Below are 48,849 nucleotides of genomic sequence, written 5' to 3' on the forward strand. Positions count from 1 at the left end.
GGCTTCGCGGGAGGCGGCGTACGGGGTGGTCGCGCGGGTGCTGCCGGGGGTGGACCTGGCCGGGCTGGAGTTCTCGCCCGCGCCGCGGGCGGGGGCGCGGTGGGCCGTGCCGGTGTGGTGGAAGGGGTTCGGGCTCGCGGTGACGCCGGAGGTTTTCGTGGCGCGGTACGGGCGGGTGTGCCGGCGGACGGAGATCGTGCCGCACGCGAAGGTGCAGAGCGTGCGGGTGACGCAGGGGCCGTGGGGGCGGGTGTGGGGGGTGGCGAACGTGCACGTGGACACGGGGGCGAACGGGACGGTGACCGCCTGGCTCCGGGGCGAGGCGGAGGCCGCCGATGTGCTGGCCGCCCAAGCGGTGCGGTCCCGGACCTCCCGGGCCGCGTCCCGCCCGGACCGCTGGATGACGTGACCCCGGGCGGGGTGCGTGGCCCTGGTGCGGGCCGCGACTGCTCGACCCCGGCCCGGGTACGACTGCTCGGCCCCGCCCTCGGGGCCCTGCCTCCGGCGGCGCCTCAAACGCCGGCGAGGCTGGATTTGGCTGGCGTAGTCGGTACCGGAGGGGCTGGATTTGGTTGGCGTGGTCGGTACCGGCGGGGCTGGATTTGGTTGGCGTAGTCGGTAACGGCGGGGCCGGGCGCACATGGTGCCGGGCAGGGAAAAAATCAGCCTCGCCGGCGTTTGAGGCGCCCCCGGAGGGCACGGTGCGCCGCAGGTGTCACAGGGGCGGGGCGGGTGGCCACCGGGCCCGGGCACCCGCCCCCTCGGACCGCTACGTGGCCGGGCCGCTGCCCGCTCGGACCAGGCCCGTTTCGTAGGCCAGGACGACGACCTGGACGCGGTCGCGGAGGTTCAGCTTCGTCAGGATGCGGCCCACGTGGGTCTTGACCGTGGCCTCCGACAGGACGAGGCGGGCCGCGATCTCACCGTTCGACAGGCCCTGCGCCACCAGCAGCATGACCTCCCGCTCCCGCTCCGTCAGCCGCTCGACCTCCTTGTTCTGCGGCTCGGCCGAAGCCGACGGCAGCATCGGGGCGAACCGGTCCAGCAGCCGGCGCGTCGTCGACGGGGCCACCACCGCGTCCCCGGAGTGCACCGAGCGGATCGCCGCCAGCAGCTCCCCGGGCGGCACGTCCTTCAGCATGAAGCCGCTCGCCCCCGCCTTGAGCCCCGAGAAGGCGTACTCGTCGAGGTCGAAGGTGGTCAGGATGATCACCTTGGGGTGCTCGTCCGGCGCGCAGATCCGACGCGTCGCCTCGACCCCGTCGAGCTTCGGCATGCGGACGTCCATCAGCACCACGTCGACCTTCGTCGCCCGCAGCACCTCCAGCGCCTCCAGCCCGTTCCCCGCCTCGGCCACCACTTCCATGTCCGGCTGGGCGGCGAGCACCATCCGGAAACCGGTGCGCAGCAGCACCTGGTCGTCGACGAGCATCACTCGGATGGACATTCGTTACCTCGTCCTCATCGTTGTCCGCGGCTTCACTTCTTCAGCGGGAGCAGCGCGCTGATCCGGAAGCCCCCGCCCGGGCGCGGCCCCGCGTCCAGGGTTCCGCCGACCATACCGACCCGCTCCCGCATGCCGATCAGGCCGTGTCCGGCGCCGTCCGCGCCGCCGTCCTCGTACAGCTCGTGGGCGGCGCCCCGGCCGGTGTCCTCGACGAGCAGGCCGAGCCCGTCGTCGAAGTAGACCAGCCGGACGCTGGCGCTGGCGTCGGGTCCGCCGTGCTTGCGGGTGTTGGTGAGGGCTTCCTGGACGATCCGGTACGCGGTCAGCTCGACGCCGGTCGGCAGCGGCCGGGGGGCTCCCTCGACCTCGAAGTCGACGCTGAGTCCGGCCGTACGGACCTGCTCGACCAGCACCTCGATCTGCTCGACGTCGGGCTGCGGCACGTAGTCCTCGGACTCCTGCGGTTCGCCGGTGCGCAGGACGCCGAGCAGCCGGCGCATCTCGGCGAGGGCCTGGCGGCCGGTGCCGGAGATCGTCTGGAGGGCTTCCTTGGCCTGCTCGGGGGCGGCGTCCATGACGTAGGCGGCGCCGTCGGCCTGGACGACCATGACCGAGACGTTGTGCGCGACGACGTCGTGCAGCTCGCGGGCGATCCGGGCGCGTTCGGCGGCGACCGCGATCTTGGCCTGGGCGGCGCGTTCGCCCTCCAGGCGCTGGTTGCGCTCGATCAGCTGGGCGTAGTACGCCCGCCGGGTGCGCAGGGAGTCGCCGAGCACCCAGGCCAGGGCGAAGGGCACGATCAGCATGAGGACGAAGAAGATGTCGGCGTAGACGTCATTCTTGTCGACGCCCCAGCGCAGCGCCGTGACGGGGGCGGCGAGCAGGCCGAGGCCGAGCGCGGTCCGCGAGGTCCACCGGGGCACTTCGGCGGCCGCGACGGTGTACACGATGACCAGCATGGCCAGGTTCGCCAGGTTGGGCCGGGAGCCGGTGGCCAGCTGGTAGGCGCCCGCGCCGACCGTCAGCCACAGCATGGGCACGGTCCACTTGCGGCGCAGGGACACGGCCGCGGAGAGCGCGAAGACGGTCGGTACGGCGAGCACCCGCGCGCGGGTCGAGTGGTAACTCCCGGATACCTGCAGCATGGCCATCCCGAACAGGAGGACAGCCCAGAAGCCGTCGACGCCCGTCGGGTGTCTGCGGAGGAAATCGTAGAGGCGCTGCACGTAACCCAGAGTAGGGACAGGAGATAGGTGCTGGAGTCAACCACAGGGGCGATCCGTCCTCGGGAGGTGTACTCCCGAAGGTGGAGGCGACCTTAGCCTTTCCGTCGTGAGCACTCAGGGTGAAGGCACGGGGGACGGCGCGGGACCGGTGCGCTGGCGGGTGGCGATGGAGGCCGCGCTGTACGGGCCGGGCGGGTTCTACGTGCGCCCCGGCGGCCCGGGTCCCGCCGGGCACTTCCGCACGTCGGTGCACGCCTCGCCGCTGTTCGCGGGGGCGGTGGCCCGGCTGCTGCTGCGGGTGGACGCGGAACTGGGGCGTCCGGCGGAGCTGGACCTGGTGGACGTGGGAGCCGGGCGCGGCGAACTGCTGACGGGCGTGCTGGGGGCGCTGGCGCCGGAGGTGGCGGCGCGGGTCCGGGCGTACGCGGTGGAACGGGCCCCCGCGCCGGCGGGTCTCGACCCGCGGATCCGGTGGGTGGCCGAGCCGCCCGCCGGGACGCGGGGGCTCCTGTTCGCCAACGAGTGGCTCGACAACGTGCCGCTGGACGTCGCCGAGGACGGCCGGTACGTGCTGGTCGACCGCGAGGGCACGGAGTCCCGCGGCGGCCCCCTGGAGGCGGCCGACCGGGAGTGGCTGGAGCGGTGGTGGCCGGGGGAGCGGGGCCGGGCGGAGATCGGGCGGCCCCGGGACGAGGCGTGGGCGGCGGCCGTGGCGAGCGTGGAGCGGGGGCTGGCGGTGGCGGTGGACTACGCCCACACGCGGGAGGCGCGGCCGCCGTACGGCACGCTGACCGGGTTCCGGGAGGGGCGGGAGGTGCCGCCGGTGCCGGACGGCGGGGCCGACGTCACCGCGCACGTCGCGCTGGACGCGTGTGCGGGGGCGGGGGCGGTGCTGCTGAGCCAGCGGGAGGCGCTGGGGGTGCTCGGGGTGTCGGGCGGGCGGCCGCCGCTGGGCCTCGCCTCGGTGGATCCGGTGGCCTACGTGCGGGGGCTGGCGGCGGCGGGGGAGGCGGCCGAGCTGACCGCGCGCGGGGGGCTGGGGGACTTCGGGTGGCTCGTCCAGCCGGTGGGCCTGGCGGCCTGGCCGGGGTAGCACCGGGCTCCGCCCGGACCCGGTCCTCAAACGCCGGACGGGCTAAAAAGTGCCCGCGCCGGCGTTCGAGGACCCGGGGTGGGTTACTCGGTCACGCCGTCGTGGCCCGCGTGGAGGCCGCCTCCGCTGCCCTGGCCGTTGGTCGGGTGGGAGGTGACCGGCTGGGTCAGGGGCGCCAGGTCGTACGCGTAGTGGCCGACCGCGTTCGCGATGACGTCGACGTTGATGTCGAGCGCCTTCTGGTCGATGTTGGTGATGTCGTCGCCCTTGGCGTGGTAGTTCACGTCGTAGGCGACTCCGGCCGTGCCGCCGAACTTCGCGGCCTGCTCTGCCGTCTTGATGCCCTCGGCGCCGGTGAACGTACCGCCCGAGGGGATGCCGACCGCGATGAAGGGGCCGTAGTCCGAGCGCCCGGAGAAGTCCGTGCCCTCGTGCGGGACCTTCTTGGCGTCGAGGAAGTCGGTGATGCCCTTCTCCAGCTGCGCCGAGCCCGCGGGGCCGGGGCCCGCGCCGGTGGCGTCCGAGTCGTCGCCGTCGTAGACGAAGTACGCGGAGTTCGGCGAGGCGATCATGTCGAAGTTCAGGTAGAGCTTGATCTGCTTCTGCTGCTCGGGGGTCAGCGAGGCGACGTACGCCTCGGAGCCGAGGAGGCCGTACTCCTCCGCCGACCACCAGGCGAACTTCACCTTGTTCTTGACCTTCGACTGGCTGCTCGCGAGCCGCTGCGCGACCTGGAGGATGCCGGCCGAGCCGGAGCCGTTGTCGTTGATGCCGGGGCCCGCCGCGACCGAGTCGAGGTGCGCGCCGAGGAAGACGGTGTTGTCCGCGTCTCCGCCCCTGGTCTCCGCGATTACGTTGTACGTCTTGCGGTTCTCGCGCAGTTCCCGCAGGTCGAGGGTGACCTCGACCGGGGCGGCCGCCAGGTCGGCGAGGAGCTTCTCGCCGTCCGCCTGGGAGATGCCGCCGGTGGGGACCTTGCCCACGGCCGGGTCGCCCAGGGTGCCGTTCAGGCCGCCGTCGGTGTTGTTGAAGATGATCGCGCCGATCGCCCCGGCCGCGGCCGCGTTGGTCTGCTTGACGGCGAAGGTGCAGCCGCCGCGCTTGACCAGCGCGATCTTGCCGGTGAAGGCGCCCGCGGCGAAGTCGCCCGGCTCACAGCCGTTGCTGCCGTCCGCGTCGACGGGCGCGGCGGCCAGCTGGGCGCTCACGCCGTCCGCGGGACCGCTGGCGGTGTAGGTCATGAGGTGGATCGGGACGTCGCGGGGCGCCGCACCGTTCACCTTCAGGGTCTGGGCGATGGCCTCGACGTACACGAAGTCGAACTCGTTCTTCGTGACGGTGTATCCGGCCGCCTTCAGGACCTGGCTGATGTAGGTCGCCGACTGCTCGTGGCCCTTCGAACCGGCCACCCGGGTGCCGTTGTTGTAGTCCGCGATGGACTGCAGGACCTTGAGGTGGCTGTAGGCGCCCTTCCCCGTCGCGTCGGCGACCAGCTTCTTGGCCAGCGCGTCACCGCGCGCGGCGTCGCTGACGGGCGTGGAGGCACTGGCTCCGGCCGGTCCCACGAGCAGCAGGGGCGAGACGAGCGCTGCGGCCGCCAGGGCGGCGGTGGCGGCGGCTATACGGCGTGAGGGCATGCAGAAGTCCTTTCACGACAAGCGGGCGGAGCGGGCGGACTGACCGTCGGACGTCGGCAGTTGGAAGCTCGGCTGAAACTGTGAAGGAGCTGTGTGGCCGATGTGACGCACGTTAGGCAGCAACGACCCGCTATGGCCAGAGTTTTCGCCGATTCCGGTTTATGAATTCCGTATATCGGTACGTCGATACGGGCCCGGCCGACGGATTTCGGCCAGTGCCGGACACCGCCTCCGACCAGCGGTCACCGCAGCAGCGCCTCGATGAAGTCCGCGCCGATGCGGGCCACCGTGGCCAGATCCAACTCATGCTGTACGTAGCGCCCTTGGCGCCGCGTCCGCAGCAGTCCGGCCTTCTTCAGCACGGACAGGTGGCGCGACACCTCGGGCGCGGATATCCCGTACACGGTGGCCAATTCGCTCGTGGTGTACGTCGCCCGCGCCAGACTCCGGCACAGCCGCATCCGCATCGGATGGGCCAGTGCCTCCATGCGCCGCTGGAGCAGTTCCACCGAGCCGGGAGACCCCGGGGACGCCGGGGAGGCGGCGATGTCCGGGGAGGCGATCGGGTAGTGCACCACCGGGAGCCAGCCCGGCGCGTGCACCACCAGCAGGTGCGGCCAGCCGAAGTTCGTCGGGATGAAGACCAGCCCCGTCCCGGCCCGCGGATCGGTCGCGCTCGCCGTGCCGTGGACCATCTTGTCCACCGTGATCACGGTGGCGGCCGGGTCCACGCTCAGCGCCCCCGACACCTCCCTGAGCGCGGCGGGCAGGCCCTTGCGGCGCAGCACCTCCGCCTTGTGCCGGGCGTCCGCGCTCTGCCGCGGCTCGATCCGCCGCCAGGTGTCCGCGAAGAAGGCCTCGTCGCAGTCCTCCAGCAGCCGCCGCAGCCACACCCGGACCCCCGCCGGGTCGTCCAGCAGCCGCACCGAGAAGTCCAGCTGGCGCGGACCGCGCGCCGCGGCCGTTTCCAGGGCCTTCGCCCGGGCCGCGGGGTCGGTCAGCGGGGAGGCGGCGGTGCCGTCGTCGTACAGCTTCAGCCAGCAGTGCTCCAGGGCGGCGAGCACGAAGCGCTCGTCGTCCATCCGGTCGAGCACGTCCAGTTCCTCGGCGAGCGTCCCGGCGGGCCGCCCGGTCCCGCCGGGCACCCCGGCGAACGCCATGAAGATGTCGGAGAAGGAACTGCGCCACATGAAGTCGCACTCCAGCAGCCGGTCGGCCAGGCACGGGTCCAGCGCGGCGGAGGTGGCCGTGACCCAGGAGTGCAGCCCGGGGTGGTGGGCGGGCTGCGAGAGCGCGTGCAGCGCCATGCACAGCTCGGCGAGCGGCGAGGGCGCGAAGGTGATGCGCCCGGTGGGCAGGCCGGCGATGTCGATGGTGACGCTCATGGGCCCATTCTGGCCGGTCAGCGGCCGGACCCGGCGCATCGCGCGCCCCGGCGATGGGCCGATTGACGGCACCCGTCAATCGACGGGCGGGATGCGGCCGACGGAGTGAGAGTGGGGGCATGACCGCCATCGAGCAGTACCTCGTCGACACCTACCGCGCCGCCCAGCAGGGCGCCCCGATGCCGCCCGAGCCCGGCCGCCACGACCTCGCGGAGCTGCGGGCCGCCCGGACCTACGAGCGCTTCCAGGCCGTACTCGACGGCAGGGCGGCGCGCCACCCGTGGCGGGCCGCCCTGCACCGGATGCTGGACCGGATGCGGAGCCGGATGCGGGACCGCCTGCCGCCGCACCACCGCCCGCACCGCACGCCGTCCTGCTGACGGGCCCGGTCGCGGCCGGGGCGCTCCCTGGCGCCGCCCTGCCCCGCGGCGCCGCCCTACCGTGCGCCGCCCTCCTTCGTGCCGAGCCCCTCCACCCGCTCCACGAAGCCGCGCACCGCGTCCCGCACGTCCTGCTCCGTCCACGACAGGGCCTCGCCGGCCACCGTCAGCTCCGCCAGCGCCAGCCCCGGCGGCCCCTCGGCCCGCCAGCGGCCGAACAGCTGGGTTCCGGTCTCCTCCGCCTGCCGCACCGCCGCCTCCGTCAGCGCGTCCGCGTCGTACGCCGCCCACACGTGGAACTGGTGGGTCACCGGCACCTCCGGCACGATCCGCAGCCACGGCAGCCCCGCGTCCTCGAAGCCCTCCCGCAGCGCCCGCGCGACCACCTTCGCGTGGTCCACGTACGACGCCAGCCGCGGCAGCTCCTGCTCCAGCCCGGCCAGCGCGCTCAGCACCTGCGGGTACTGGCGGAACACCTGACCGCCGTACCGGTGGCGCCAGACCCGCGCCTCCTCGATCAGGGAGCGCGGCCCGGCCAGCGCCGCCCCGCTCAGCCCGCCCAGCGACTTGTAGAAGGAGACGTACACGGTGTCGGCGAGGGCCGCGATCTCCGGCAGCGTCCGGCCGAAGTGGACGGTGGTCTCCCACAGCCGTGCCCCGTCGAAGTGGATGACCGCGTCCCGCTCCCGGCCCGCCGCCACCAGCTCCTCCAGCTCCTCCCACGTGGGCAGCAAGAAGCCCGGATCGCGCAGCGGCAGCTCCACCATCAGCGTGCCGAAGGGCTCCGGGTGCTCCCGCACCTCCTGGGCCGTCGGCTGGCGCGCCTCCCGCGTCGGGTACACCGTCCGCAGCCCCGACACGACGCCCAGCGCGCCGTCCTCGTGCCGTTCGGGGTGGCTGCCCGGGTGCAGCGCCACCACCGGATTGCCCGTGCGGGCCGCCCAGCAGCGCAGCGCGATCTGCTGGGCCATCGTCCCGGAGGGGAAGTACGCCGCGTCCTCGGTGCCCAGCAGCTCCGCGACCCGCCCCTCCAGCTCCGCGACCACCCCGTCGCCGTAGACGTCGGGATCCTCCCCGGGGTCGCGGCCCAGCAGCGCCGGCAGCGCCGCCAGACCGGCCAGCTGCTCCGCGAGGGTCTCGGAGCCTGCGCGCGAGAGCCTGCGCTCCGCGCCCCGCCAGGCGTCCCGCCGCCGCTTCGCCCGCGCCGCTTCGTCGTCCGTGTCGTATGCCATGGCCCGATCCTGCCCGACGGCCCACCGGGGCGGACGGGCCGGACGGCCTGCGGCGGCAGGGCCTACGATGGCGGCGTATCGTCCGGTACCCCCCGCGGACTGGAACGGAAGAAGGCTCGCCCCGCGTGAACACACCCCATCAGACGGAGTTCCGGGATCCGTCCGCCCGCCCGGCCCGGCTCACCGTCGGCGTCGTCGGCGCCGGCCGGGTCGGCCCGGCCCTCGCCCGCGCGCTCCAGCAGGCCGGCCACCGGCCCGTGGCGGTCTCCGGCGTCTCCGACGCCTCCCGGCGGCGCGCGGCGGAGCTCCTGCCCGACGTGCCGCTCGTCCCGCCCGCCGAGGTGTTCGCCCGGGCGGAACTGGTCCTGCTGACGGTCCCCGACGACACGCTGCCCGCGCTCGTCGAAGGCCTCGCCGAGACCGGCGCGATCCGCCCCGGGCAGCTGCTCGTGCACACCTCCGGGCGCTACGGGACGGCCGTACTGGACCCCGCGCGGCGCGCCGGGGCCCTGCCGCTGGCCCTGCACCCCGCCATGACCTTCACCGGAACCATGGTCGACGTCCACCGGCTCGCGGGCTGCTCCTTCGGGGTGACCGCGCCCGACGAGCTGCGCCTGGCCGCCGAGGCCCTGGTCATCGAGATGGGCGGCGAACCCGAGTGGATCGCGGAGGAGTCCCGTCCGCTCTACCACGCGGCCCTGGCCCTCGGCGCGAACCACCTGGTCACCCTGGTGGCCCAGGCCATGGAACTGCTGCGCACCGCCGGGGTGGAGCACCCCGACCGGATGCTCGGCCCGCTGCTCGGCGCGGCCCTCGACAACGCCCTGCGCTCCGGCGACGCGGCGCTGACCGGCCCGGTCGCCCGCGGCGACGCCGGTACGGTCGCCGCCCACGTCGCCGAGCTGCGCAAGCACGCCCCCGGCACCGTCGCGGGCTACCTCGCGATGGCCCGCACCACCGCCGACCGGGCCCTGGCCCACGGCCTGCTCAAGCCGGAACTCGCCGAGGACCTGCTCGGCGTGCTCGGCCAGGACGCCGGGCAGCCGCCCGGCCCGCTCGGCCCGGACGACCTGGGAGGGGACCCCCGATGACGGACCTGCTGGCCACCGCCCGAGAACTGCGCGAACTGCCCCGCGCCGGGGACGCCCCGCGCGTCGTGGTCATGACCATGGGGGCCCTGCACGAGGGCCACGCCACCTTGATCCGCACCGCCCGCGAGCGCGCCGGAACGGCCGGGCAGGTCGTCGTCACCGTCTTCGTCAACCCGCTCCAGTTCGGAGCGAACGAGGACCTCGACCGCTACCCCCGCACCCTGGACGCCGACCTGGAGATCGCCCGCGCGGCGGGCGCCGACGTGGTCTTCGCCCCGTCCGCCGACGAGGTCTACCCCGGCGGCGAACCGCAGGTACGGATCAGCGCGGGTCCCATGGGCACCCGGCTGGAGGGCGCCACCCGCCCCGGCCACTTCGACGGCATGCTGACCGTCGTCGCCAAACTGCTCCACCTCACCGGCCCCGACGTCGCGCTCTTCGGGCAGAAGGACGCGCAGCAACTGGCGCTGATCCGGCGCATGGTGACCGACCTGAACTTCCCCGTCGAGGTCGTCGGCGTCCCCACCGTCCGCGAGGACGACGGACTCGCCCTCTCCAGCCGCAACCGCTACCTCGACGGGCCCGGGCGCCGCACCGCCCTCGCCCTCTCCCGCGCCCTGACCGCGGGCCGCGACCGGCTCGCCGCCCAGGCCGCGCTGCGCGAGCGCGCCGAGGCCGGGGCCCCGGCCGGCGACGGCCGGGCCGGAGCGCTGGCCCTGCTCGGCGAGGTCCGCGCCTCGGCCGACGCTCACGCGGTGGCCGCCGCGCGCGGCGGGCTGCCCGACGCCGTACGGGCCGCCGCCCGCCAAGTCCTGGAGGAGGCGGGACGTGACACACCACCCCTGCGCCTGGACTACCTGGCCCTGGTGGACCCCGCAGACTTCACCGAGGTCGGCCCCGGTCACACCGGGCCGGCCGTACTGGCCGTCGCCGCGAACGTCGGCACGACCAGGCTGATCGACAACCTTCCATTGGAGTTCGGAGCACACTCGTGAGCACAGGCAGTGGTGGCGCAGGTACCCCGGCGGGCGGTACCGGCATACGGCTGCACGCCCCCGCCCCCGGCTGGTCCGTCGAGGCGGACGTCGTGGTCGTCGGCTCCGGCGTCGCGGGCCTGACGGCCGCGCTGCGCTGCGCCGCTGCGGGCCGCCGCACCGTCGTCGTCACCAAGGCGCGCCTGGACGACGGGTCCACGCGCTGGGCCCAGGGCGGCATCGCCGCCGCCCTCGGCGACGGCGACACCCCCGAACAGCACCTGGACGACACCCTCGTGGCGGGCGCCGGCCTCTGCGACGAGGGCGCCGTGCGGCTGCTGGTCACCGACGGGCCCGGCGCGGTCCGCCGGCTCATCGACGCGGGCGCCGTCTTCGACACCTCCGCCGAGACGGGCGAGATCGAGCTGACCCGCGAGGGCGGCCACCACCGTCGCCGGATCGCGCACGCGGGCGGCGACGCCACCGGCGCCGAGATCTCCCGGGCCCTCGTGGAGGCCGTCCACGCCGCGGGCATCGAGACCGTGGAGAACGCGCTCGTACTGGACCTGCTGACCGACGCCGAAGGCCGCACGGCCGGGGTCACCCTGCACGTCATGGGCGAGGGCCAGCACGACGGCGTCGGCGCCGTCCACGCGCCCGCCGTGATCCTGGCGACCGGCGGCATGGGCCAGGTCTTCTCCGCGACCACCAACCCGTCCGTGTCCACGGGCGACGGCGTGGCCCTGGCGCTGCGCGCCGGAGCCGAGGTCTCCGACCTCGAATTCGTGCAGTTCCACCCGACGGTGCTCTTCCTCGGCGCCGGCTCCGAGGGCCAGCAGCCGCTGGTCTCCGAGGCCGTGCGCGGCGAGGGCGCCCACCTCGTCGACGCGGACGGCGTCCGCTTCATGGTCGGCCAGCACGAGCTGGCGGAACTCGCCCCGCGCGACATCGTCGCCAAGGGCATCACGCGCCGCATGCAGGAGCAGGGCGTCGACCACATGTACCTGGACGGCCGGCACTTCGGCGCGGAGATGTGGGAACACCGCTTCCCCACCATCCTGGCCGCCTGCCGCGCCCACGGCATCGACCCGGTGACCGAGCCGGTCCCGGTCGCGCCCGCCGCGCACTACGCGAGCGGCGGGGTGCGCACGGACCTGGACGGGCGGACCACCGTCCCCGGTCTCTACGCCTGCGGCGAGGTCGCCTGCACCGGCGTGCACGGGGCGAACCGGCTCGCCTCCAACTCCCTGCTGGAGGGCCTGGTCTTCGCGGAGCGGATCGCCGCGGACATCGTGTCCCGGCCGCCCGCCTCCCACGGGCCGGGCGTCCCCGTGCCCTCCACCGGGCCCCTGCTGCCAGGCGGAGCCCGTACGGAGATCCAGCGGATCATGACCGCGGGCGCGGGCGTGCTGCGCTCCGCCGACTCCCTGCGCGGGGCGGCCACCGCCCTGGAGGACCTGTACGCCGCCGCGCTGCACGACCTCGACGTGCACGGCAAGACGGCCGAGCCCGGCACCGACACCTGGGAGGCGACCAACCTCCTGTGCGTGGCCCGGGTCCTGGTCGCCGCCGCCCTGCGCCGCGAGGAGACCCGCGGCTGCCACTGGCGCGAGGACCACCCCGACCGCGACGACGCGGCCTGGCGCCACCACCTCGTGGTCCGGCTGTCCCGCGCACGCACGCGCGCCCTGGTCGTGACCGCCACCGACTCCGCGGACTTCCCGTCCGTACGCCACCTTCCGGGCACCGACACGATGGAGCAGCAACCGTGAGCACCCCCCAGCACCACGACCACGCCGGGCACGACCACGCCGGGCCCGAGCACGCCGGACTCCCGCTGATCGACGCGGAGGCCGACGGCGCGGGCGGCTGCGGCGACGACTGCGGCTGCGGCGGCGGCGAGGAGTCGGGCCTGGACCCGGCGCTCGCCCAGCTGCTCGCCGACGCCGGCCTGGACCCCATCGAGGTCGAGGACATCGCCCACATGGCGCTCTCCGAGGACCTCGACGGCGGGGTCGACGTCACCAGCGTCGCCACCGTCCCCGAGGACGCCGTCGCCACCGCCGACTTCACGGCGCGCGAGGCGGGCGTCGTGGCGGGCCTGCGGATCGCCGAAGCCGTCCTGTCGGTCGTCTGCACCGAGTCCTTCGAGGTCGAGCGGCACGCCGAGGACGGCGACCGGGTCGAAGCGGGCCAGGTGCTGCTCTCCGTCCGCGCCCACACCCGCGACCTGCTGACCGGTGAGCGCAGCGCGCTGAACCTGCTGTGCCGCCTCTCGGGCATCGCGACGGCCACCCGCCGCTGGGCGGACGTCCTGGAGGGCACCGGCGCCAAGGTCCGCGACACCCGCAAGACCACCCCGGGCCTGCGCGCGCTGGAGAAGTACGCGGTCCGCTGCGGCGGCGGCGTCAACCACCGCATGTCCCTGTGGGACGCGGCCCTGGTCAAGGACAACCACGTGGTCGCCGCGGGCGGCGTCGCCCAGGCCTTCAAGGCCGTGCGCGAAGCCTTCCCCGAGGTGCCGATCGAGGTCGAGGTCGACACCGCGGCGCAGGTCACCGAGGCGCTGGAGGCGGGCGCCGACCTGATCCTGCTGGACAACTTCACGCCGCAGGAGACCGCCGCGGCCGTCGCCGCCGTCGCGGGCCGCGCGGTCCTGGAGTCCTCGGGCCGCCTCACCCTGGAGACGGCCCGCGCGTACGCGGAGACCGGCGTCGACTACCTGGCCGTCGGCGGCCTCACCCACTCCTCGCCGATCCTGGACATCGGCCTGGACCTGCGCGAGGAGCGGTAGATGCTCCTCACCATCGACGTCGGCAACTCCCAGACGGTCCTGGGCCTGTTCGACGGGGAGGAGATCGTCGAGCACTGGCGCGTCTCCACCGACCCGCGCCGCACCGCCGACGAGCTGGCCGTCCTGATGCAGGGCCTGATGGGCATGCACCCGATGCTCGGCAACGAGCTGGGCGACGGCATCCACGGCATCGCGATCTGCTCCACGGTCCCCTCCGTGCTGCACGAGCTGCGCGAGGTCACCCGGCGCTACTACGGGGACGTCCCGGCGGTCCTGGTGGAGCCCGGCATCAAGACGGGCGTGCCGATCCTGACGGACAACCCGAAGGAGGTCGGCGCGGACCGCATCATCAACGCGTGCGCCGCCGTCGAGCTGTACGGGGGCCCGGCCATCGTGGTCGACTTCGGCACCGCGACCACCTTCGACGCGGTGTCCGTCAAGGGCGAGTACGTGGGCGGGGTGATCGCCCCGGGCATCGAGATCTCGATGGACGCGCTCGGCGTGCGCGGCGCGATGCTGCGCAAGATCGAGCTGGCCCGCCCGCGCAACGTCATCGGCAAGTCCACGGTCGAGGCCATGCAGTCGGGCGTGGTCTACGGCTTCGCGGGCCAGGTCGACGGCGTGGTCACCCGCATGGCGAAGGAGCTGGTGGGCCCGAACGGCGACCCGGACGACGTCCGCGTCATCGCCACGGGCGGCCTGGCCCCGATGGTCCTCGGCGACGCCTCGGTGATCGACGAGCACGAGCCCTGGCTGACCCTGATCGGCCTGCGCCTGGTCTACGAGCGCAACGCGCCCAACTTCGAGTAGCCGCCGCTCCCGCGCCGTCCCGCCGCGCCGCCCCCTCGCGCGGGGGCGGCGCGGCCGTTTCCGGCCGGGCAGCGCCGCGCCGGAAACGGGAATTTCGGGGAGTTTTGTCCGATTAGCGCGTATCTTCGGGCCATGCCCACGCCCTACGGATCCCGCGGCGGCATGGCGTTCAGTGCCGCCGAGCTGCACCTGCTCCGGCGCTCGCTCGCCCACGCCCTCCACCCCTCCCCGGCCCCCCTCCCGCTCGGCGAGGTCCAGGACTGCCTGCGCCTGGCGCGGTCGATGGACGAGGCGGTCGCGGAGGCGGGCAGACTCGCAGACTTCCTCGTCGCGGACCTCGCCCGCTACCGGCAGGCCCTGCCGGGCTCCCTGCCCGGCTACCTGGAACTGCTCCGGGACGCCCTGGGCGCCGGGTACGAGCCCGTCCCCGACGACCTCGCCGCGCTGCGCGCGCTGCGCGGCAACCCGGGCGCCGCCGCGCTCCTGGACCGCGCCTGCGGCGTCGCCGAACGCTCCGTACGCCGTCGCCTGACCGCCCCGCGGACCCGGCTGCGCGCCTTGGCCGGGGGCAGGGGGGACGAACCGCCGGCCCGCCCCGCCCCGCCGGAGCGGCCGGGCGAGCAGGACGGCGCCGACGGCCCGGAGCGTCCGGTGCCCAAGCCCAGCGAGGTCTTCCCGCCCCGCCGGAGCCCCGCCCCGCCCCCGGCGTCCCGCCGCGCGGTCGGCTAGCTAGGCTGGGGCCATGGACTACGTCTCCGCGCTCGTGCCCCCCTTCGTGATGGCCGTGCTGTTCATCCTGCTCGTCCGGACGATCGTCAAGAGCCAGGGCGGCGCCAACAAGGCCAAGGAGGACGCCGCGGTCGACGCGGCGCTCGCCCGCGCCGACGCCGCGCCCCGGCAGAACTGACGCCCACCGCGACCCGGGCGTACGGCGCGCGTGCCGTACGCCCGATTTCGTCGCGCGCCCCCGCCGGTTCACCAGGCAATTGCGGACATCCCGCACTATCGTGCTGATGTGCCTCGCCCCCTGGGAGACCTCGAAGACGCCGTCATGACGCGGGTGTGGCAGTGGAACCGCCCGGTCACGGTCCGGGAAGTGCTGGAGGACCTCCAGCGGGAACGGTCCATCGCTTACACGACGGTCATGACCGTCATGGACAACCTCCACCAGAAGGGCTGGGTCCGGCGCGAAGCCGAAGGCCGGGCCTACCGCTACACGGCGGTCTCCACGCGCGCCGCCTACTCGGCCGCGCTGATGAACGAGGCCTGGTCCACCAGTGACAACCCCGCCGCCGCCCTGGTCGCCTTCTTCGGCATGATGTCGCCCGAACAGCGCGAGGCCCTGCGGGCCGCCGTACAGATCGTGCAGGGCGACGCCCCTCCCGCCGCTCCTTCCGAAGCCCCGCCGGCCGCGGAAAGCGACGCCGCCGATACCGATGAGCGGCCGGCCGGCCCGGGGCGATAGCGTCCGGGCATGGAAGGCATGGAAGACGATTCGCGTCGGGACCCGGTCCTGGACGCTGCGAATGCAAAAGCGGTGACGATCCGCCGCGCCCGCACCGGCGACGTTCCGGCACTGCGCCGCCTGCTGGACCAGTACGTACAGCAGCGGATCCTGCTCGACAAAGCGCCCGTGACCCTTTACGAGGACATCCAGGAGTTCTGGGTCGCGGAACGCGAAGCCGACGGGCTGGTCGTGGGATGCGGCGCTCTTCACGTCATCTGGGAAGACCTGGCGGAAGTCCGCACTCTCGCCGTGGACCGGGATCTCCTGGGCGGCGGCGTCGGCCACCGGGTGCTCGACAAGTTGTTGCACACGGCGCGCGCACTCGGTGTCCGCCGGGTTTTCTGCCTGACCTTCGAAGTGGACTTCTTCGCGAAGCACGGCTTCGTCGAGATCGGCGAGACGCCGGTGGACACGGATGTCTACACCGAGCTGCTGCGTTCCTATGACGAGGGCGTCGCCGAGTTCCTGGGTCTCGAACGAGTGAAGCCGAACACCTTGGGCAACAGCCGGATGCTTCTGCACCTCTGATCGGATCCGATCCGCGAACCGATCCGAACCGATCGATCGGAGCGGCTTTTACGGTCCTCCGTCCCCCTGTGGCCTATGTCCGAATCGCGCACGTTTCCCGTCGTGTTGAGTCCCTGAACCTCGACCCGGGGGTTTGTGTTTTTCCGGGAAAAGCGGTTTCCTTTCCGCGTACTGCATTTTCGATGAAAGGAAATCCCGGTGGCACAGAAGGTTCAGGTCCTTCTTGTCGACGACCTCGACGGCGGCGAGGCGGACGAGACCGTGACGTTCGCTCTGGACGGCAAGACCTTTGAGATCGACCTCACCACCGCCAACGCTGAAAAGCTCCGCGGTCTGCTCGAGCCCTACGTCAAGGGCGGCCGCCGCACCGGTGGCCGCGCGGCCACCGCGGGGCGCGCCAAGGGCCGTACGGCGGCCACCTCGGGCAACCCCGACACCGCCGAGATCCGCGCCTGGGCCAAGGCCAAGGGCCTCAGCGTGAACGACCGCGGGCGGGTCCCCTCCGAGATCCGCGAGGCCTACGAGAACAGGGGCTGATCCGGCGCGCCCCGCAGGGGCGCACCGGAGCCGTGGGACCGCCTCAGGCGCGCCCGGTGGCACGCCGTCGCCGCCGCGCCGACCAGGCGGGCGAGATCGGGCCTCGCGCCCTGCCCCGCGATGGGCAGGGCCGGAAGCAGTACGTCACACCCCTGCTCGGGGGGCCGCAGCCACACGGCGGCCCCCCGAGGACTTTCCCCGGCGGCGCCGGGGGGAGCAGGAGCCGTCATCCGGCCGCCCGCACCCAGGGCGGTCAGATCCAGGGCCACACCGCCCCACTCCAGCCAGTCGAGCAGTCCGTCCAGCTCGTCCGCGCTGCCCGCGGCCACCAGGAACCGCATCCTGCGCCCCGTGAGTGCCACCGGACCCGTGGCCAGGGGCCCGTGCAACAGCTCCGTCCCGGCGTCCGCCGGCATGTCCAGCACGTCGAACCGCGTCCCGGTGACCAACTGCGGGGGCGGCCCGCCCGTGACCGTCCAGCCGAGCACGCGCTCGTACCAGAGGGCGTGCGCCGCCTCGGGCGCGACGCGGGGCAGCGGAACGGTGAGGGTCATGCCCGGAGCAACTCCGTGCGCGCCGAGGGGTTACGGCCGCCGGTCACGCAACGCATGCGTGTCGACGCGGAACGTAAACGCCGACCGGGGTGACTTCCCGAATTCGTGCGGGAAGTGTGTTCGCCCTTAGCGGAGGGGCCGGGGGAACCCCGCATGGAGTGTCCGGCCTTGGGGGTAGGAACATCCCTAGTGGAACGGGGCGGGATAGGGGTGGCACCCTGGGAAGACCGGTCCCCGTTCGCCATCGGCGTACACCTGTGACGGGTATCTGCCTGGCCTGCGGGAACATCGTCTCGCACCATCGGGTTGGAGCAGTTGTCGGCTGTGCAAGGCGGAGATTCCCCAGCGAGTGGGGTGAGCCGCGGACGGATGTCGGCAGTTGGAATGAGCTGTCCCGCCCCGCGGGACTAGCATGCGGAAGGACAGGGCGGGGACCGACCCCGAACTGCCCGACCGCTCTGAGGAGCGATAAACGATGTTCGAGAGGTTCACCGACCGCGCGCGGCGGGTTGTCGTCCTGGCTCAGGAAGAAGCCCGGATGCTCAACCACAACTACATCGGCACCGAGCACATCCTCCTGGGCTTGATCCACGAGGGTGAGGGTGTCGCCGCTAAGGCCCTGGAGAGCCTCGGGATTTCGCTCGAGGCTGTTCGTCAGCAGGTCGAGGAGATCATCGGGCAGGGCCAGCAGGCCCCGTCCGGCCACATCCCCTTCACCCCGCGGGCGAAGAAGGTCCTGGAGCTTTCGCTCCGCGAGGCCCTCCAGCTCGGCCACAACTACATCGGCACCGAGCACATCCTGCTCGGCCTGATCCGCGAGGGCGAGGGCGTCGCCGCCCAGGTCCTGGTGAAGCTGGGCGCCGATCTCAACAGGGTCCGGCAGCAGGTCATCCAGCTGCTCTCCGGTTACTCCGGGGGCGGCAAGGAAGCGGCCACGGCCGGCGGACCGGCCGAGGGCAGCCCCTCGACCTCCCTGGTCCTCGACCAGTTCGGCCGCAATCTCACCCAGGCGGCCCGCGAATCCAAGCTCGACCCGGTCATCGGGCGCGAGAAGGAGATCGAGCGGGTCATGCAGGTGCTGTCCCGCCGGACCAAGAACAACCCGGTCCTCATCGGCGAGCCCGGCGTCGGCAAGACCGCCGTCGTCGAGGGCCTGGCCCAGGCGATCGTCAAGGGCGAGGTGCCCGAGACCCTCAAGGACAAGCACCTCTACACCCTCGACCTCGGTGCGCTCGTCGCCGGTTCCCGCTACCGCGGTGACTTCGAGGAGCGCCTGAAGAAGGTCCTCAAGGAGATCCGCACCCGCGGCGACATCATCCTGTTCATCGACGAGCTGCACACGCTCGTCGGTGCGGGTGCCGCCGAGGGCGCCATCGACGCCGCTTCGATCCTGAAGCCCATGCTGGCCCGTGGTGAGCTGCAGACCATCGGTGCCACCACGCTGGACGAGTACCGCAAGCACCTTGAGAAGGACGCGGCGCTGGAGCGCCGTTTCCAGCCGATCCAGGTGGCGGAGCCTTCCCTCCCCCACACGATCGAGATCCTCAAGGGCCTGCGCGACCGCTACGAGGCCCACCACCGCGTCTCCATCACGGACGAGGCCCTCGTGCAGGCGGCCACCCTGGCCGACCGGTACATCTCGGACCGCTTCCTCCCGGACAAGGCGATCGACCTGATCGACGAGGCCGGCTCCCGGATGCGCATCCGCCGGATGACCGCGCCGCCGGACCTCCGCGAATTCGACGAGAAGATCGCGAACGTCCGCCGCGACAAGGAGTCGGCCATCGACTCCCAGGACTTCGAGAAGGCGGCTTCCCTCCGTGATTCGGAGAAGCAGCTGCTGGCGGCGAAGGCCAAGCGCGAGAAGGAGTGGAAGGCCGGCGACATGGACGTCGTCGCCGAGGTCGACGGCGAGCTGATCGCCGAAGTCCTCGCGACCGCGACCGGCATTCCGGTGTTCAAGCTGACCGAGGAGGAGTCCTCGCGGCTCCTGCGCATGGAGGACGAGCTCCACCGCCGCGTCATCGGCCAGAAGGACGCCATCAAGGCCCTTTCGCAGGCGATCCGACGGACCCGTGCGGGTCTGAAGGACCCGAAGCGTCCCGGTGGCTCGTTCATCTTCGCCGGTCCGTCCGGTGTCGGTAAGACCGAGCTGTCCAAGACGCTCGCCGAATTCCTCTTCGGCGACGAGGACGCGCTGATCTCCCTCGACATGTCGGAGTTCAGCGAGAAGCACACGGTTTCCCGTCTCTTCGGTTCGCCCCCCGGCTACGTGGGCTACGAAGAGGGCGGCCAGCTGACCGAGAAGGTCCGCCGGAAGCCGTTCTCCGTCGTCCTCTTCGACGAGGTCGAGAAGGCGCACCCGGATATCTTCAATTCCCTTCTCCAGATCCTGGAGGACGGTCGTCTGACCGACTCCCAGGGCCGGGTCGTGGACTTCAAGAACACGGTCATCATCATGACGACCAACCTGGGTACGCGGGACATCTCCAAGGGCTTCAACCTGGGCTTCGCGGCCCAGGGCGACACCAAGACGGGTTACGACCGGATGAAGGCGAAGGTCAACGAAGAGCTCAAGCAGCACTTCCGGCCCGAGTTCCTCAACCGCGTCGACGACACGGTCGTCTTCCACCAGCTCACGCAGGAAGACATCATCCAGATCGTCGACCTGATGATCGCCAAGGTGGACGAGCGCCTCAAGGACCGCGACATGGGCATCGAGCTCAGCGGTGACGCGAAGCAGCTCCTCGCCAAGCGCGGTTACGACCCGATCATGGGTGCGCGTCCGCTGCGCCGCACGATCCAGCGCGAGATCGAGGACATCCTCTCCGAGAAGATCCTCTTCGGTGAGCTGCGCCCCGGTCACATCGTGGTCGTCGGCGTGGAGGGTGAGGGCGAGACCGCCAAGTTCACCTTCCGCGGCGAGGAGAAGTCCGCACTGCCGGACGTCCCCCCGATCGAGGCCACGGGCTCCGGCCCGGACCTGAGCAAGGGCGCGTAGCGCTCCCGCTCGAGCGGCGGTACGAAGGGGCGGGCCCGGAACCGACAGGTTCCGGGCCCGCCCCTTTGCCGTGCCCCCGCGCTCAGGGCGCCCCCTCGGGCCCGGGGAGGGCCCGGGGGCGCAGCGCATCGGCGAAGGCCCGCGGGCCGGGACGGGCCGCCTCCAGGGCCGTCAGGGCCGCTTGGCCGCGCGTGTCGGGCCGGCCGGCCTGCGTGGCGGCCCACCCCGGTCTCCGCCGCCGCGCGCGAGCCCGGCTCCGCCGACCGGTCTTCGGTCCCGGAACGGGCGGGCCGGAGGTCCTGGGCCGGTGACAAGCCGCACAGGGCAAATCGGACGTACTACGCGCAGTCGTAGACCTCGGGGGCCCTCCGGGGGCGGCTCCGGCCCAGTAAGGACGCGGTCAACAGGCCCGGAGGCCCTCTTCACCGCTACGAGGCGCGGTAGTAATCGGGGGGTTTGGGAAGTTCGCGCGGCTCGGGTTACCAAGGATCCGCAGCCCGGCACACCGCTCAGCGTGCCGGGTCGCCCTGTGCCCCGTGAGCCCGTGATCCATCGACGTGCTCCGCCCCCGTGCTCCATCCCCCGGAGGTTCCGCCATGTCGAAGAGCGCCCGTACCCACCGCATCCGTACCGCCGTCCTCGCCGCAGGGCTCGGGGCGGCCGTGACGTTCGGCGCCGGTACCGCGTTCGCCGACGAGGCGCCGGCCGCGCTGACCGGGACGGCCGGCCTGATCGAGGCCCAGGCCACCGCGCAGGCCGCGGCCGGCAAGGCCGCCGCGGGCAAGGCCGCCGCCTGGAAGGCGCCCGTGGCGTCCTACACGCTGTCCGCGACCTTCGGCAAGGGCGGCAACCTCTGGTCGCACAAGCACTCCGGCCAGGACTTCGCGGTGCCGGTCGGCACCAAGGTGCACGCCGTCCACGCGGGCGTCGTCGTCAAGGCGGGCCCGAACGGCGCCGGTGACGGTCCGGCCTACGGCAACGCGATCGTGATCAAGCACGCGACCGGTACCTACTCGCAGTACGCCCACCTGTCGAGGGTCCAGGTGAAGGTCGGCCAGAAGGTCTCCGCGGACCAGCTGATCGCCCTGTCCGGCAACACCGGCAACTCGACGGGCCCCCACCTGCACTTCGAGATCCGCACCACCCCGAACTACGGCTCGGCCGTGAACCCGGTCGCCTTCCTGCGCCAGGCGGGCGTCCGCCTCTGACGACGGTCCGCCGTCAGCTGATCAGCCACGAGTGGGTCGGCTTGACCTCGCTCTTGCCGCCCTTGACGTTCGCCACCTGCGCGGGCGTCAAGGCGCTGTCCCAGGTGCGGACGTTGTCGATCGCCCCGGCCCACGGGCCGGCCCAGATGTCGTGGTGGCGGGCCCGGCCCAGCTGGATGGGGCCCGGAGCGGCCCAGATCCCGGCCGCCACGGGCACCTCGCCCGCCTGCTTCCCGTCGACGTACAGCTTGATGGTCTTCGTCGTGGCGTCGTAGGTGCCGGTGATCATCGCCCAGGCGCTCGCGGTCTTCAGCCCGTCGGAGGCGACCTGCGCGGTGGTGGCCTCGGCGCCGTCCGTGCCGCTCTGGACGCGGAAGATCCACGCGTTCTTGCCGTTCACCGCCTCGTGGCCCAGCTCGAAGGAGTAGGACACCCCGTCGCCCTGGCTCACCGCGATGTGGCTGCCGCTCTTCGCCGAGGTGTAGACGCGCGCCGAGACGCTGAAGCTCTTGGTGGTGTCCACGGCCTGGCCCGCGCCCTGGGCGTAGGAATTCGCGTTGTCCTTGAACCGGACCTCACCGCGCTTGGTGCCCGTACCCTGCTCGGCCTGCGGGCCCAGCGCGATGTTCGTCGAGCCGGTCCGGTCGCGCAGCAGGTTCGCCTGGCCCGGCACCGTGTGCGGGTCGTCCCAGGCGGGCTCGCTCGGGGAGGCGGAGGGGCTCTGCGAGCCCTCGGCCACCGGCCCGGGCTTCGGGTCGTCGCCGCCGGAGTCGTTCATGAACCACAGGGTCCCCGCGGCGGCCACGGCGCAGACGGCGACGGCGGCGCCGATGATCATCAGGCGGCGCCGGGTGCGGCGGCTCGTGTCCGAGCGCTCCGCCATGGCCTGCCAGTCCGGCTGCGGCGCCGGGGTGAAGGCGGGACCGGGCAGCGGCTCGGGCCGCGGCTCCTGCGGGTAGGGGTCCTGCTGGTACGGGTTCGGCTGCCCGGGCTGCGGAAAGCCGTACCCGCCCGGTACGCCCGCCACGCCCGGTACACCCGGTGCGCCGCCCGGTACGGGCGCCTGCGGATAGCCGTAGCCGCCCGCGGCGCCCGGTCCGCCCGCGCCGGGAGCGGACGGATATCCGTAGCCGCCGCTCCCGCTGCCGCCGCCGCTCGCGTGCGCGGGACCGGGCTGGGGGCTGTTCGGGCGATCCGTACCGTCAGTCATGGCACGGATGTTAAAACATTGCCGCCGCCGCCAGACAGGCCGGAGGCCCATGAAGACGGCGGGACGGCGGCGCGCGTTCCCCTCAGCCCGGCAGCCGGATGATCGGGAAGCTGCCCGTCGCCGTCGGCGCGTGCTCCGGCAGCCACAGCACCGCCACCGCGCCCGCCGCCGCGCCCTCGCGGTCAAGTCCGCCCGGAGCGGCGACGTTTCGGAACGTGAGCCGGGCGCCCAGCACCCGCGCCTGGCCCGCCGCGATGGTCAGGCCCAGCCCGTGGCCCACGCCCGCGCGGTCCGTCGAGCCGGTCCGGAACCGGCTCGGCCCCTCGCGCAGCAGCGCCTCGGGAAATCCGGGCCCGTGGTCCCGGACGCGCACGACCCGGCCCTCGACGTCCACCTGGACCGGGGGGCGCCCGTACCGCGCCGCGTTGGCGAGCAGGTTGCCCAGGATCCGCTCCAGGCGCCGCGGGTCGGTGTTCACGATCTCGTCCGCCACGATCCGTACGGTCGCCTCCGGCATCAGCGAGGCCACCCGCCGCCCCACGAACTCGCCCAGGGCCACGTCCTGGAGCTCGGCCCGCTCGGACGCGCTGTCCAGCCGGGCCACCTCCAGCACGTCCTCGACCAGCACCCGCATGGCCTGCGCCCGGTCCCGCACCAGCTCGGTCGGCCGCCCCGGGGGCAGCAGTTCCGCCGCCGTGAGCAGGCCCGTCACCGGCGTGCGCAGCTCGTGCGCGATGTCGGCGGTCACCCGGCGCTCGGCCTCCAGCCGCTGCTGGAGCGTGTCGGCCATGGCGTCGACGGCGCGCGCGAGGTCGTCGGTCTCGTCCCGGACCACTCCGCCGACCGCGTCGCGCACCCGGACCTGGGGGTCGCCGAGCGCGACCCGGCCGGCGGCCGCGGCCGCCTTGCGCAGCCGCCGCGAGATCTGGCCGCCGATGAGGACGCCGAGGGCCGAGCTGCCGATGACGACGGCGAGCGATCCGACGACCAGGGCCCGGTCCAGGTCGCGCACCATGTTGGCGCTCTGCTGGAAGCCCGAGTGCATCGACAGCACCTGCCCGTTGCCGAGCGGTACGGCGGCCCACACCTCCGGGGCGCCCCTCGGCTTCTCCTGGATGTAGGTGCCGCGCCGCCCCGAGCGCGCCTTCTCCCGCAGGTCGGCGGGCAGGTCGGGGTCGTTGAGCTTGGCGCCCATGAAGGGCTTGCGGCCGGACTCGGCGTTGCGCGAGACGTACTGGACGCGTTCCAGCTGCGCCTCGCGGGCGCTCTCCAGCATCGACACCCGGGCGGCGCTGTGCACCACCAGGCTCAGCGCGAGCGCCGTCAGCGCACCCACGGCCGCGATGGCGAGGGTGATCTTCCAGCGGATGCCGGTGCGGAAGGTGAAGCTCCTCATGCCTTCAGCTTGTATCCGAAGCCACGGACCGTCTCGATCCGGTCCTGTCCGATCTTGGTCCGCAGCCGCTGGACATGGACGTCGACGACCCGCGTGTCACCGCCCCAGTCGTAGTCCCAGACGCGCTCCAGCAGCCGGTCCCGGGACAGGACGGTGCCGGGCGCGGAGGAGAACTCCAGCAGCAGCCGCATCTCGGTCGGCGTCAGCGCCACCGGGGCTCCGGCCTTGAGCACCTCCATGCCCTCGGTGTCGACCTCCAGGTCGCCGAAGGAGAGCACCCCGCGCTCCCCGGCCGGGTCGCCGTCGGAGCCGGGGCCGCCGCCGTTCGGGCCGCCCGCGTGACCGAAGCGGCGCAGGACGGCGCGGATCCGGGCCACCAGGACGGAGCCGTCGAAGGGCTTGGTGACGTAGTCGTCGGCGCCGGCCTCCAGGCCGAGCACCACGTCGATCGAGTCGGCGCGCGCGGAGAGCATGATCACGGGGACGGTGGACTCGTCACGGATCCGCCGGCACAGGCTGACCCCGTCCATGCCGGGCACCATCACGTCGAGCAGGGCGATGTCGGGCCGGTCCGCGCGGAAGGACTCCAGGCCGGAGAGGCCGTCGGGCATGGCGGTGACCACGAACCCGTCGCGCTCCAGCGCCAGGGTCGTGGCCTCCCGGATGACGTCGTCGTCCTCCACAAACAGCACATGGGTCTCGGCCATGCCCAGTCGCCTCAGTTCTTCTGCGGTTCAGTTCTTCTGGGGTTCAGTTCTTCTGCGGTGTCACGGCCGGGGCGGGCTGGCTCCCACCACCGCCCACGTTGCTGTACTCCGAGTGCACGCGGTCGTGCTCGGTGAACTTCTCCCCGTTCCAGCGGAAGGTGATCACGTCCTCGCCGGTGGCGTAGGCCTCGCTCTTGACGTAGACCGGCTTGCTCACCACCAGGTCGCCCCGGTCGATCTCCGCGTAGACGGGGGGCGCCTCGTCCGAGAACACATTCTCGTACGCCGCGCCCTCCTGCTTGTACACGTACGTGCCCACGCCGATCGCGTCCGCGCAGGACAGGACGTTGACGACCAGGTCGGGCGCGGTGCTCCCGGTGACCTTGCCGTAGCTGACGTCGACCGGGTACTCCTTGCCCGAGCAGGGCTTCAGGTCCTTCTTGACCGCGTCGCTGACCTTGGGATCGGCCTTCACCAGGGCGACCACGTCCTGGACCTTCTTGAAGGACGACGCGGACGGCTGGCCGGCCGCGGTGGGCGGCGCCGTCTTCGACACGGACTCGGTGCGCGCCGGGCCGCCGTCCCGCAGCCCGGTACCGCCGGTGGAGCAGCCGACCGCGAACAGCACAGTGCCGACGAGGATGACCATCCCCGTCGACATCAGTACCAGCGGGCTCCTGCCCCGTAGGCCTGTCAGGCCGCGCACCGCTCCCGCCCCTCGTACCGCACGGTGTGGTCACCGCGCTCCAGCGCCCGCATGTCCAGGTCCCGGCTCTCCAGCTCCTGGCGCAGGCGGGCCAGCGCACGGTGCAGCGTGCTCTTCACGGTACCGGCCGACATGCCGAGCGCCGCGGCCGTCTCCTCGGTGCTCATCTGCTCCCAGTGTCGCAGCACGACCACGCTGCGCTGCTTGGGCGCGAGCACCTTGAGGATGTCCATCAGCAGCGCGCGGTCGGCGCGCTGCTCGGCGCCGTCCTCGACGCGGGCGTCCGGCAGCTGCTCGGTGGGGACCTCTTCGAGCTTGCGGGCGCGCCACCACTCGGTCCGCGTGTTGATCATGACCCGGCGCAGGTAGGCATCGGCGAGCGACTTGTCGGCGATGCCGTCCCAGCGGCCGTAGGTGCGCACGAGGGCGGTCTGGAGGAGGTCCTGCGCGTCGGTGGGGTCCGGGACCAGGCGACGGGCACTGCGCAGCAGCGCGTCCTGCCGAGTGCGTACGTACTCTTCGAATTCGAGTACCTCGCCGTGCGCCATCTCAGACCGCCTCCGCCCGTTTACCGCTCTTCGTCCCGTGCTTGCGGAACCGAAGGTACGGAGCGGTTGTCACGGCACTGTGCGGGTCAGCCTTCGGTGGGAACACGGCTGTCCATAGGTTGTGTAACAGCGCCCGTGAGCTGGGGTTTAGCGGGCTCAAGCGGAATGAGGGAGTCAGCCGAGCGGGAGCCGGTAGGCGGTCGCGAGCGACCCGTCACCGCCGTCGTCCCCGTCGCCGATCGGCTCCACCAGCCCGTCGGCCACCAGCCCGTCCAGCGCCCGGGCCCGCTGCACCGGCTCGTCCCACACGGTGTCCAGCACGGCCCGCGGAACGGGCCCCACCGCCTCGCGCAGCACCGCCAGCAGCCTGCCGCGCACCTGCCGGTCCGTACCGGCGTACGTCTGCCCGCGCCGCGGCGGACCCTCGTGCGCCGGCTTGCCCGCCAGCCGCCAGGCACACAGCCCGGCCACCGGGCAGCGCCCGCAGTCCGGGTTCTTCGCGGTGCACACCAGCGCGCCCAGCTCCATCGACGCCGCGGCCCACCCCGCGGCCGTCTCCTCGTCGTCGGGCAGCAGCGCGCGGGCCAGGCGCCGCTCGGCGGCGGTGGTGGCGTTCGGCGGGTACTCCACACCGGTCGCGGTCCGCGCGAAGACCCGGCGCACGTTCGTGTCCAGCACCGGGTGGCGCTGCCCGTAGGCGAAGGACGCCACGGCCGCGGCCGTGTACTCGCCGATGCCCGGCAGCGACAGCAGCCGGTCGTGGTCCCGCGGTACGTCGCCCCCGTGCCGTTCCGTTATGGCGACGGCCGCGCCGTGCAGCCGCAGCGCGCGGCGCGGATAACCGAGGCGGCCCCAGGCCCGTACGGCCTCCCCGGGCGCCTCGGCGGCCAGATCGGCCGGCCGGGGCCAGCGGGCCAGCCACTGCTCGTACACCGGCAGCACGCGGGCGACCGGGGTCTGCTGGAGCATGAACTCGCTGACCATGACGCCCCAGGGACCTGCCTCGGGACGGCGCCAGGGCAGGTCACGGGCGTTCTCGCGGAACCAGGCGATGACGGGGGCGTGCAGCGCGCGGGCGGATGCGGCGCCGGGCACGGCCGACGCCTCGGACAGGGCGGGGGATTCGGGGGATGCAGTCATGGCAGGGGCAATCCTGGCACGGTTCGCCCCCGCGGCGCGGGCCCCGGACCGGTGAACAGGACGGCGGCGCGGCCCCCGCCCGTACGCGCCGAGCGGATGATCCTACGGACCGGGCCGGTCAGTGCGAGGACCACCAGGGCGCCCACCGAGGCACCCAGCAGCAGGCCCATCGCCACGTCGTGCGGATAGTGCACCCCGACGAAGACCCGGGAGAAGGCCATCAGCAGCGCCAGCGGCACGGTGAGCAGCGCGAGCCGCGGCACCGCCAGGGCCAGCGCGACGGCCGCGGCGCCCGCGATCACGGAGTGGTTGCTCGGGAACGACCAGTCGCCGGACGCCGGGCACGGCACCAGCGGGGCGAGCGCGCCGGAGACGGCCCGGCAGGGCCGCTCCTCGTGCACGCCGCTCTTCGCGACCTCGGAGGCGACGTACGCGACGGCGGTGGCCAGCGGGGCGAGGACGGCCAGGGCCATCGCCCCGTCCCCGCGGGTGCGGGCGCGCCACCAGACGAGGAGGAAGAGCGCGCCGAACACCAGCAGCCCGCTCGTGGTCCACGCCTCGGCGAGGGACCGCACCCAGCCGGGGGTGGTGTGCGCGAAGTCGGTGACGTCTCGGTAGAGGTCGGAACTGTCCATCCCGCCGACCTTACGCAAACGGCCGCCCGGCGCCGCCATCCGGACGGCCTGGATGGCCCGGACGGCCGTACCGGGGGGAGCAGCGGGATGATCATCGCCAAAACACGCCGGACGTGCGGCATGTGGGGCACGGATCGCGCCCCCGACTCTCGTAAAGTTCCCTCCGTGGGATCTCTGCGCAATCCGGTCGGGCCGCTCCCCTCTTCCATCTACTGGCGACGGAGGGCCGTTCTGGCGTCCGTCGCCGCACTGCTGGCGCTCCTCGCCGTATGGACCGTCAGTTCCGGTGGGGGCAAGACCACTCAGAACGGCAAGGGCGGCGGCGGCCCGCACCCGGCGGTCTCCATCACGCCCGGCGCGCCCGGATCCGGGCCGGCGATCAGTCAGGCCCCGGGCGGCCGCGACGAGTCGGGCGCGGGCGGTGCCACCGGGGGCGACCACGGGGGCGCGGCGGCGGGTACCGGTGCGGGCGGCGCGGGAGGCTCGGCCACCGGCAAGAACGGCGAACCGGGCGGCGGCGGTGGCGAGGACGGCACGTCCTCCTCCGGGCCGGGCCGGATCCCGGCGGACTCCCCGCTCCCCACCTGTGCGCCCGGTGCGCTCCAGTGGGAGGTCAAGAGCACCAAGAACGAGTACGAGCCGAACGAACGCCCCCGCCTCGACCTCATCGCCCGCAACACCTCGGGCACCACCTGCAAGGTCGACCTCGGCCCGAAGCAGGCGATCCTGAGCATCACCCAGGCGACCACGGGCAAGACGGTCTGGTCCTCGGCGGACTGCCCGGCGGGAGCGGGCAACGTCTTCCACCGGCTGCCGGCGAACGGCGAGACGACGCAGTCGCTGGAATGGGACCGGAAGCCGAGTGTGGCGGCCCAGTGCCAGACGCCTCCGGCGGGGGGTGCGGTGGCCGACACGTACGTGGTCGAGGTCAAGTCCCCCGGCATGCCGGTGGCCCGCACCTCGTTCGTCCTGAAACAGGACTGACCCCGGCCCGGGCCCGCCCCCACCCCAACCGCCGCCCTCAATCGCCGGGCGGGCTGGTACTGCCTCCGGCGGGCCCTCAAGCGCCGGGCGGCTGGGGGTGGGTTGGGGAGCTGCCTTCACCCTGGCCCGCCCGGGTGGGCTGGTGCCGCCTCCGGCGGGCCCTCAAGCGCCGGGCGGCTGGGTGGGTGCGCTCGGGCCGGGCTCGGCGGGCCATCCCAGCCTCGCCGGCGTTTGAGGCGCCCCCGGAGGGCATGCGCGGGGACGGGCGGGGTCGGGCCGCGCCGTGTGACTTCAGCGCCGCCGGCGGGCCATCCCAGCCTCGCCGGCGTTTGAGGCGCCCCCGGAGGGGTGCAGGTGGGGCCACTGCCAGAGGGCGGGGGCACCGGCCCGCAGCCCACGCTCGCGCCGCAGGCTAGACGTAGCGCTCCAGGATCGAAGACTCCGCCAAGCGCGACAGCCCCTCCCGCACCGACCGAGCCCGCGCCTCGCCGACGCCGTCGACGGTCTGCAGGTCGTCCACGCTGGCGGCGAGCAGCTTCTGCAGCCCCCCGAAGTGCTCCACCAGACGCTCGATGATCGCCCCCGGCAGCCTCGGCACCTTCGCCAGCAGCCGGTAACCGCGCGGCGAGACGGCCGAGTCGAGGGTCTCGGGCGAGCCCGTGTAACCCAGCCCCCGCGCCACCGTCGCCAGCTCCAGCAGCTCCGCGTGCGAGAGGGAGTCCAGCTCGGCCAGTGCCTCGTCCACCGTGCGGGACCGCTTCGCCGTCGGCTCCGGCACGTAGTCCCGGATGACCAGTTCCCGCTCCTGCTCGATCCCGACCGTCAGCTCGTCCAGCTGGAGGGACAGCAGCCGCCCGTCGGTGCCCAGCTCCACCACGTACTCGGCGATCTCGGTCGCGATCCGCCGCACCATCTCCAGCCGCTGCGCGACCGCCGTCACGTCCCGGACCGTCACCAGGTCCTCGATCTCCAGCGCCGACAGCGTGCCCGCGACCTCGTCGAGCCGCAGCTTGTACCGCTCCAGCGTGGCCAGCGCCTGGTTGGCCCGGGACAGGATCGCCCCGGACTCCTCCAGCACGCGCCGCTCGCCGTCGACGTACAGCGCGATCAGCCGCATCGACTGCGACACCGAGACGACGGGGAAGTTGCACTGCTTGGAGACGCGGTCGGCCGTGCGGTGCCGGGTGCCCGTCTCCTCCGTGGGGATCGAGGCGTCCGGCACCAGCTGGACGCCCGCCCGCAGGATCTTGGTGATGTCCTTGTCCACGATGAGCGCCCCGTCGAGCTTGCACAGCTCGCGCAGCCGGGTCGCGGTGAACTCCACGTCCAGCACGAAACCGCCGGTGCACATCGCCTCGACGCTCTTGTCCATGCCGAGGACGATCAGACCGCCCGTGTTGCCGCGCAGGATCCGCTCCAGGCCGTCGCGCAGCTGCTGACCAGGTGCGACCGCGCTCAGCGAGGCCCGCATGAGGGCCTCCTGCTTGCTGCCTGCGCCGGACTTCCCGGATGCTGCTGCCCCGTCCTTGGCTGCCACTGCACTCCTCCGGTCGCGGGTTCCGCCGCCCCGCACCACGGGCACAGGGGAGTGCGTACGGCCGGGCGGACCAGCACAAAGTCTACCGGCGCGCGCCACACCCCCGCCGTGGCTTGGCCACTACGGTCCTCAGCGGGCCCCGGACGGGCCCCCTGACCAGCGCCTTACGCCCCCGTCAGGCCTCGCTCTTGGCGGGCGTCCGGCTCCGGCCGCGCGGCAGCACCCGCAGCGCGTCCCCCATGTCGGCCACCTCGATGACCTTCATCCCCGCGGGCACCCGGCCCGGATCGGAGGGGACCAGGGCGTGGGTGAAGCCGAGCCGGTGCGCCTCGGCGAGCCTGCGCTGTACGCCCGTCACCCGCCGCACCTCACCGGCCAGCCCGACCTCCCCGATCGCGACCAGGTTCTTCGGCAGCGGTACGTCGCTGGCGGCCGAGGCGAGGGCCAGCGCCACGGCCAGGTCGGCGGCCGGCTCGGTCAGCTTCACCCCGCCGACGGTCGCGGTGTAGATGTCCCGCTTGCCGAGCGCGGTGATCCGGCCGCGCTGCTCCAGTACGGCCAGCATCATCGAGACCCGGGAGGTCTCCAGCCCGGAGGTGGTCCGCCGGGGCGAGGGGATCTGCGAGTCGACGGTCAGCGCCTGCACCTCGGCGACCAGCGGCCGCTTGCCCTCCAGCGTCACCGTCAGGCAGGTGCCCGGCACCGCCTCCGCGCGCCGGGTCAGGAACAGGCCGCTCGGGTCGGCGAGCCCGGTGATCCCCTCGTCGTGCAGTTCGAAGCAGCCGACCTCGTCGGTGGTGCCGTACCGGTTCTTGATGCCGCGGACGAGGCGCAGCCGCGCGTGCCGGTCACCCTCGAAGCTGAGCACCACGTCGACGAGGTGCTCCAGCAGCCGCGGTCCGGCGATCGCGCCGTCCTTGGTGACGTGCCCGACGAGCAGCGTGGACATCCCGCGCTCCTTGGACGCGCGGATCAGCGCCCCCGCGACCTCGCGGACCTGGGCCATGCCACCGGGCGCGCCGTCGATCTCGGGGGAGGCGATCGTCTGTACGGAGTCGAGGATCAGCAGCGACGGCTTGACCGCGTCCAGGTGTCCGAGCACCGCCGACAGGTCGGTCTCGGCCGCGAGGTAGAGGTGGTCGTCGATCGCGCCGATCCGGTCGGCGCGCAGCCGCACCTGGCTGGCCGATTCCTCGCCCGTCACGTAGAGGGTGCGGTGTTCGTCGCTCGCGGCCTTCGCGGCGACGTCCAGGAGGAGCGTGGACTTGCCGACGCCGGGCTCCCCGGCGAGCAGCACCACGGCGCCGGGGACGAGACCGCCGCCGAGCACCCGGTCCAGTTCGTCGACGCCGGTGGAGCGGGCCGTCGCCTGGCGGCCGTCGACCTGACCGATGGGGACGGCGGCGGTGGACACGCGGCCGGCCGCGGTGGTCCGTACGGCGGGCGCGCCCGTCTCCTCGACCGTCCCCCAGGCCTGGCACTCGGGGCACCGGCCGAGCCACTTCGCGGTGGTCCAGCCGCATTCGGTACAGCGGTAGGACGGCCGGTCCTTGGCGGATGAACGGGATGTACGGGCTGCTGCCATGGCGCCAACGGTAACGGCCGCCACCGACAGCCCGGCCCGGACCGCCGCCCGGCCCCCACCCGGACCGCCGTTGCTACCGGCGTCAGGGCCGCCGTCAGCAACGACACGATCTCTTCACCCGTAAGGGCTAAAAGTGCCGAAGGCTTCCGGGCCCTCGCCGGTGCGCCGCCTACGGTCACGAGGTGAACAGCAGCAACCACGGAACCCCCACGACACGCACCGGCGCACACCGGGCGCACGGGCGCACTCCCTCCGAAGGGGAGCAGCCGCCCTCCTTCCGCCACGAGCCCTACCTGGACGGCCTGTTCACCTATTGCCTGTCCGTCCTCTGCGACCACGACAGCGCCACCGACGTGCTGGGCGAGGTCCTGGCCGTGGCCGAGCGGAATCCGGGCCGCTGCCCGGACGAAGGCGACCGCCGGGCCTGGCTGTACGCGCTGGCCCGGTGGGGCTGTCTGCGCAGGCTGTCCGAGCAGCGGCGCGCCCGGCACGCCCCCGCGGGGGCGCACACCGCACGGCGTACGCCGGAGCACACCGCGACCGGCCGTGCGCCGGGTGCGGACCACCCCGGCACGCCCCCCGAGGCGGATCCGCAGCTCCCCGCCGGGGAGCCCGCCGGACCGGCCGACGGGCTCGACGTCACCGCGTACCGCCGTACCGAGCTGGCCCGCCTCGCCTGGCCCGAGGCCGCCGGGACCACCCCCGAGCAGCGCGAGGCCCTCGAACTTGCCGTCCGCCACCGGCTGACCGTCAGCGAACTCGCCGCCGTCCTCGGCACCCCGGCCACCGCCGCCCGCGACCTGCTCACCGGCGCCGCCTGCGAGGTCGAACGCACCCGCGCCGCCCTCGCCGTCGTCGAGAGCGGCAACTGCCCCGCCGTCTCCCGGCTCACCGGCGACAGCCAGGTGCTGCTCTCCAGCACTCTGCGGGCCGAACTCGTCCGCCACGTCGACGACTGCCCGCTCTGCCGCCGCGTCGCCGAACGCGTCGGCGCGGCCGCCCCCTGGCCCGGCTCCGGCGGGGTCGCCGCGGGCGCCCTCCCGCTCGTCCCGGCCCCCCGGACGGGGGTGCGCACCGCGATGCTGCGGTCCGCCCGGGTCCGCGGCCGCGCGGGAGCCCCGCGCTTCGCCCGGACCGGTTTCCCCCTCGACCCCAAGGACCGCGCCGCCCGCCGCGAGCGGATCCGGGCCCGCGCGGTCACCACCACCGTGGTCGCCACCGTGGTCGCGGCCCCGGTCCTGGCCCTCTGGGCCGCATACCGGGACGCCCCCAGCACCGGCGAGCCGGCCGGCAACGCCAGCACCCGCATCTCCGCCGGCGACCTACAGATCCCGCCCCACGCGGACGGCCACCCCTACGCCGCCTACGAGAACGCGGGCAACACCCGCACCACCGGCGCCGAGCCCCGCTTCACCGAGGGCGACGAGGTATCGGACGTCTCCGTGAAGGTGATCAGCAGCGGCGCCCCGCCGAGCCCCGCCCAGCCCGGCTCCCCGGGCCGCCTCACCGTCACCGCGGGCTCCCGCGCGGCGGTCACCCTGCTCCTGCTCACCGCCTCCGGCGGCGCCCCCGTCGAATGGCGGCTCTGGACCGACGCGCCCTGGCTCCGCGCGAGCCGCACCGCGGGCACCCTGGCCCCAGGAGAATCGGTCACCCTGCGGATCGTCGTGGACCCCGACGCGCAGCCGGTGGGCGCCTGGACCGCCCGGGTCGGCGTGGACCCGAGCGGGGCCGTGATCTCGGTCTCCGGCCGCGGCCGCCCGGCCCCGCAGCCCAGCCAGACGCCGCCGACGGACCCGACGCCGACGCCCCCCACACCGACGCCGACCCCGACCCCGACGCCCACACCCACGCCGACACCGACCCCCACGCCGACGCCGACCGCGTCGCAGGGACCGGTTTCCCCGCCCCCGGACCCCGGGCCGTCGCCGTCCTCCTGACCTATCCCGCCCTACTTCCCCTTGGCCGGCTTCCCCTTGACCTGCGGCTTCTCGACGCGCGGCTTCTCGGCCCGCGTCGCCCCGGCCCGCTGCGTCACGTCCACGACCGGCGGGTCGGCGGGGTGCGGGGCCATCGGCAGCAGGGACGCCAGCCGCGCCTCGCACAGGGCCGCCAGCGCCGCGTAGCCCTCCTTGCCCATCAGCTCCGTCAGCTCCGGCCGGTAGGTCACGTACACCGGGTCACCCGCGCCGTGCGCGGACGTCGCCGAGGTGCACCACCAGTGCAGGTCGTGGCCGCCCGGGCCCCAGCCGCGGCGGTCGTACTCGCCGATCGACACCTGGAGCACCCGTGTGTCGTCCGGCCGGTCGATCCACTCGTACGTCCGCCGCACCGGCAGCTGCCAGCACACGTCCGGCTTCGTCTCCAGCGGTTCGCGGCCCTCCCGCAGCGCCAGGATGTGCAGCGAGCAGCCCGCGCCCGCCGGGAACCCGGGCCGGTTCTGGAAGATGCACGACCCCTCCCACCGCCGGGTCTGCCGCTCGCCGTCCTCGTCCTTCTGGACCCAGCCGGACTCGGTGCCCACATCGTGGAACTGCCACAGGTCCGGCGTCAGCCGCGCCACGTTCTCGGCGACCCGCTTCTCGTCGTCCTCGTCGGAGAAGTGCGCGCCGAGCGTGCAGCAGCCGTCGTCCGCGCGCCCCGCCTGGATGCCCTGGCAGCCGCTGCCGAAAATGCAGGTCCAGCGGGAGGTGAGCCAGGTCAGGTCGCAGCGGAAGACCTGCTCGTCGTCGGCCGGATCGGGGAACTCGACCCAGGCCCGGGCGAAGTCGAGCCCGACCTCGTCCGCCACGCTCGTCTTGCCGGTCTTCTTGGTCCCGCTCTTGCCGGCCTTCTTCGTATTGGGCACAAACCCAAGCCTAAGCCGCCCTTACGTCACGCCTACGCCTGCGGCCCAGTAGCGTTTCGCGCATGAGACTCGGTGTCCTAGACGTGGGTTCGAACACGATCCACCTGCTGGTGGTGGACGCGCACCCCGGCGCGCGCCCCCAGCCGGCCCACTCCCACAAGGTCGAACTGCGGCTGGCGGAGCTGCTCGACGAGCACGGCGCGGTGAGCGCCGAGGGCGTGGAGCGGCTCGTCGCGGTGATCGCGGGCGCGGCGCAGGCGGCCGAGGACAAGGGCTGCGAGGACGTCCTGCCCTTCGCCACCAGCGCGGTGCGGGAGGCGGCGAACGCCGAGGAGGTGCTGACCCGGGTCCGCGAGGAGACCGGCGTCGACCTCCAGGTCCTCAGCGGCGCGGACGAGGCCCGGCTGACGTTCCTCGCCGTACGCCGCTGGTTCGGCTGGTCGGCGGGCAAGCTGATGGTGCTCGACATCGGCGGCGGCTCCCTGGAGATCGCCTCCGGCATCGACGAGGACCCCGACACCGCGGTGTCCCTGCCGCTGGGCGCGGGGCGCCTCACCTCGGGCTGGCTGCCGGGGGACCCGCCGGACCCGGCGGACATACGGGCCCTGCGCCGGCACGTACGGGCCGAGATCGCGCGGACGGTCGGCGAATTCAGCCGCTCGGGCGCGCCGGACCACGTCGTGGCCACCTCCAAGACCTTCCGGCAGCTGGCCCGGATCGCGGGCGCGGCGCGCTCGGCGGACGGCCTGTTCGTGCCGCGGGGGCTGACCCGCAAGTCCCTGACGGAATGGCTGCCGCGGCTCGCGGAGATGACCACGACCCAGCGGGCCGCCCTTCCCGGCGTCTCGGAGGGGCGCGCGGCGCAGCTGCTGGCCGGGGCGATGGTCGCCGAAGCCGCCATGGACCTCTTCGGTATAGAGGACCTCGAAATCTGCCCCTGGGCCCTCCGCGAGGGCATCATCCTCCGCCGCCTGGACCACCTCCCCACCTGACCCGCCGACCCCTGCGGGGGCGCCTCAAACGCCGGCGGGGCTGGATGTGCCCCGGCCAAATCCAGCCCGCCCAGCCCCGGCCAAATCCAGCCCGCCCGGCCTTTGAGGGCGACGCCGAAGGCGCCGACGGCCCGCGGGGCAGAAACCCAGCCCGCCCAGCCCCGGCCAAATCCAGCCGCCCGGCGTTTGAGGGCCCGCCGGAGGCACAATAAGCCCGCCCGGCGCTTGAGGGCACAGCCGCACCAGCCGCCCCCGCGGCACCCCGCGGCGGCCCGGGTCCGGGCGGAGCCCGGTGCGGGGGGCGGGGGCCGCGCCCCCGTACCCTGTCCCCGTGGCAGAACCAGTGCGCATCCCGGACGCGAAAGTCGCCCTCTCCACCGCCTCCGTCTACCCGGAGTCCACGGCGACCGCCTTCGAGATCGCCGCACGCCTCGGCTACGACGGCGTAGAGGTGATGGTCTGGACGGACCCCGTCAGCCAGGACATCGAGGCCCTGCGCCGCCTCTCCGACCACCACGGCGTCCCGATCCTCGCGATCCACGCCCCCTGCCTCCTCATCACGCAGCGCGTCTGGTCCACCGACCCGTGGACCAAGCTCCAGCGCGCCCAGGCGGCAGCCGAAAAGCTCGGCGCGAGCACGGTCGTCGTCCACCCCCCCTTCCGCTGGCAGCGCCAGTACTCCCGCGATTTCGTCTCCGGCATCTGGCGGATGGCGGACGAGACCGACGTCCGTTTCGCGGTCGAGAACATGTACCCCTGGCGCTACCGCGACCGCGAGATGCTCGCGTACGCCCCCGAGTGGGACGTCACCAAGGACGACTACCGGCACTTCACCGTCGACCTGTCCCACACCGCGACCGCCCGCACCGACGCCACCGCGATGGTCGACCGGATGGGCGAGCGCCTGGCCCACGTCCACCTCGCCGACGGAAACGGCTCCGCCAAGGACGAGCACCTCGTCCCCGGCCGCGGCACCCAGCCGTGCGCCGAACTGTTGGACCGCCTCGCCCGTACCGGCTTCGACGGCCACGTCGTCATCGAGGTCAACACCCGCCGCGCCATGTCCGCCGCCGAGCGCGAGGCGGACCTCGCCGAGGCCCTCGCCTTCACCCGCCTGCACCTGGCCAGCGCCGGCACGGCCACCGGCACCGGCACGGCCACCGGCACCGGCTCCACTCCGGGCCCCACCCCCGGCCCCGCCACCAGGGCCCCGCGCCGATGACGGACGCCCCCGAGGGACGCGCGAAGCGCCGCGGCCCCGGCCGCCCCCGCCAGGACGAGGCCGGCGACGGCCCCGGCACCCAGGAGCGGATCCGCCTCGCCGCCCGCTCCGAGTTCGCCGAACGGGGCTACGACAAGACGTCCGTACGCGGCATCGCCAAGGCCGCGGGCGTGGACCCGGCGCTGGTCCACCACTACTTCGGGACCAAGGACGACCTCTTCGCCGCCGCGATCGAGATGAGCATGGAACCCGCCCTCGTGGTCCCGGCCATCGTCGGCGAGGGCCCCGACGGCATCGGCGAGCGCCTCGCCCGCTACTTCCTGGGCATCTGGGAGAACCCCGTCTCCCGCGCCCCGCTGCTGGCGGTGATCCGCTCCGCGCTGACCCACGAGGCCGCGGCGAAGGTGCTGCGCCGCCTCATCCTGCGCCGGGTCCTGGAGCGGGTCGCGGCCGACCTCGACGTCCCCGACCCCACCTTCCGTGCCGAGCTGGCCGCCTCGCACATGGTGGGCATCGCCCTGCTGCGGTACGTCGTCCAGGTCGAGCCCCTCGCCTCCGCCGACCCGGAGGACATCGTCACGCTGGTCGCGCCCACCCTCCAGCGGTACCTGACCGAGGCGTGAATCCCTCGTCCCGGCATACGGACACCCTGTCCGGATCCCGGGCGGCAGGCGTAGCCTCGTAATCTGAGCCAGTCGTCTCTGACCGGTGCTGTGTGAGCGCCGTCCGAGCGCCCATCCGAGCGCCACCTATGGGGAGTGAACCCGATGCCCGAGCTGAGGTCCCGCACCGTCACCCACGGCCGCAACATGGCGGGCGCGCGCGCCCTTATGCGGGCGTCGGGCGTAGCGAGCGCCGACATCGGCAAGCCGATCATCGCGGTCGCCAACTCCTTCACGGAGTTCGTCCCCGGGCACACCCACCTCGCCCCGGTCGGCCGGATCGTCTCCGACGCGATCCTGGCAGCGGGCGCCATTCCGCGCGAGTTCAACACGATCGCGGTGGACGACGGCATCGCGATGGGCCACGGCGGCATGCTGTACTCCCTCCCCTCCCGCGACCTCATCGCGGACTCGGTCGAGTACATGGTGGAAGCGCACTGCGCCGACGCCCTGATCTGCATCTCGAACTGCGACAAGATCACCCCGGGCATGCTGATGGCCGCCATGCGCCTCAACATCCCGGTCGTCTTCGTCTCCGGCGGCCCGATGGAGGCCGGTCAGGCCACCCTCGTCGACGGCACCGTCCGCAAGCTCGACCTCATCGACGCGATGGTCGACGCCTCGAACGAGAACGTCTCCGACGAAGACGTCCTGCGCATCGAGGAGAACGCCTGTCCCACCTGCGGCTCGTGTTCCGGCATGTTCACCGCCAACTCGATGAACTGCCTCGCCGAGGCCATCGGCCTCGCCCTCCCCGGCAACGGCTCCGTCCTGGCCACGCACACCGCCCGCAAGGCGCTGTACGAGAACGCGGGCCGGACGATCGTCGAGATCACCAAGCGCCACTACGAGCAGGACGACCACTCGGTCCTGCCGCGCTCCATCGCCACGCGCGAGGCCTTCGAGAACGCCATGGCCCTCGACATCGCCATGGGCGGCTCCACCAACACGATCCTGCACCTGCTGGCCGCGGCGCAGGAAGCGGGCCTGGATTACGACCTCAAGGACATCAACGAGGTCTCGCTGCGCGTCCCGTGCCTCGCCAAGGTCGCGCCGAACGTGGCGCCCGGCGGCACGTACTACATGGAGGACATCCACCGGGCCGGCGGCATCCCCGCCATCCTCGGCGAGCTGTACCGCGGCGGGCTCCTCAACAAGGACGTCCACACCGTGCACTCGGCCACCATCGAGGAGTGGCTCGGCACCTGGGACGTGCGCAGCGGCACCGCCTCCGAGGAGTCGGTCGAGCTGTGGCACGCGGCCCCCGGCTGCGTCCGCTCCGCGACCGCCTTCTCGCAGTCCGAGCGCTGGGACACCCTCGACCTCGACGCCGAGGGCGGCTGCATCCGCTCCGTCGAGCACGCCTACTCCAAGGACGGCGGGCTCGCCGTCCTGCACGGCAACATCGCCGTGGACGGCTGCGTCGTCAAGACGGCGGGCGTCGACGAGTCGATCTGGACCTTCGAGGGCCCGGCCGTGGTCTGCGAATCGCAGGACGAGGCCGTCGACAAGATCCTGCGCAAGGAGATCAAGCCGGGTGACGTCGTCGTCATCCGCTACGAGGGTCCGCGCGGCGGTCCCGGCATGCAGGAGATGCTCTACCCGACGTCCTTCCTCAAGGGCCGCGGCCTCGGCAAGTCCTGCGCGCTGATCACCGACGGGCGCTTCTCCGGCGGTACGTCCGGCCTCTCCATCGGCCACGCCTCCCCGGAGGCGGCCTCGGGCGGCGCCATCGCCCTCATCGAGGACGGCGACCGGATCCGGATCGACATCCCGAACCGCTCGATCGACCTCCTGGTGACGGACGAGACCCTGGCGGCCCGCCGCGAGGCCCTCGGCGGGGTGTACGCCCCGAAGAACCGTGAGCGCAAGGTCTCGGCGGCCCTGCGTGCCTACGCCGCCATGGCCACCAGCGCCGACAAGGGCGCCGTCCGAGACGTCTCCCTCCTGGGCTGACCCCCCACCCGCCCGGCGCGCGCGCCCTCAACCGCCGGGCGGGCTCATGCGACCGCCCGGCGCACCCGCGCGTGCGCTGCCGTCGCCTCCGGCGGGCCCTCAATCGCCGGGCGGCTTGAAGTGGCCCAGGGGCCACACCCAGCGCTGCAGGCCTGGCCCAGGGGTCCTACCCAGCCCCGTCGGCGGCCGCGAGCCCCCTGGCCCGGGGGTCATCCCCAGCCCCGCCGGCGTTTGAGGCGCCCCCAGAGGGCCGAGGGCTGATGTCGGTCTGCGCTCATGCGCATGCGGGTTGCCGTCGCCTCCGGCGGGCCCTCAATCGCCGGGCGGGCTTGGGGTGGCGGGCCACTCCGTCCCAGCCGGCGCGGCCGCAAAGCCGTGGCCCAGGGGCCGTACCCAGTCCAGCTGGCGCGGCTGCAAGGCGCTGGCCCGGGGGCCATACCCAGCCCCGCCGGCGTTTGAGGCGCCCCCGGAGGGTGGCCCCCGGAGGGGGGTCGCGGGGCTAGCGCCACGGGCCGGGGTCGGTGGCGAAGACGGAACCGTCCGGCGCGCAGCCGAAGACGCGCCCACCCGCCACCACCGGCGCAGGCCGCACCGGCACAAAGGTGTGCGCCCCCGTAGCCATCCGCGGAGCGGTCTGCCCCACGAGCCGCCCCCGCACCGCGTCCACCGCCAGCAGCCGCCCGTCCGCGGCCATGAGGTGGACGCGCCCGTCCGCCACCACCGGCCGCGACCCCTGGCTCGCGGCCGTCTCCAGCCGCCACACCTCCCGCTCCGCGCCCACGGCAGCCAACGCACCGCCGCTCCCGAAGACGTACACCGTCCCGTCCCCGCCCACCCCGGCCTGCGCCTGCGGCAAGGTCGTCGGGAGCAGGGTCCGCCGCTCGACCCGGGTGCGCAGGTCGATCCGTACCACCGCGCCCGTCGCCATCCCGTCCCCCGCCAGCAGGTGCAGCGCCCCGTCCGCCACCCCCACCGGTTCCAGCAGCCCGGCCGCCCGGTGCTGCCAGAGGGCGCTGCCGTCGGCCGCGGCGAGGGCCGCCACCTGCGTCGAGGCACCGTCCCCCGCGGGCGTGACGGCGTACACCTGCGCACCGTCCGCCGACGCCATCAGCTGCGCCCCGGCGCCCGCACCCGCCGGCCGCTTCGTCCAGCGCACGGCGCCGGTCGCCGCGTCCCGCGCCGTGACCTGCCCGTCGGCGGCGGCGATCAGTACCAGCGCACCCGCCGGTACGAGGTCCGCCCCGCGCGGGGTGTCGGCCTTCCACCGCTGCGCACCGGTCGCGGGATCGAGCGCCTGGAGCAGATGGCTGCCGGACAGGTACACGAGCAGGGACCCGCCCCCGGGGAAGGGCGCCGGGTCCGCGGGCCCCGTGACCCCGGCCACCGACCACCGCACCGAGCCCGTCGCCGGGTCGAGCCGCACCGCCGCGAGCCCGGGCGCGGAGCAGTAGAGCGCGTCCGACATCCAGCCGCAGGCCGGGATCCGCCGGGCGGCCCCGGGCGCACCGGGGGACACCGACCACGGCACGATCCGCGCGGCCCCGGTCCCGGCCGCGGTCCCGAGCCCGTTCGGCTGCCCGTCCCGGTGGCCGGCGACCGCCGCGGCCGGGTCCTCCCGGAACTGCGCGTACCCGCCGACCGCCCCGCCGGCCACCAGCAGCCCGGCTCCCAGCACGGCGGCGACCCGCCACCGCGCCCGCGACCGCCGCCCCGCACGCCGATCCGTACCGCCAGGCTCGTCGCCGGCGGGGTCACCGGCCACGTCCACCGGCGCGGGCATCCCGCCCGGCAGCCCGTCCCGCCGGTGCGTGACCGGCTCCGCCACCGGGTCCGCCCCCGGCAGCCGCAGCCGCGGCCGCGGTATGAACGCCCGCGTGTCCTCGTTCGTCGGATAGGCGGCCGAGCGCAGTACGGCGATCAGCTCGTCGGCGGTCGGCCGCGCGGCCGGGTCCTTCGCCAGGCAGCGCGCGATCAGCGGCGCCAGCTCTTGCGGCACCCCGCTGAGGTCGGGCTCGTTGTGCACCACCTGGTACGCCACGATGTACGGGCTCTCGGAGTCGAACGGCCCGTGCCCGGTGGCCGCGTGCACCAGCAGCGCCCCCATCGCGAAGACGTCCGCGGCGGGCCCCACGTCGCGCGGCCGCTGGAACTGCTCCGGCGCCATGAAGGGCGGGGTCCCGATCAGCTTCCCGGTCTCGGTCCGCAGATCGCTGTCGTACGGCCGCGAGATCCCGAAGTCGATGACCTTCGGCCCGTCCGGCGCCATCAGGACGTTGCTCGGCTTGAGGTCCCGGTGGACCACCCCGGCCCGGTGGATGTCGCGCAGCGCCTCCGCCAGCCCGGCGCCGAGCCGCCCGACCTCGGCCGGGTCCAGCACCCGCTCGCGCACCCGCTCGGCGAGCGTCGGCGCGTCGATGAACAGGGTGGCCATCCACGGCCGTTCGGCATCGGGGTCGGCGTCGACGACGGGCGCGGTGAACGCACCGCTCACCCGCCGGGCCGCGGCGACCTCCTGCTGGAAGCGGGCGCGGAACTCGGGATCGACCGCGTGCTGCGCGTGCACGATCTTCACGGCGAGCTTCAGCCCGGACGCGGAAGTGGCCAGATGCACGACGCCCATGCCGCCGGAACCAAGCACGGATTCCAGCCGGTACAGCCCGGCGTACTCCGGAAACCCGGACTGCTCAGCGCGCAGCGATCGCATCGCCCATCACCCCCGCGGGAGCCTAGTCGACGGTGCGTGCGATTCCGTAAGGGGCTGCTATCCTCCGCGAGTTGCCGGGCGTGATGGCCCGGTAGCGGTCATTTTCAGCCAATGGGGGAGAGCGGCATGGCGGTTGACGAGGCAGCGGACGCGGTGGAAACCATCACCGCGGAATCCGGGGACGGCGGGTACCTGACGTTCCCGGTGGCGCCCGACACGCGGGTCAACGTCCGCAGCGGCCCGGGCACCGGATACCCGGTCAAGAAGGTCCTTCCGTACGACGCCTGGGTGAAGATCGACTGCCAGACGCCGGGCACGACGGTCTCCGGCCCCTACGGCACCTCGAACATCTGGGATTGCATCGGCAACGGCCTCTACGTCGCGGACGCATACGTGAAGACCGGCAGCGACGGCTACGTCGCCACCCACTGCGGTTAGCCGTTCCACCCCGGGCCGCCCCTCGTCTGCCACGTGAGACGCACCCCGCCGGGCCGCCCCGGCGGGGGATAATCGCCGCTGTGAGCGACGAACGAGACGACGAACGAACCGACGGGCGAGACGGCGAACGAGCCGGCGGACGGCACCCGGGCGGCGGCGCCGAACAGCCCGCCGCCGAGGGCCCCCGGCCCGAGCCGATCCTCTTCTTCGGCACCAGCTGGGTCGCGCACGACCAGGGCTACCACCTGCGCCGCGCGGGCATGGCGGTCGCCTCGCTGCTGGCCGCCGTCGTTGCGGCCTTCCTGCTGCGCTTCGCGTACGAGGGCCTGCAGATCGGCAACGTCGGCCCGTTCCTCAGCATCTCGGTCGTCGTCCTCTTCGCGATCGCGAGTTCCATCGCCTTTGCCAAGGCTTGGGAGTCCTTCCGCCGCCGCCCCGCGCCCTCCTCGGACGAGGCCTCGCTCAAGGGGCTCAAAGCCATCGGTTTCATCGGCGGCCTGATCGCGTACTTCCTGCGCTGCCTCGTCGAGGCACCCGGTGAGAAGCTCGCCCGCGCCGAGTACGAGCGCGCCCGCGCCGATTTCACCCGCCGCCGGGGCGCCCGTACCGGAAACCCCGCGGCCCGCCGCCCCAAGCGCAAGAAGAAGTAGGAAGCGACACATGAGCGGCTCCACCCCCACGCCCGAGACCTCCGCCCCGGGCCCGCACCCCGAGCCGCTCCCGGGCCCCCCGTCCGTACCGCCCCCGCCCCACCCCGGGGCCCGCACGCACCCGTACCCGTACCCCCACCCGTACCCGGTTCCGGCGCAAGCCGGTCCGTTCGCCGCACCCGCCGGTTCGCCGTACGCCGCCCTGGCCCGCAACGGCGGGCAGCGCCTGCGGCGGGAGCTGGGCGGCACCGCGCTGCTCCTCGCCGCGGTCGTCGTCGGCATGGTCGCGCTGTTCGTCCTCGCGCTCGTGCTCGTGACGGTGCTGGGCATACCGGCCGGCGACGCCGACAGCGGGGCGATCTTCGTGGACCCGGCCGCCGAGGTCGCCCTCGGCCTGCTCAGCCTCGCCCTCGCGATACCCGCCGTACTCCTCGTCGTGCGCCGGATCCAGCGCCGCCCGGCCGGCACGATCTCGTCGGTCACCGGGCGGCTGCGCCTCGGCTGGCTGGCGCGCTGCGCCGGGCTCGCCCTGCCCGTGCTCGCCGCCGACATCGCGCTGCTCGTCTGGCTGCTGCCCGTGACCGGTGGCGACGGCCCCGACGGACCCGCCGACTTCTTCGACCCGCCCGCCTGGCCCGCGCTCCTGCTCGGCCTCGCCGTGGTGTGGCTGCTCGTCCCCTTCCAGGCCGCCGCGGAGGAGTACCTCTTCCGCGGCTGGATCCTGCAGGCCTTCGGTGCGCACCTGCGCAGCCCGTGGGCGGGCATCGCCGTCGGCTCCGTCCTCTTCGCGCTGGGCCACGGCTTCGGCCAGTGGTCCGGCTTCGCCCTGCTGCTCTACTCCGCCGCCTGGTACGCCTGGCTCACCCTGCGCACCGGCGGCCTGGAGGCCGCCATCGCGCACCACATGGTGAACAACCTGCTGGCCTTCACCCTCGACGCCCTCGCGGGCGACCTCGGGGCCGAGGGCACTGCCGCCGACGCGCCCTGGCAGGCCCTCGCCCTCGAACTCGTCGCGACCCCGCTCTACTGCCTGCTCGTCGTCCGGCTGGCCGACCGCCGCAAGATCGCCACCGTCTCGCCCTGACCTCCCCTTCTCCTCCCGCACCTGCCGGGGTGGTTGACGACCGGCACCCCCGGGAGCATTATTCATCACATGATGAATAAATCGGCGGACGAAGCCGCGGCCACCACCTCGTCCGTGCCCGCCCCCGCCGTGCACGCCCACGGCCTCACCGTCCGCCGCGGCACCGGCCGCAGCCCCCGCACGGTCCTCCACGGCATCGGCTTCGACGTCCCCCGCGGCCGGATCACCGGCCTCCTCGGCCCCTCCGGCTGCGGGAAATCCACCCTCATGCGCGCCGTCGTCGGCACCCAGGCCCAGGTCACCGGCACCCTGGAGGTCCTCGGCCGCCCCGCGGGCAACCCCGGACTGCGCTCCCGCATCGGTTACGTCACCCAGGCGCCCTCCGTCTACGACGACCTCACCGTCCGGCAGAACCTGGACTACTTCGCCGCCGTCCTCGACCCCGGCCGGGCCGCCGCCGACCGCCGCCGCGCCGACGTCGCCCGCGCCATCGCCGACGTGGACCTCACCAGCCGCGCCGACGCCCTCGCCGGAAACCTCTCCGGTGGCCAGCGCAGCCGCGTCTCCCTCGCCGTCGCCCTGCTCGGCACCCCCGAGCTGCTCGTCCTCGACGAACCGACCGTCGGCCTCGACCCCGTCCTGCGCCGCGACCTCTGGGCCCTCTTCCACACCCTCGCCGACACCCGCGGCGCCACCCTCCTCGTCTCCTCCCACGTCATGGACGAGGCCGAGCGCTGCCACGACCTGCTCCTCATGCGCGAGGACCGGATCCTCGCCCAGGACACCCCAGACGCGCTGCGCGCCCGTACCCACGCCGACACCGTCGAAGAGGGCTTCCTGCACCTCGTCGACGAGGCCAACGCCCAGGCCGATGCCGAAACCGACGCCCAAGCCGACGCCCGGCCCCGCACCCGGGCCACCATCCAGGCCGACGCCGTGACCCACGTCCGGGCCACCGCCCCGGGGGAGAGCGAGACCCGATGAACGCCGCCCGCACCACCGCCACCGCCCTGCGCGTCCTGCGCCAGCTCCGCCACGACCCGCGCTCCATCGCGCTCATGCTCCTCGTGCCCGTCCTGATGCTGACCCTGCTGCGCTTCGTCTTCGACGGCAGCCCCCGCACCTTCGACAGCATCGGCGCGTCACTCCTCGGGATCTTCCCCCTCATCACGATGTTCCTGGTGACCTCCATCGCGACCCTGCGCGAGCGCACCTCCGGCACGCTCGAACGCCTCCTCGCCATGCCCCTGGGCAAGGGCGACCTGATCGGCGGCTACGCCCTCGCCTTCGGCGCCGTGGCCGTCGTCCAGTCCCTGCTCGCCACCGGCCTCGCCCTCTGGCTCCTCGGCCTCGACGTCGTCGGCTCGCCCTGGCTGCTGCTCCTGGTCGCGCTCCTCGACGCCCTCCTCGGCACCGCGCTCGGCCTCTTCGTCTCCGCCTTCGCCGCCTCCGAGTTCCAGGCCGTCCAGTTCATGCCGGCCGTGATCTTCCCCCAACTGCTCCTGTGCGGACTCTTCGCACCCCGCGACACGATGCAGCCGGTCCTCGAAGCCGTCTCCGACGTGCTGCCGATGTCCTACGCGGTCGACGGCATGACCCAGGTCCTCACCCACACCGACATGACCGCCGACTTCGTCCGCGACGCGACCGTCGTCGCCGCCTGCGCCCTGCTCGTCCTCGCCCTCGGCGCGGCCACCCTGCGCCGCCGCACCCCCTGAGCCCGGGTGCAAAGATGAGGACATGACCCAGACAGTCGCCGTTCTCGGTACCGGCAAGATCGGTGAGGCCCTCCTCAGCGGGATGATCCGAGGCGGCTGGCCCGCCTCGAAGCTCCTCGTCACGGCCCGCCGCCCCGAACGCGCCGAGGAACTCCGCACCCGCTACGGCGTCGAGGCCGTCAGCAACGCCGAGGCCGCCAAGCGCGCCGACACCCTGATCCTCACGGTCAAGCCGCAGGACATGGGCAAGCTCCTCGAAGAGCTCGCCCCGCACGTCCCGGCGGACCGCCTGGTCATCAGCGGCGCCGCGGGCATCCCGACCTCCTTCTTCGAGGACCGGCTCGCCCCCGGCACCCCCGTCGTCCGCGTCATGACGAACACCCCCGCCCTCGTCGACGAGGCCATGTCCGTCATCTCGGCCGGCAGCCACGCCACCGGTGCCCACCTCGCCCACACCGAGGAGATCTTCGGCGGAGTCGGCAAGACCCTGCGCGTCCCCGAGTCCCAGCAGGACGCCGCCACCGCCCTCTCCGGCTCGGGTCCGGCGTACTTCTACTTCCTCGTCGAAGCCATGACCGACGCGGGCATCCTCCTCGGGCTGCCCCGCGCCCAGGCCGCCGAGCTGATCGTGCAGGCCGCCGTCGGCGCCGCCGTCATGCTCCGCGACAGCGGCGAACACCCCGTCAAGCTCCGCGAAGCCGTCACCTCCCCGGCCGGCACCACGATCAACGCGATCGTCGAGCTGGAGAAGCACGGCGTACGGGCGGCCCTCATCGCTGCCCTCGAAGCGGCCCGCGACCGCAGCCGCGAGCTGGCCACCGGCAACAGCTGACGCCCGTACGCGCACACGCACGCAGGACGTACGGGAGCCCGCCCACCCGGCGGGCCCCCGCGCGGCTCCCCTTCAGGGCGCGAGCAGCCCGATGGCCTCGTACGCCCGGTCCACCACCGGCGTCGCCAGCGCCCGGGCCCGCTCTGCGCCCGCGCGCAGCACCGACTCCACCGCGCCCGGATCGGCCGCCAGCTCCGCGTGCCGCTCCCGCACGGGGCGCAGCAGCTCCACCACGGCCTCGGCCACGTCCCGCTTCAGCGCCCCGTAGCCCTGGTAGCCGTCGGCCAGCGCCGCCGGATCGCCACCGGTACACGCGGCGAGCACGTCGAGCAGGTTCGCCACCCCCGGCCGCGTCGCCCGGTCGTAGAGGACCCCGCCGTCCCCGCTGTCGGTCACCGCGCGCATCACCTTCTTGGTGATCGCGGCCGGCTCGTCCAGCAGGTAGACGATCCCCGCCCCGCTCTCGTGGGACTTGCCCATCTTGGACCGCGGGTCCTGGAGGTCCATGACCCGCGCCGCGACGGCCGGGAGGGTCGCCTTCGGCACGGTGAAGGTGTGCCCGTACCGCTGGTTGAAGCGCACGGCCAGGTCCCGGGTCAGCTCGACGTGCTGCGCCTGGTCCTCACCGACCGGCACCTCGTCCGCGGCGTAGGCCAGGATGTCGGCGGCCATCAGCACGGGATAGGTGAGCAGCGACAGCCGTACGCCGTCCCCCGCTGCCTGCGCCTTGGCCGCCTTCTCCTTGTACTGGATCATGCGCCGCAGCTCGCCGTCGGTGGCCGTGCACTCCAGCAGGTAGGACAGGCGGGTGTGTTCGGCGACGTGGCTCTGCATGAACAGGGTGCACCGCTGCGGATCGAGCCCGGAGGCGAGGAACAGGGTCGCGGCCTGCCTGCTCAGCCTGCGCACCCGCGCCGGATCGTGCTCCACGGTGAGGGCGTGCAGGTCGACGACGCAGAAGACGGCCTCTGCCTCGTGCTGAGCGACCTCGACCCACTGCCGTACGGCGCCCAGGTAGTTGCCCAGCGTCAGGTGACCGGTCGGCTTGACCCCGCTGAAGATCCTCGTCATGTCCTTGTTCTCCTCTGCCACCGTCGGCGACCGAGCCACCCCCGGGCGGGGAGAAACAAGAACGGCCGCCGGAAGCGGCGGCCGTGAACGCATCAGTGCGCGCGTGGAAGGTCGGCCGCCGTCAGGCGGCCCACCAGCCGAGGCTGAGCAGATGCGTAGTCATGTCCCCAGCGTACGCACCGGCACCCGCAGCGGGTAGGGCCACACAGGGGTTGACACGCCCGTGCGTCATCCGTAAGGTTCTTCGAGTTGTCCGAAGTGAGCTGCCGACCCCGGTCGGTCCCCCGGACAGCCATCCGCCCCTACACATTCGAACGAAGCGACGTACGTTGTCGTCTCGTTTTCATGCGTATTTGCGAATGAGGAAACCGTGCCCGAGTGGCACCCCCGCCGATTAGGCCGGGGGCAAGGAATCCGCTACTGTCTCACCTCGTCGGAACGGCTCAAGGGCCGCGAAGACAAGCCCAACTGACTGGGAGTCAGGCCCGAAAGGATCTGATAGAGTCGGACTCGCCGGAAAGGGAAACGCGAAAGCGGAAACCTGGAAAGCGAAAAGCAGGATCCCGCTTCGACCGGGAATCGGACACGAGAGAGTCTGATAGAGTCGGAAACGAAGAACGAAGCCCGGAGGAAAACCCGCGAGGGTGAGTACGAAGGAAGCGTCCGTTCCTTGAGAACTCAACAGCGTGCCAAAAATCAACGCCAGAAGTTGATACCCCGTCCACTTCGGTGGATGAGGTTCCTTTGAAAAAGACCTGTGAGGCCTTCGGGTGCTTGCAGGCAACCACAACAGCGAGGACGCAGTGGACGGTCGGCCATA

Annotated in this window: 45 protein-coding genes (1 of these 45 only partly in view); 27 read left to right on the forward strand and 18 right to left on the reverse strand. The window is 73.3% G+C overall.

All coding sequences use genetic code 11. From position 1 onward, the window contains the following. Positions 1-409 carry the final stretch of a PH domain-containing protein gene (locus tag ABZY31_RS09570; RefSeq protein WP_356406706.1) on the forward strand. The gene continues 929 nt to the left of window position 1, outside the view, so only the last 409 of its 1,338 coding nucleotides appear in the window; its start codon lies off the left edge, out of view; it ends in the stop codon at positions 407-409. A 360-nt stretch (positions 410-769) separates the two neighbouring features. Here ABZY31_RS09570 and ABZY31_RS09575 read toward each other — a convergent pair whose 3' ends face one another. Continuing rightward, positions 770-1,447: a response regulator transcription factor gene (locus ABZY31_RS09575; RefSeq protein ID WP_356406709.1), complete on the reverse strand. Its 678-nt coding sequence runs from the start codon at positions 1,445-1,447 to the stop codon at positions 770-772. A 32-nt stretch (positions 1,448-1,479) separates the two neighbouring features. Continuing rightward, entirely contained in the window at positions 1,480-2,673 is a 1,194-nt protein-coding gene (locus ABZY31_RS09580) for a sensor histidine kinase (protein WP_356406712.1), read from the reverse strand. Positions 2,674-2,839: 166 nt separating this feature from the next. Here ABZY31_RS09580 and ABZY31_RS09585 point away from each other — a divergent pair, with 166 nt between their 5' ends. Continuing rightward, positions 2,840-3,766 carry an SAM-dependent methyltransferase gene (locus ABZY31_RS09585; RefSeq protein ID WP_356406834.1) on the forward strand — a complete coding sequence of 309 codons (927 nt, stop codon included), beginning with the start codon at positions 2,840-2,842 and terminating at the stop codon, positions 3,764-3,766. An 83-nt stretch (positions 3,767-3,849) separates the two neighbouring features. On the opposite strand, the gene ABZY31_RS09590 is transcribed toward ABZY31_RS09585, so the two are convergent. Both ABZY31_RS09590 and ABZY31_RS09595 read right to left on the reverse strand, forming a co-directional pair. Beyond that, entirely contained in the window at positions 3,850-5,403 is a 1,554-nt protein-coding gene (locus tag ABZY31_RS09590; protein WP_356406714.1) for a M28 family metallopeptidase, read from the reverse strand. A 242-nt stretch (positions 5,404-5,645) separates the two neighbouring features. Then, positions 5,646-6,788 carry a DUF5937 family protein gene (locus tag ABZY31_RS09595; RefSeq protein ID WP_356406717.1) on the reverse strand — a complete coding sequence of 381 codons (1,143 nt, stop codon included), beginning with the start codon at positions 6,786-6,788 and terminating at the stop codon, positions 5,646-5,648. Between the two features lie 119 nt (positions 6,789-6,907). Between ABZY31_RS09595 and ABZY31_RS09600 the strand changes: the two genes are divergently transcribed. After that, positions 6,908-7,168: a hypothetical protein gene (locus ABZY31_RS09600; RefSeq protein WP_356406720.1), complete on the forward strand. Its 261-nt coding sequence runs from the start codon at positions 6,908-6,910 to the stop codon at positions 7,166-7,168. Positions 7,169-7,224: 56 nt separating this feature from the next. On the opposite strand, the gene ABZY31_RS09605 is transcribed toward ABZY31_RS09600, so the two are convergent. Continuing rightward, the gene (locus ABZY31_RS09605) at positions 7,225-8,400 is read right to left on the reverse strand and encodes a beta-eliminating lyase-related protein (RefSeq protein ID WP_356406723.1); all 1,176 of its coding nucleotides are present in this window, start codon (positions 8,398-8,400) and stop codon (positions 7,225-7,227) included. Positions 8,401-8,525: 125 nt separating this feature from the next. Here ABZY31_RS09605 and ABZY31_RS09610 point away from each other — a divergent pair, with 125 nt between their 5' ends. The 10 genes from ABZY31_RS09610 (at position 8,526) to ABZY31_RS09655 (ending at position 16,641) form a co-directional block, all read left to right on the forward strand. Next, positions 8,526-9,491, forward strand: coding sequence for a DUF2520 domain-containing protein (locus ABZY31_RS09610; RefSeq protein ID WP_356406725.1), 966 nt, complete (start codon positions 8,526-8,528; stop codon positions 9,489-9,491). Beyond that, positions 9,488-10,486 (forward strand): pantoate--beta-alanine ligase, encoded by a 999-nt coding sequence (panC, locus tag ABZY31_RS09615; RefSeq protein WP_356406727.1) that lies wholly within the window; start codon positions 9,488-9,490, stop codon positions 10,484-10,486. The genes ABZY31_RS09610 and panC overlap by 4 nt, the downstream gene beginning before the upstream one ends. Beyond that, complete coding sequence (locus ABZY31_RS09620; RefSeq protein ID WP_356406730.1) at positions 10,483-12,237, forward strand: L-aspartate oxidase; 1,755 nt, start codon at positions 10,483-10,485, stop codon at positions 12,235-12,237. Before panC ends, ABZY31_RS09620 begins: the two co-directional genes overlap by 4 nt. A gap of 65 nt (positions 12,238-12,302) precedes the next feature. After that, positions 12,303-13,259 carry a carboxylating nicotinate-nucleotide diphosphorylase gene (gene nadC, locus ABZY31_RS09625; protein WP_356406837.1) on the forward strand — a complete coding sequence of 319 codons (957 nt, stop codon included), beginning with the start codon at positions 12,303-12,305 and terminating at the stop codon, positions 13,257-13,259. After that, entirely contained in the window at positions 13,260-14,069 is an 810-nt protein-coding gene (locus ABZY31_RS09630; RefSeq protein ID WP_356406733.1) for a type III pantothenate kinase, read from the forward strand. It begins immediately after the preceding gene. A gap of 162 nt (positions 14,070-14,231) precedes the next feature. After that, the gene (locus ABZY31_RS09635) at positions 14,232-14,798 is read left to right on the forward strand and encodes a hypothetical protein (RefSeq protein ID WP_356406839.1); all 567 of its coding nucleotides are present in this window, start codon (positions 14,232-14,234) and stop codon (positions 14,796-14,798) included. 13 nt (positions 14,799-14,811) lie between these two features. Further along, positions 14,812-14,976, forward strand: coding sequence for a hypothetical protein (locus ABZY31_RS09640; protein WP_356406736.1), 165 nt, complete (start codon positions 14,812-14,814; stop codon positions 14,974-14,976). Between the two features lie 108 nt (positions 14,977-15,084). Continuing rightward, on the forward strand, positions 15,085-15,534 hold the full coding sequence (locus ABZY31_RS09645; protein ID WP_356406738.1) for a BlaI/MecI/CopY family transcriptional regulator: 450 nt from the start codon (positions 15,085-15,087) through the stop codon (positions 15,532-15,534). 18 nt (positions 15,535-15,552) lie between these two features. Then, positions 15,553-16,104, forward strand: a complete 552-nt coding sequence (locus ABZY31_RS09650) for an amino-acid N-acetyltransferase (RefSeq protein ID WP_356406842.1) — start codon at positions 15,553-15,555, stop codon at positions 16,102-16,104. Between the two features lie 198 nt (positions 16,105-16,302). After that, the gene (locus tag ABZY31_RS09655) at positions 16,303-16,641 is read left to right on the forward strand and encodes an Lsr2 family protein (protein WP_356406741.1); all 339 of its coding nucleotides are present in this window, start codon (positions 16,303-16,305) and stop codon (positions 16,639-16,641) included. Here ABZY31_RS09655 and ABZY31_RS09660 read toward each other — a convergent pair. Next, on the reverse strand, positions 16,623-17,195 hold the full coding sequence (locus ABZY31_RS09660; RefSeq protein WP_356406744.1) for an SCO3374 family protein: 573 nt from the start codon (positions 17,193-17,195) through the stop codon (positions 16,623-16,625). The genes ABZY31_RS09655 and ABZY31_RS09660 overlap by 19 nt on opposite strands. Positions 17,196-17,670: 475 nt before the next feature. On the opposite strand from ABZY31_RS09660, the gene ABZY31_RS09665 reads away from it, so the two are divergent. Further along, positions 17,671-20,196 carry an ATP-dependent Clp protease ATP-binding subunit gene (locus ABZY31_RS09665; protein WP_351049854.1) on the forward strand — a complete coding sequence of 842 codons (2,526 nt, stop codon included), beginning with the start codon at positions 17,671-17,673 and terminating at the stop codon, positions 20,194-20,196. Positions 20,197-20,792: 596 nt separating this feature from the next. Next, entirely contained in the window at positions 20,793-21,404 is a 612-nt protein-coding gene (locus tag ABZY31_RS09670; protein WP_356406747.1) for a M23 family metallopeptidase, read from the forward strand. A gap of 13 nt (positions 21,405-21,417) precedes the next feature. Here the strand turns inward: ABZY31_RS09670 and ABZY31_RS09675 are convergent, their stop codons facing one another. From ABZY31_RS09675 to ABZY31_RS09705, 7 genes are all read right to left on the reverse strand, one after another. Continuing rightward, the gene (locus tag ABZY31_RS09675) at positions 21,418-22,614 is read right to left on the reverse strand and encodes a LamG-like jellyroll fold domain-containing protein (protein ID WP_356406750.1); all 1,197 of its coding nucleotides are present in this window, start codon (positions 22,612-22,614) and stop codon (positions 21,418-21,420) included. A gap of 82 nt (positions 22,615-22,696) precedes the next feature. Beyond that, positions 22,697-24,010: a two-component system sensor histidine kinase CseC gene (gene cseC, locus ABZY31_RS09680; protein ID WP_356406753.1), complete on the reverse strand. Its 1,314-nt coding sequence runs from the start codon at positions 24,008-24,010 to the stop codon at positions 22,697-22,699. Further along, positions 24,007-24,717: a two-component system response regulator CseB gene (cseB, locus tag ABZY31_RS09685; RefSeq protein ID WP_356406756.1), complete on the reverse strand. Its 711-nt coding sequence runs from the start codon at positions 24,715-24,717 to the stop codon at positions 24,007-24,009. The genes cseC and cseB overlap by 4 nt, the downstream gene beginning before the upstream one ends. Before the next feature lie 43 nt (positions 24,718-24,760). Continuing rightward, positions 24,761-25,378, reverse strand: coding sequence for a hypothetical protein (locus ABZY31_RS09690; RefSeq protein ID WP_356406759.1), 618 nt, complete (start codon positions 25,376-25,378; stop codon positions 24,761-24,763). 32 nt (positions 25,379-25,410) lie between these two features. Next, the gene (locus ABZY31_RS09695) at positions 25,411-25,971 is read right to left on the reverse strand and encodes a SigE family RNA polymerase sigma factor (protein ID WP_356406762.1); all 561 of its coding nucleotides are present in this window, start codon (positions 25,969-25,971) and stop codon (positions 25,411-25,413) included. A gap of 174 nt (positions 25,972-26,145) precedes the next feature. Further along, the gene (locus ABZY31_RS09700; protein WP_356406764.1) at positions 26,146-27,111 is read right to left on the reverse strand and encodes an A/G-specific adenine glycosylase; all 966 of its coding nucleotides are present in this window, start codon (positions 27,109-27,111) and stop codon (positions 26,146-26,148) included. Further along, positions 27,108-27,746, reverse strand: a complete 639-nt coding sequence (locus ABZY31_RS09705) for a phosphatase PAP2 family protein (protein ID WP_356406767.1) — start codon at positions 27,744-27,746, stop codon at positions 27,108-27,110. The genes ABZY31_RS09700 and ABZY31_RS09705 overlap by 4 nt, the downstream gene beginning before the upstream one ends. A 165-nt stretch (positions 27,747-27,911) precedes the next feature. On the opposite strand from ABZY31_RS09705, the gene ABZY31_RS09710 reads away from it, so the two are divergent. Next, on the forward strand, positions 27,912-28,730 hold the full coding sequence (locus tag ABZY31_RS09710) for a hypothetical protein (protein WP_356406770.1): 819 nt from the start codon (positions 27,912-27,914) through the stop codon (positions 28,728-28,730). A gap of 412 nt (positions 28,731-29,142) precedes the next feature. Here ABZY31_RS09710 and disA read toward each other — a convergent pair whose 3' ends face one another. Together disA and radA are read right to left on the reverse strand one after the other, a co-directional pair. Beyond that, entirely contained in the window at positions 29,143-30,267 is a 1,125-nt protein-coding gene (gene disA, locus ABZY31_RS09715; protein ID WP_356406773.1) for a DNA integrity scanning diadenylate cyclase DisA, read from the reverse strand. A 175-nt stretch (positions 30,268-30,442) separates the two neighbouring features. After that, the gene (gene radA, locus ABZY31_RS09720; protein ID WP_356406776.1) at positions 30,443-31,852 is read right to left on the reverse strand and encodes a DNA repair protein RadA; all 1,410 of its coding nucleotides are present in this window, start codon (positions 31,850-31,852) and stop codon (positions 30,443-30,445) included. A 182-nt stretch (positions 31,853-32,034) separates the two neighbouring features. Here radA and ABZY31_RS09725 point away from each other — a divergent pair, with 182 nt between their 5' ends. Then, entirely contained in the window at positions 32,035-33,792 is a 1,758-nt protein-coding gene (locus tag ABZY31_RS09725; RefSeq protein WP_356406779.1) for a hypothetical protein, read from the forward strand. Positions 33,793-33,803: 11 nt separating this feature from the next. Here the strand turns inward: ABZY31_RS09725 and ABZY31_RS09730 are convergent, their stop codons facing one another. Further along, a complete protein-coding gene (locus ABZY31_RS09730) occupies positions 33,804-34,700 on the reverse strand; it encodes a hypothetical protein (RefSeq protein ID WP_356406781.1) in 897 nt (298 codons plus the stop codon). A 62-nt stretch (positions 34,701-34,762) separates the two neighbouring features. On the opposite strand from ABZY31_RS09730, the gene ABZY31_RS09735 reads away from it, so the two are divergent. The 4 genes from ABZY31_RS09735 to ilvD all read left to right on the forward strand — a co-directional run bounded on the left by ABZY31_RS09735 (position 34,763) and on the right by ilvD (position 39,532). After that, positions 34,763-35,692, forward strand: coding sequence for a Ppx/GppA phosphatase family protein (locus tag ABZY31_RS09735; protein WP_356406783.1), 930 nt, complete (start codon positions 34,763-34,765; stop codon positions 35,690-35,692). A 331-nt stretch (positions 35,693-36,023) separates the two neighbouring features. Next, entirely contained in the window at positions 36,024-36,914 is an 891-nt protein-coding gene (locus ABZY31_RS09740; protein ID WP_356406786.1) for a sugar phosphate isomerase/epimerase, read from the forward strand. Continuing rightward, positions 36,911-37,537 (forward strand): TetR family transcriptional regulator, encoded by a 627-nt coding sequence (locus tag ABZY31_RS09745; protein WP_356406789.1) that lies wholly within the window; start codon positions 36,911-36,913, stop codon positions 37,535-37,537. The genes ABZY31_RS09740 and ABZY31_RS09745 overlap by 4 nt, the downstream gene beginning before the upstream one ends. Before the next feature lie 144 nt (positions 37,538-37,681). After that, complete coding sequence (ilvD, locus tag ABZY31_RS09750) at positions 37,682-39,532, forward strand: dihydroxy-acid dehydratase (RefSeq protein WP_356406792.1); 1,851 nt, start codon at positions 37,682-37,684, stop codon at positions 39,530-39,532. 499 nt (positions 39,533-40,031) lie between these two features. Here the strand turns inward: ilvD and ABZY31_RS09755 are convergent, their stop codons facing one another. Then, entirely contained in the window at positions 40,032-42,236 is a 2,205-nt protein-coding gene (locus ABZY31_RS09755; protein WP_356406795.1) for a serine/threonine-protein kinase, read from the reverse strand. A 126-nt stretch (positions 42,237-42,362) separates the two neighbouring features. On the opposite strand from ABZY31_RS09755, the gene ABZY31_RS09760 reads away from it, so the two are divergent. The 6 genes from ABZY31_RS09760 (at position 42,363) to proC (ending at position 46,958) form a co-directional block, all read left to right on the forward strand. Then, positions 42,363-42,674, forward strand: a complete 312-nt coding sequence (locus ABZY31_RS09760) for a peptidase (RefSeq protein ID WP_356406798.1) — start codon at positions 42,363-42,365, stop codon at positions 42,672-42,674. A 197-nt stretch (positions 42,675-42,871) separates the two neighbouring features. Next, the gene (locus ABZY31_RS09765; RefSeq protein WP_356406845.1) at positions 42,872-43,324 is read left to right on the forward strand and encodes a hypothetical protein; all 453 of its coding nucleotides are present in this window, start codon (positions 42,872-42,874) and stop codon (positions 43,322-43,324) included. A gap of 10 nt (positions 43,325-43,334) precedes the next feature. Continuing rightward, positions 43,335-44,408 carry a CPBP family intramembrane glutamic endopeptidase gene (locus ABZY31_RS09770; RefSeq protein ID WP_356406801.1) on the forward strand — a complete coding sequence of 358 codons (1,074 nt, stop codon included), beginning with the start codon at positions 43,335-43,337 and terminating at the stop codon, positions 44,406-44,408. Positions 44,409-44,477: 69 nt separating this feature from the next. Next, complete coding sequence (locus tag ABZY31_RS09775) at positions 44,478-45,392, forward strand: ABC transporter ATP-binding protein (protein ID WP_356406804.1); 915 nt, start codon at positions 44,478-44,480, stop codon at positions 45,390-45,392. After that, positions 45,389-46,126, forward strand: a complete 738-nt coding sequence (locus ABZY31_RS09780; protein ID WP_356406807.1) for an ABC transporter permease — start codon at positions 45,389-45,391, stop codon at positions 46,124-46,126. Before ABZY31_RS09775 ends, ABZY31_RS09780 begins: the two co-directional genes overlap by 4 nt. Positions 46,127-46,148: 22 nt before the next feature. Beyond that, positions 46,149-46,958, forward strand: a complete 810-nt coding sequence (proC, locus tag ABZY31_RS09785) for a pyrroline-5-carboxylate reductase (protein ID WP_356406810.1) — start codon at positions 46,149-46,151, stop codon at positions 46,956-46,958. Positions 46,959-47,030: 72 nt separating this feature from the next. Here proC and trpS read toward each other — a convergent pair whose 3' ends face one another. Further along, entirely contained in the window at positions 47,031-48,029 is a 999-nt protein-coding gene (trpS, locus tag ABZY31_RS09790) for a tryptophan--tRNA ligase (RefSeq protein WP_356406812.1), read from the reverse strand. Positions 48,030-48,849: the final 820 nt, after the last annotated feature.

It is taken from the genome of Streptomyces sp. NPDC006529, from assembly GCF_040611795.1.
Taxonomy (GTDB): domain Bacteria; phylum Actinomycetota; class Actinomycetes; order Streptomycetales; family Streptomycetaceae; genus Streptomyces.

Coding starts and splice junctions, on each gene's coding strand:
- ABZY31_RS09660 (WP_356406744.1), bottom strand. CDS start 17,195: ATGACCCTCACCGTTCCGCTGCCCCGCGTCGCGCCCGAGGCGGCGCAC.
- proC (WP_356406810.1), top strand. CDS start 46,149: ATGACCCAGACAGTCGCCGTTCTCGGTACCGGCAAGATCGGTGAGGCC.
- ABZY31_RS09605 (WP_356406723.1), bottom strand. CDS start 8,400: ATGGCATACGACACGGACGACGAAGCGGCGCGGGCGAAGCGGCGGCGG.
- ABZY31_RS09600 (WP_356406720.1), top strand. CDS start 6,908: ATGACCGCCATCGAGCAGTACCTCGTCGACACCTACCGCGCCGCCCAG.
- ABZY31_RS09770 (WP_356406801.1), top strand. CDS start 43,335: ATGAGCGGCTCCACCCCCACGCCCGAGACCTCCGCCCCGGGCCCGCAC.
- ABZY31_RS09670 (WP_356406747.1), top strand. CDS start 20,793: ATGTCGAAGAGCGCCCGTACCCACCGCATCCGTACCGCCGTCCTCGCC.
- radA (WP_356406776.1), bottom strand. CDS start 31,852: ATGGCAGCAGCCCGTACATCCCGTTCATCCGCCAAGGACCGGCCGTCC.
- cseC (WP_356406753.1), bottom strand. CDS start 24,010: ATGAGGAGCTTCACCTTCCGCACCGGCATCCGCTGGAAGATCACCCTC.
- ABZY31_RS09635 (WP_356406839.1), top strand. CDS start 14,232: ATGGCGTTCAGTGCCGCCGAGCTGCACCTGCTCCGGCGCTCGCTCGCC.
- ABZY31_RS09665 (WP_351049854.1), top strand. CDS start 17,671: ATGTTCGAGAGGTTCACCGACCGCGCGCGGCGGGTTGTCGTCCTGGCT.
- ABZY31_RS09630 (WP_356406733.1), top strand. CDS start 13,260: ATGCTCCTCACCATCGACGTCGGCAACTCCCAGACGGTCCTGGGCCTG.
- ABZY31_RS09650 (WP_356406842.1), top strand. CDS start 15,553: ATGGAAGACGATTCGCGTCGGGACCCGGTCCTGGACGCTGCGAATGCA.
- ilvD (WP_356406792.1), top strand. CDS start 37,682: ATGCCCGAGCTGAGGTCCCGCACCGTCACCCACGGCCGCAACATGGCG.
- ABZY31_RS09780 (WP_356406807.1), top strand. CDS start 45,389: ATGAACGCCGCCCGCACCACCGCCACCGCCCTGCGCGTCCTGCGCCAG.
- ABZY31_RS09590 (WP_356406714.1), bottom strand. CDS start 5,403: ATGCCCTCACGCCGTATAGCCGCCGCCACCGCCGCCCTGGCGGCCGCA.
- ABZY31_RS09700 (WP_356406764.1), bottom strand. CDS start 27,111: ATGACTGCATCCCCCGAATCCCCCGCCCTGTCCGAGGCGTCGGCCGTG.
- cseB (WP_356406756.1), bottom strand. CDS start 24,717: ATGGCCGAGACCCATGTGCTGTTTGTGGAGGACGACGACGTCATCCGG.
- ABZY31_RS09690 (WP_356406759.1), bottom strand. CDS start 25,378: ATGTCGACGGGGATGGTCATCCTCGTCGGCACTGTGCTGTTCGCGGTC.
- ABZY31_RS09640 (WP_356406736.1), top strand. CDS start 14,812: ATGGACTACGTCTCCGCGCTCGTGCCCCCCTTCGTGATGGCCGTGCTG.
- ABZY31_RS09775 (WP_356406804.1), top strand. CDS start 44,478: ATGATGAATAAATCGGCGGACGAAGCCGCGGCCACCACCTCGTCCGTG.
- ABZY31_RS09735 (WP_356406783.1), top strand. CDS start 34,763: ATGAGACTCGGTGTCCTAGACGTGGGTTCGAACACGATCCACCTGCTG.
- ABZY31_RS09760 (WP_356406798.1), top strand. CDS start 42,363: ATGGCGGTTGACGAGGCAGCGGACGCGGTGGAAACCATCACCGCGGAA.
- ABZY31_RS09595 (WP_356406717.1), bottom strand. CDS start 6,788: ATGAGCGTCACCATCGACATCGCCGGCCTGCCCACCGGGCGCATCACC.
- ABZY31_RS09585 (WP_356406834.1), top strand. CDS start 2,840: ATGGAGGCCGCGCTGTACGGGCCGGGCGGGTTCTACGTGCGCCCCGGC.
- ABZY31_RS09695 (WP_356406762.1), bottom strand. CDS start 25,971: ATGGCGCACGGCGAGGTACTCGAATTCGAAGAGTACGTACGCACTCGG.
- ABZY31_RS09705 (WP_356406767.1), bottom strand. CDS start 27,746: ATGGACAGTTCCGACCTCTACCGAGACGTCACCGACTTCGCGCACACC.
- trpS (WP_356406812.1), bottom strand. CDS start 48,029: ATGACGAGGATCTTCAGCGGGGTCAAGCCGACCGGTCACCTGACGCTG.
- panC (WP_356406727.1), top strand. CDS start 9,488: ATGACGGACCTGCTGGCCACCGCCCGAGAACTGCGCGAACTGCCCCGC.
- ABZY31_RS09675 (WP_356406750.1), bottom strand. CDS start 22,614: ATGACTGACGGTACGGATCGCCCGAACAGCCCCCAGCCCGGTCCCGCG.
- ABZY31_RS09575 (WP_356406709.1), bottom strand. CDS start 1,447: ATGTCCATCCGAGTGATGCTCGTCGACGACCAGGTGCTGCTGCGCACC.
- ABZY31_RS09745 (WP_356406789.1), top strand. CDS start 36,911: ATGACGGACGCCCCCGAGGGACGCGCGAAGCGCCGCGGCCCCGGCCGC.
- ABZY31_RS09755 (WP_356406795.1), bottom strand. CDS start 42,236: ATGCGATCGCTGCGCGCTGAGCAGTCCGGGTTTCCGGAGTACGCCGGG.